Annotated in this window: 38 protein-coding genes; 8 read left to right on the top strand and 30 right to left on the bottom strand. The window is 38.2% G+C overall.

Going from position 1 to position 50,546, the window contains the following annotated elements; genetic code table 11:
• The 8 genes from ACSHXM_RS06680 to ACSHXM_RS06645 all read right to left on the bottom strand — a co-directional run.
• On the bottom strand, positions 1-599 hold a 599-nt coding region (locus ACSHXM_RS06680; protein WP_435687968.1), incomplete at its 3' end, for a retention module-containing protein.
• 274 nt (positions 600-873) lie between these two features.
• A complete protein-coding gene (locus ACSHXM_RS06675) occupies positions 874-1,437 on the bottom strand; it encodes a hypothetical protein (protein WP_435687967.1) in 564 nt (187 codons plus the stop codon).
• A 225-nt stretch (positions 1,438-1,662) separates the two neighbouring features.
• Positions 1,663-2,118 carry an NfeD family protein gene (locus ACSHXM_RS06670; protein WP_435687966.1) on the bottom strand — a complete coding sequence of 152 codons (456 nt, stop codon included), beginning with the start codon at positions 2,116-2,118 and terminating at the stop codon, positions 1,663-1,665.
• A 3-nt stretch (positions 2,119-2,121) separates the two neighbouring features.
• Positions 2,122-3,057 carry an SPFH domain-containing protein gene (locus tag ACSHXM_RS06665; RefSeq protein ID WP_435687965.1) on the bottom strand — a complete coding sequence of 312 codons (936 nt, stop codon included), beginning with the start codon at positions 3,055-3,057 and terminating at the stop codon, positions 2,122-2,124.
• A 119-nt stretch (positions 3,058-3,176) separates the two neighbouring features.
• Entirely contained in the window at positions 3,177-5,471 is a 2,295-nt protein-coding gene (locus tag ACSHXM_RS06660) for a DUF5916 domain-containing protein (RefSeq protein WP_435687964.1), read from the bottom strand.
• A gap of 133 nt (positions 5,472-5,604) precedes the next feature.
• Complete coding sequence (locus ACSHXM_RS06655) at positions 5,605-6,654, bottom strand: GGDEF domain-containing protein (protein WP_435687963.1); 1,050 nt, start codon at positions 6,652-6,654, stop codon at positions 5,605-5,607.
• Between the two features lies 1 nt (position 6,655).
• Positions 6,656-7,975, bottom strand: a complete 1,320-nt coding sequence (gene pepQ / locus ACSHXM_RS06650; RefSeq protein ID WP_435687962.1) for a Xaa-Pro dipeptidase — start codon at positions 7,973-7,975, stop codon at positions 6,656-6,658.
• A 76-nt stretch (positions 7,976-8,051) separates the two neighbouring features.
• On the bottom strand, positions 8,052-9,941 hold the full coding sequence (locus tag ACSHXM_RS06645; protein WP_435687961.1) for a transglycosylase SLT domain-containing protein: 1,890 nt from the start codon (positions 9,939-9,941) through the stop codon (positions 8,052-8,054).
• A gap of 304 nt (positions 9,942-10,245) precedes the next feature.
• Between ACSHXM_RS06645 and fadB the strand changes: the two genes are divergently transcribed.
• The 3 genes from fadB (at position 10,246) to ACSHXM_RS06630 (ending at position 15,607) form a co-directional block, all read left to right on the top strand.
• Complete coding sequence (gene fadB / locus ACSHXM_RS06640) at positions 10,246-12,399, top strand: fatty acid oxidation complex subunit alpha FadB (RefSeq protein ID WP_435687960.1); 2,154 nt, start codon at positions 10,246-10,248, stop codon at positions 12,397-12,399.
• A 15-nt stretch (positions 12,400-12,414) separates the two neighbouring features.
• Positions 12,415-13,578 (top strand): acetyl-CoA C-acyltransferase FadA, encoded by a 1,164-nt coding sequence (gene fadA, locus ACSHXM_RS06635; protein ID WP_435687959.1) that lies wholly within the window; start codon positions 12,415-12,417, stop codon positions 13,576-13,578.
• A 76-nt stretch (positions 13,579-13,654) separates the two neighbouring features.
• Positions 13,655-15,607: a putative bifunctional diguanylate cyclase/phosphodiesterase gene (locus ACSHXM_RS06630; RefSeq protein ID WP_435687958.1), complete on the top strand. Its 1,953-nt coding sequence runs from the start codon at positions 13,655-13,657 to the stop codon at positions 15,605-15,607.
• A gap of 50 nt (positions 15,608-15,657) precedes the next feature.
• On the opposite strand, the gene ACSHXM_RS06625 is transcribed toward ACSHXM_RS06630, so the two are convergent.
• From ACSHXM_RS06625 to ACSHXM_RS06595, 7 genes are all read right to left on the bottom strand, one after another.
• On the bottom strand, positions 15,658-15,867 hold the full coding sequence (locus ACSHXM_RS06625; protein WP_435687957.1) for a hypothetical protein: 210 nt from the start codon (positions 15,865-15,867) through the stop codon (positions 15,658-15,660).
• A gap of 23 nt (positions 15,868-15,890) precedes the next feature.
• The gene (locus tag ACSHXM_RS06620) at positions 15,891-18,764 is read right to left on the bottom strand and encodes a M16 family metallopeptidase (protein ID WP_435687956.1); all 2,874 of its coding nucleotides are present in this window, start codon (positions 18,762-18,764) and stop codon (positions 15,891-15,893) included.
• A 360-nt stretch (positions 18,765-19,124) separates the two neighbouring features.
• Positions 19,125-20,834, bottom strand: coding sequence for a LamG-like jellyroll fold domain-containing protein (locus tag ACSHXM_RS06615; protein ID WP_435687955.1), 1,710 nt, complete (start codon positions 20,832-20,834; stop codon positions 19,125-19,127).
• Positions 20,818-21,348: a sigma-70 family RNA polymerase sigma factor gene (locus ACSHXM_RS06610; RefSeq protein ID WP_435687954.1), complete on the bottom strand. Its 531-nt coding sequence runs from the start codon at positions 21,346-21,348 to the stop codon at positions 20,818-20,820. Before ACSHXM_RS06610 ends, ACSHXM_RS06615 begins: the two co-directional genes overlap by 17 nt.
• A 41-nt stretch (positions 21,349-21,389) precedes the next feature.
• Positions 21,390-22,706 (bottom strand): L-fucose:H+ symporter permease, encoded by a 1,317-nt coding sequence (gene fucP / locus ACSHXM_RS06605; RefSeq protein WP_435687953.1) that lies wholly within the window; start codon positions 22,704-22,706, stop codon positions 21,390-21,392.
• A 36-nt stretch (positions 22,707-22,742) separates the two neighbouring features.
• On the bottom strand, positions 22,743-24,110 hold the full coding sequence (locus ACSHXM_RS06600) for a DUF1552 domain-containing protein (RefSeq protein ID WP_435687952.1): 1,368 nt from the start codon (positions 24,108-24,110) through the stop codon (positions 22,743-22,745).
• Positions 24,111-24,121: 11 nt separating this feature from the next.
• Positions 24,122-27,793: a DUF1592 domain-containing protein gene (locus ACSHXM_RS06595; protein WP_435687951.1), complete on the bottom strand. Its 3,672-nt coding sequence runs from the start codon at positions 27,791-27,793 to the stop codon at positions 24,122-24,124.
• A 383-nt stretch (positions 27,794-28,176) separates the two neighbouring features.
• Here ACSHXM_RS06595 and ACSHXM_RS06590 point away from each other — a divergent pair, with 383 nt between their 5' ends.
• Positions 28,177-29,715: a methyl-accepting chemotaxis protein gene (locus ACSHXM_RS06590; RefSeq protein ID WP_435687950.1), complete on the top strand. Its 1,539-nt coding sequence runs from the start codon at positions 28,177-28,179 to the stop codon at positions 29,713-29,715.
• A gap of 58 nt (positions 29,716-29,773) precedes the next feature.
• On the opposite strand, the gene ACSHXM_RS06585 is transcribed toward ACSHXM_RS06590, so the two are convergent.
• From ACSHXM_RS06585 to dusA, 13 genes are all read right to left on the bottom strand, one after another.
• Positions 29,774-32,011 (bottom strand): bifunctional diguanylate cyclase/phosphodiesterase, encoded by a 2,238-nt coding sequence (locus ACSHXM_RS06585; protein ID WP_435687949.1) that lies wholly within the window; start codon positions 32,009-32,011, stop codon positions 29,774-29,776.
• 288 nt (positions 32,012-32,299) lie between these two features.
• On the bottom strand, positions 32,300-33,046 hold the full coding sequence (locus ACSHXM_RS06580; protein WP_435687969.1) for a phosphoadenylyl-sulfate reductase: 747 nt from the start codon (positions 33,044-33,046) through the stop codon (positions 32,300-32,302).
• Positions 33,024-34,751 (bottom strand): assimilatory sulfite reductase (NADPH) hemoprotein subunit, encoded by a 1,728-nt coding sequence (cysI, locus tag ACSHXM_RS06575; RefSeq protein ID WP_435687948.1) that lies wholly within the window; start codon positions 34,749-34,751, stop codon positions 33,024-33,026. The genes ACSHXM_RS06580 and cysI overlap by 23 nt, the downstream gene beginning before the upstream one ends.
• A complete protein-coding gene (locus ACSHXM_RS06570; RefSeq protein WP_435687947.1) occupies positions 34,751-36,559 on the bottom strand; it encodes an assimilatory sulfite reductase (NADPH) flavoprotein subunit in 1,809 nt (602 codons plus the stop codon). Before ACSHXM_RS06570 ends, cysI begins: the two co-directional genes overlap by 1 nt.
• 98 nt (positions 36,560-36,657) lie before the next feature.
• On the bottom strand, positions 36,658-37,416 hold the full coding sequence (locus tag ACSHXM_RS06565; RefSeq protein WP_435687946.1) for a TIGR04219 family outer membrane beta-barrel protein: 759 nt from the start codon (positions 37,414-37,416) through the stop codon (positions 36,658-36,660).
• 3 nt (positions 37,417-37,419) lie between these two features.
• Entirely contained in the window at positions 37,420-38,412 is a 993-nt protein-coding gene (locus ACSHXM_RS06560; RefSeq protein WP_435687945.1) for a DUF2333 family protein, read from the bottom strand.
• Positions 38,413-38,421: 9 nt separating this feature from the next.
• The gene (locus tag ACSHXM_RS06555) at positions 38,422-38,856 is read right to left on the bottom strand and encodes a copper chaperone PCu(A)C (RefSeq protein ID WP_435687944.1); all 435 of its coding nucleotides are present in this window, start codon (positions 38,854-38,856) and stop codon (positions 38,422-38,424) included.
• Positions 38,857-38,950: 94 nt separating this feature from the next.
• Positions 38,951-39,283 (bottom strand): hypothetical protein, encoded by a 333-nt coding sequence (locus ACSHXM_RS06550; RefSeq protein ID WP_435687943.1) that lies wholly within the window; start codon positions 39,281-39,283, stop codon positions 38,951-38,953.
• Between the two features lie 32 nt (positions 39,284-39,315).
• A complete protein-coding gene (locus ACSHXM_RS06545; RefSeq protein WP_435687942.1) occupies positions 39,316-39,516 on the bottom strand; it encodes a PspC domain-containing protein in 201 nt (66 codons plus the stop codon).
• A 90-nt stretch (positions 39,517-39,606) separates the two neighbouring features.
• A complete protein-coding gene (gene pspA, locus ACSHXM_RS06540) occupies positions 39,607-40,266 on the bottom strand; it encodes a phage shock protein PspA (protein ID WP_435687941.1) in 660 nt (219 codons plus the stop codon).
• Positions 40,267-40,735: 469 nt separating this feature from the next.
• Positions 40,736-40,888: a hypothetical protein gene (locus ACSHXM_RS06535; RefSeq protein WP_435687940.1), complete on the bottom strand. Its 153-nt coding sequence runs from the start codon at positions 40,886-40,888 to the stop codon at positions 40,736-40,738.
• A gap of 11 nt (positions 40,889-40,899) precedes the next feature.
• Complete coding sequence (locus ACSHXM_RS06530) at positions 40,900-41,181, bottom strand: hypothetical protein (RefSeq protein ID WP_435687939.1); 282 nt, start codon at positions 41,179-41,181, stop codon at positions 40,900-40,902.
• Positions 41,182-41,436: 255 nt separating this feature from the next.
• Positions 41,437-42,450 (bottom strand): tRNA dihydrouridine(20/20a) synthase DusA, encoded by a 1,014-nt coding sequence (gene dusA, locus ACSHXM_RS06525; protein ID WP_435687938.1) that lies wholly within the window; start codon positions 42,448-42,450, stop codon positions 41,437-41,439.
• Between the two features lie 155 nt (positions 42,451-42,605).
• Here dusA and ACSHXM_RS06520 point away from each other — a divergent pair, with 155 nt between their 5' ends.
• A complete protein-coding gene (locus tag ACSHXM_RS06520) occupies positions 42,606-43,784 on the top strand; it encodes an aldo/keto reductase (RefSeq protein WP_435687937.1) in 1,179 nt (392 codons plus the stop codon).
• A 97-nt stretch (positions 43,785-43,881) separates the two neighbouring features.
• Here the strand turns inward: ACSHXM_RS06520 and ACSHXM_RS06515 are convergent, their stop codons facing one another.
• Positions 43,882-46,776 carry an insulinase family protein gene (locus ACSHXM_RS06515; protein WP_435687936.1) on the bottom strand — a complete coding sequence of 965 codons (2,895 nt, stop codon included), beginning with the start codon at positions 46,774-46,776 and terminating at the stop codon, positions 43,882-43,884.
• Positions 46,777-46,970: 194 nt separating this feature from the next.
• Between ACSHXM_RS06515 and ACSHXM_RS06510 the strand changes: the two genes are divergently transcribed.
• The 3 genes from ACSHXM_RS06510 to ACSHXM_RS06500 are packed head-to-tail and all read left to right on the top strand — an operon-like array spanning position 46,971 to position 50,016.
• On the top strand, positions 46,971-47,885 hold the full coding sequence (locus ACSHXM_RS06510; protein WP_435687935.1) for an acyltransferase: 915 nt from the start codon (positions 46,971-46,973) through the stop codon (positions 47,883-47,885).
• Positions 47,878-48,774 (top strand): acyltransferase, encoded by an 897-nt coding sequence (locus ACSHXM_RS06505; protein WP_435687934.1) that lies wholly within the window; start codon positions 47,878-47,880, stop codon positions 48,772-48,774. Before ACSHXM_RS06510 ends, ACSHXM_RS06505 begins: the two co-directional genes overlap by 8 nt.
• Positions 48,775-50,016: a mechanosensitive ion channel family protein gene (locus ACSHXM_RS06500; protein WP_435687933.1), complete on the top strand. Its 1,242-nt coding sequence runs from the start codon at positions 48,775-48,777 to the stop codon at positions 50,014-50,016.
• A gap of 30 nt (positions 50,017-50,046) precedes the next feature.
• Here ACSHXM_RS06500 and ACSHXM_RS06495 read toward each other — a convergent pair whose 3' ends face one another.
• Positions 50,047-50,244, bottom strand: a complete 198-nt coding sequence (locus ACSHXM_RS06495; protein WP_435687932.1) for a hypothetical protein — start codon at positions 50,242-50,244, stop codon at positions 50,047-50,049.
• Positions 50,245-50,546: the final 302 nt, after the last annotated feature.

Below are 50,546 nucleotides of genomic sequence, written 5' to 3'. Positions count from 1 at the left end.
AAGTCATCATTACCAATAACATTGCCTGCAAGCGGGGTGTTTTCATTGATGTTAAACACGTCATCTACCGCATCAGGTAAATTATCTGGAATATTGACTGGATCTGGAACTATATTTTGTACACTTACAGCGTTATCTAACTCCCCGGTGTCATAACCGGCACTAGCTAATAATTCGTTGCCGTCTCTTTCTAAAGTAACAAAGTCAGTTCCTTCATTACCATTTAAACCACCCGCAGCCGTATCTGGTAACTCAATATCATTATTATCTGATGCAATTAATTCTTGAATAGCATTTATGTCATTTTGGACACTATTGGTTGCTAGGTTAGGCGTTTGATTTTCAGGACTTTGCAGAATAACTTCAGGCTCTGACAGTTGGATTTCAGTGGTCAACACGCCGTCGGTCGAACCTATTACCTTTAGACTTGAACCATCAGCAAAAACTAAAGCAAGTTCACTCCCTCTTGAAAAAACTAAAACTGTCTCAGAGGCAATAACGTCACCAGTTTGTAAACTTGTACCAAGCGCCGATTCATTTGTTACTAACCCAGTAACCTCAACTATTTTGGCTTCTTGTGGGGTGGTGAAATTTTGCATGGACAATATTCCTAAATAATTTTTGGTTTCGTCAAATAAAGACAAATCAACCAACATCATAAGTCACATTTAATTTTAAATACGGACATGGAGCTAAATGTGTAATGAAAAGTTTTATAACTAACTAGACAAGATTAGCAAACAATAGGATAGATACTTACTTCTATTTAAATATATGGGTACTTATTGAGTATTTAGTTTCATACAGAGGTATAGAAACGAAAAAAGGGGAATATTTGAGAGCGATTCCAGACAGAACTCGCTCTGTAAAAATTTAAGCTTTAATACGACGAACTGTCAGTCCACATATAGCCAACACAAAAATAGCTAAAGTTGAGGGAGACGGAACATCTACAACACGTTTAAACACATAATTTACTACGTCACTGGCTGCTCTATCTTTTATATATGCAGAACTATCACCATCGTTATCATATTTTCCATCACCATTCAAATCGGCAACAATTGATTCGCTTTTCTCTACTGCTACTTGTCCATTAAAACCAAATTCATCGTAAAATGCTAAATGGTTGACAGAGTTATTAACCGTTGAAGTTGCAAAAATTTCACCGTGTCCCGTTGAAAAAAGTAATTCGGCAGCTTGGATACCATTTAAAGGTTTTGCGTAATCCCCCCAACAGGTTTGTTGATTAGCTCCTGGTAGATCACAACTTCCATCGGCATCATCAAAACTTGGGCCATCAGCCAAGTTAAATGAGCCAACATAGTCCCATTCAACACCAGCCGAATCAGTATAAATTACTGTGGCATTTGACTGCCCGACGAAACACATTGATAAAACTGCGGCGAATAAGACTCTTAAAAATTTAGTATTCATAAAACTCTCCTTGATAGTTAATCTTAAACTATCAGACTACATTGAATAAATTATCTATTTGTACTCTAGTATAAAAATAAATAATTAACTACTTGGATTGAATAAAGCAATAAACGATCCAACTATTTTATTTATATAATATTCAACAAGTTAATAGATTTAGAAATATATCTATTAAGCGATTGTTAAAAAAGTGGACAGATTATCGACTATTAGTAATAGGTATTATTTTGCCGCTACCACAACAAATATTCCCACTTTTGCCTCTATAACTTGCACTTTAGTGCCAGCTTCTAAACTATCCGAGCTTTCAAGTTTCCAATCAATACCTGAATAGCGGTATATAGGAGACTGCTCGGCAGACACATTGTCAGTAAGTGTAAAGCTATGGCCAATTAGATCACCTTTAGCTTTGGTTGTGTCGACTTTGTTTTGTGAATTTTTTAAAGGCGTCCATAAGATACTAGCGCATAAGGCTGTAATGATGCCTGTACTCAAACAAGCACTTAACAGTGAATTGGGAATAATCTCCACAAATAATAAACCTGATGTTGCTATGGCTGCGACGCCAACAAAAAACAGTACAAAAGTAGAGAAACCCAGTACCAAAATTTCAATCACCAATAAGACGATACCTATTATAAGTAGGCTTTCTGCCAAATTATCCGTTACCCAGCTCATAAGTTACCCCTTATTTAGCTGATTAATAATAGTAGTTGCTTGAGCCACAATATTGGCTGCATCGGTTCCGCCATCAGGTAATAAAACAACCGAGGATTCTTTCGCAATGGCCTGTTTCGCTTCAATTGCTTTAGTAGCCAAATCCAACTGAATCGCTTTTTGTCCTTCATCTGTTGCTGCGGCTTCACCGACTTGCCTAAGAGCCTCAGCTTGTGCTGTGGCAACGGCAACAATCGCTTTTGCTTCACCTTCGGCTCTTAGTACTTGCTCCGATTTATCTGCTTCAGCAGCTAATACCACAGAAGCTTTTTCACCTTCTGCACGGTTTATTGCTGCTTGGCGATCACCTTCTGATTCAAGTATTTGAGCGCGTTTAACACGCTCTGCTTTCATTTGCGCTTCCATGGCTTCCATCACAGAATGAGGCGGCACGATATCTTTAATCTCATACCTCAATACTTGAATTCCCCATGGACTGGCAGCCTCGTTAATCGCAGCCACTATATTCGTATTTAATTGGTCACGCTCTTCAAAGGTTTTGTCTAACTCCATTTTACCTAACTCAGAACGCATTGTAGTTTGGGCTAACTGAGTAACAGCAAAAACGTAATCATCTACCCCATAAGTGGCCTTGACGGGATCTAGCACTCTGAAATATAAAACACCATCTACATGTAAAGAAATGTTGTCTTTGGTTATGGCGCTTTGCTCTGGCACATCTACCGCTTGTTCTTTTAACGAACGGTCTGCGGACACTCGGTCGATAATAGGCATGATAAAATTTAAACCCGCTTCTTTGGTAGATTGATACTTACCAAAACGCTCAATAACGTAGGCTCGATTTTGTGGCACAAACTTAATGGAGCCTTTCAGCAATACCACTACAAACACAAGAATAAATGTTTGTGCTGTTAAAATATAATCGAACAAAACTTCCATAACTGGCTTCCTTTTTAGGTGTAATTATTTATCCAACAATCTAGATATATGGTTGATTCTTATACTTTTCAAGTAACCTCTATGGATCCTAGGTTTAGACTCGTTTTTTGACTTGTAGCTTAATTCATCCATGCATAACTAAACTTCATAAATACAGACTGTTCGTTTTTTGTTAGACGTTGTATTAACTCATTTTGTTCCGCTGAATCGGAATATCCAACAAAAAACTTTGTGAGAGGATTGAGTTTGTATGAATACAACAACTGCGTACCTAAACTTTTGTATTCTTCATCTACTTCATCATGTAAGTATAGATCCTGATTTCTGGTGATGTCTGAACGCACAAAAATTAACCGTAAAAACTGCTTTTGATCAAACTGATAGGTAATACGCATATCCGTTAGATTAGCTTTAAATAAATTGTCTTGTTGGATATCTAATTTTTTATAAGTGTGTCGCACACTTAGCTGTAAGTGATCACCTACATCTAAAGAAATTCTAGGTCTAATTTGTAGTTGTTTACCCAACCTGTTGTTATCAAAATCAATTTGGTCGCCATAAGACAATGACATATTAAAATACAATGCCGAAACCGGTCGTGCTTCAAAAAACATGCTTGATTGATTTTCTGTAAATAATGTTGTGTTGTTTTGAATAGACAACAAACTAGGATCGTGGCGCAAGCCTACCCTTTCTCTTTGCACTTGACCTATCTCAAAGTAAGACTGAAATTTTCCATGAACACTTACATACACTTCAGCTTCTTTTTCCAACACTTCATTAGCATCGTTATGAGAAATATCCCAATCACCTGACAATCTAACCCTGTGCCACCAAGTATTTTCGCTATACCAATTATAACCAGCTCCAACCACCACTCGATTGCGATCAACACGTGAGCCAAATCCCAAATCCCTACGAAACCCTTCTCCTACCGATTCGTATCTTAGTTCAGTAAACCAATCCCGCTCCTCATGGTAATAAGCCAATCGATAAGCGTTATCACTAAAACTATCTTCTTTTTGTAAACGTAATGACGTTTCATTTGAGTCGCTGCTTTGTGAACAATCGTTGTCACAAAACTCTTTGTATAACTCTATTGGATACTGAGTATCAGATGACAAGAATTGAGCGACCAATATATCTTTAGACGTCACCTGATATTTAGCATCTAACCCATTAACATAATTGTGATAAAAATCTGCATCTCGCAAAGTGCTTGTCCAGCCAATAGACAACTGACTTGATAAGTCATGACGATAACGAGCAGCCACGTTAATCGATTCTCGGTCAAGTATTGCCACATTTGAGCCCAAGTTACCTGGCACGATAAAACTCGTGTTTTCATCATTAGCAACAAACAAACCAAATGTATGCTGGTCGACTCTGCCTGTTACTTTCACCCCATAATCTGGCGCATTCACATTTCGAGTATGAACAAGATTGAAGTTACTCGTAAAATAATCTGAGTTTTCCAAAAAGAACGGCCGTTTTTCATCGAAATATAGGGCGAAAGTATTGTTGATGCTAAGCTGAGCTACGTCAGATTCAACTTGAGAGAAATCGGGGTTGAGTGTGGCTTGCAAAGACACCTCAGGTGTAATTCCCCATTTTACGTCTAAGCCGACTTCTTGGTTATTACTATCGTCCCAAATATTACTGCCATAAATATCTCTTTCGCGACCTTTACCCACAACTAAAGTAGGTACAAAAGTTAAATTTTTGCCTTGCTTACTCTTTTTAAATCCGGATATTTCACCTAGTTGACACAAGGTGCAACTATTGTTTCTGTCTTTTGGCATGTTTGAAATTCTTAACTTGTCCTGCCTCGGATAAAAACGTACAAATTCAGCCCCCCAGGTTTTAATATTTTCACTTTCTTCAAAGTTCATAATTTGCAAAGGGATAGCTATTTCCACTTGATAGCCACCTTCTAAAATTTTCCCAGCTGAACGCCAAACAGCATCCCAATTATCGCTTTCGTTACCTGTCATTTCATTTTCAATGGCGTCTGCTTGAACACCAAACGGATTCACAAAAAATTCGTAGGCAATTCTACTGTCATTAAAAGGATCAAGTTTTACCCCAACTAAGTCATGACTCCATATTTTATCTCTATCTCTATACGAGGTACGTATTTGTGATACATCAGGGTCTAGTGCTTCAAAAGACACATACAGGGTTTGCCCATCTTCAAACATGCGCACAATTGTGGTGACGGGTGGTGCAGTATTTTCAAATGGGGAGGTAACATATTTGAGCTCAAACTGTTTTGCCGTTTGCCATTGAACTTCGTTCAGCTCACCATCAAGTACAACACCCATTTGTAAGTTAGGTACCGTCATTGAAGATTGACCCAAAGCTGTCGAACAAAGTAATACGGTAAGTAAGATAGATAGAGAAATTCGTAACACTGCTTAATATTCCAATAAAAATGTAAATGTTATGCTGAGGCTTTGACGGCACATAGCATAACCTATTATTCCGCTTAATATATTATCTTGCGTTGGATCAGCAAGTTAGTCAGACCAACAAAAAATCCTGACGCTATGCTGAAGAACTAACCACCTTATTGCGGCCTGTTTCTTTGGCTTGATAAAGCGCTTTGTCTGCTTCAGAAAAAGTTTGGCTGATAGGCATATTGAGTTTAAATTGGGCCACACCGATGCTAATGGTGATATGGCCGACTGTAAGAATATTTGTAGCTGCAACAGCTTTTCTGATGCGCTCAGCTAGCTGACTAGCCTGCTCTATTTTTGCGCCTTGAGCTATTAATAAAAACTCTTCGCCTCCCCATCGACCTATCGTATCTTGTGGCCGTAAGTTCTTTTCTAAACAACTAGTTACTGCTCTCAAAACGTCATCACCCACTAAGTGACCATAGGTATCGTTAATATGTTTAAAATTATCTAAATCTATAAGAAGTAATGAAAATGGCTCTGAATCAGACTCTAAATGCTCTAATTCACTTTGTAACATCCGCCTATTACCAATCCCTAGTAATCCATCGATGTTCGCTGCCTTTTCCATTTTTTTAGCATACTTGGCGGTTTCGTTTTTCGTTTGTTTAAGCCGAATGACACCAAATAAACATAATATACACACCCCCTGAGCAAATACAGCGTTGATAAACACAGCATGAATTTCATCACTAATACCAGGGAAAATATCTGTATAGGATATAATTAACAACAATATAATCAGCGCATAAAAACCCAACACTGTGAAAATTGCCTGCCTTTGAGGCAGAAATAAAAAAGCAATAATATAAACAATCGGCACCCACTGTAGAGAAGAGGCAGTTGAATACATCTCGCCTGTTTGAGCAGCCTGATAAAAAGCAGCTGTGGTAAGAAATATTAAGTACGTTGCTAGATAAAAATATACAAAAACTTTAATCAGCTTAATTTTATTTTTAATGAAACTAAAATAAAAACAAATTGGCAAAATGATTAAGCTTATAAAATTTCCAATTCGATCTTGTGTTGCTGCAATTCCAAGGTATTCTTCAAAAGCCCACAATCCAGAAATAGACATGATAACGACCAATAAAAAGCCGTTAAATATATTGTCATTCGAAAGTGTGAGCCTTTTCATTTTAATTTAAACCTAGTTCCCTAGTCATATTTTCATTTTTATCTCTATGCACAATGATGTTGTCTTCAATCCGGATACCACCAAAAGGTCGCATAACATCTACCTTATCCCAGTTGATATATTTAGAATGTTCACTGGCTTTTAAATCAGCTAACAAGCTATCAATAAAATACAATCCAGGTTCGATTGTGAATACTTGTTTAGCTTCAATCGTGCGCGTAGTGCGCAGAAACGGATGTTGACTGGGTGGCGCCAAAGGTGTGCCTCTATCATCAGAGACATGTCCTGCAACATCATGCACCTGTAAACCTAAAAAGTGCCCAATTCCGTGAGGAAAAAATGTACTGACAATACCTTTTTCTACTGCTCCATCAGCAGACAAGTTAACAAACCCAAAACTTTCTAATATTTGGGCTATTTGTTGATACGCCTGAACATGAATTTGGCCATATGCAACAGTAGGTTTAAGTTGCTCAACTAACCCCAAGGTGACGTTGTGCAACGCTTGAATTAATTCTGAAAACAAGCCTGACTGCTGGCAATAAGTTCGAGTAATATCAGCGGCGTAACCATGAAAACTAGCACCTGCATCAATTAAAAATGAGCGACTTTCAGCAGGAGCTTGGGTATCTAATTCAGTGTAATGTAATATTGAAGCATTTTGATTTAAGGCAATAATATTATTGTAGGGCACACTATTATCGCCCTGACGCACTGCACAAAGATAAGCCAGGTTTATATCAAACTCGCTCAGACCTTGCTCAAAGGCTATTTTTGCGGCTCTATGACCATCTACAGCTACGCGATTAGCCTCACGCAAACAACCCAATTCGTAATCCGTTTTGTAAGCCCGCTGATAATGCAAATAATGCATAACGCGGTCAGGGTTGACCAGTTCGAAACCGAGTGCTTTTGCCACTTCAATGTATTCACCAACATAGGCGTATTTACTTTTATCAAATGGTAGGTGTTTTTCTACAGCGTCAGCTTGTGTAAGTAACACAATGTCAAATTGCTCTGCCCAAAAGTCATTGGGTTCATCGGGCACTTTATGCCAAAAATCTTTTGGTCGGTAAAAGATCAATTTTGGTTTATCTACACCGTTTACGATTAACCAACAATTGGGATTATCGACAACAGGCAACCAAGCCTTGAATTGCGGGTTAACCGAAAATGGATAATTATTATCATCCAAAAACATACGTTTGCTTTGTCCAGAATGAATAATCAAACCATCGATAGATTCCCGCTGTAATGCCTCACGAGTACGGCTTTGTAACTCAATAATATGTTGTGGATAACTTGTTGATACTTTTGACATGTTTAACTCTAGAACAAATATTTAATCTCTAGAAGTTAGACTACCATAAGCTTTATGTCTGTATACAGATTTACATTTATAAGCTGAGTTGGCCTTTTGGGCTAATCTTCATTTTTGCAAGATCTTTAAAAGCGTTATCTTTTCCGCCTAAATGTTGACTATAAATTTGTTTATAGGCCAACACGGCTTTGACATAATTTCTGGTTTCTTTATAGGGGATCGTTTCTATCCACAAGTCTATAGGCATAGGACTAGATTCGGGTAACCACTTCTTCACTCTTCGCCAGCCAGCATTGTAAGATGCAGTGGCCAAAATGGGGTTGTTATACATTTTATCCATTAAGTAACGCATATATCGTGTGCCCAACGCGACATTCTCTTCTGGATTAAATAAAGTTGAACGAGACACCGTTTTTTTAACCAAGTATCTAGCAGTTCCTGGCATCACTTGCATCAGTCCTAATGCGCCAACGCCAGATGCAGCATCAGGCATAAAAGAGCTTTCTCTGCGCACAATCGCATATGCCCAAGCAAGATCAATATTATTTTTCTTTGCGTTAAATTCTAAATGTACGTCAAAAGGCATAGGAAAACGTCTGGCTAAATCGTCTAAATAACCTGATTTAGAAAATCCGAAGATAGCTTGATCATGCCAACCTTTTTCATTAGCCAGTACAGCAGCTGTTGCTTTGTCTTCTTGGGTTAACTGAGTCTGCAAAAAATTCCATTCTCTTCTAGCACTAACTTGTCTGCCTAACGCCCTAAATTCTAGCGCTCTTTGTGCAGCTGGATGTTCTGCTATCGCTTGTAGTTCAAGTTTAGAAGGCTGCAATGGTTTGTTATTTAAATTAGCCATTTGAGATAACTGCCCACTAGCTAAAAAACCGTAATAATGACGTTGCTGAGACAACTTTTTAAAAGATGCAGACGCCAACTCATTTGCATTAAGCTGTTCATATGACCGCGCTTTCCAATATTCAAATATGTTATCAGCGGCCACATCGGCAGGCACTGAGTTGATCATATTTAAAGCATTCTGCCAGCTTAACTCTCTTAATAAATGCGCTAAGTGCCAGCGAGCTAATTCATTATCAGGCGTATAATGACCGGCTTTTTCTAACCACATTCCCGCTTTATCGTGATCAATTAGCGTCAGAGACACGGCAAAACGATGTGAGATAGCTTTTAACTGTTCCTCAGTAAAGTCGTATCGCTTAGACAATTTTTCCCAACTTCTTAAAGCTAAATCTCTATCGCGCCACACCAAACGTTTTAGTCCGTATGTCAGTATTTCTTGTTCTAAATGTTTTAATTTCCGAGGAAAGTTAGACACTCTACTAACCTGACTTGGCGACCGACGTACTTTTAACCATAAATCAGCCAAATATTTTTGATTCTCAGGTAACAAGGTCTTCAAATAAGGAATGAGAGTATGGTTACCACCGTCTGCAGCCAAAGATAAGCGCTGCCAAACCATTTCAGGTGTGCGTTTTCCAGCTTGTTTCCATTTTTTAAATAAAGGGTCGCAAGCTTTAGGTTGTGATTTCCCCACCACCCAATATTGGCTAGCTAATTCAAGTCCCTCTTGTTCCGTTTTAGGATTGTTTAATAGGTTTTCAGCATGTATACAATTTAGTCCTGTATCACCAATATCACGATAAAAATGTTCGAACATCGCAGGTTGTTTCTGTTTAGCCAAATAAGCCAACCACTTTTTCCGTAATGGCCAATCTAAAGGTGAAAATTTATGCTTCTCTAGAAAATTTTCAATAAGCTCTCTATTTGCCATATAAGGATATTTCCTTAAAGTTTTTAACTCTATATATGGACGTAACGGATATCCTTCCAATTGAGTCATTAACCTTTTGTACGTTTTACTTTTTGGGTTGTGTGCAACACCTTCAGCATGGGCAAATATTTTACGTTGTTGCTCAACAGTCACGCTGGCACTGACATTAAAATTCATCAATGAGGTAAAAAAAGCAAAAAACAAAACACTAGATGACGAGAGAATAATAAAAAAGTCCTAAGAAAAAAGAGTGGTTAAAGATACCCCATATAACAAATATTATCGGTATCTATTTCAAAAATTCACCCACCAACTGGAATGACCAGTTGCAATAATTCAATTTATACACATAATAAGAGGTCTTGATATCAAATGTTAAATGTTTGGTTACAGTTATTAGTGTGTTTAACATTTTTTATATCAACCTTATTTGGAGATGAAAATTTCCTAAACATTTTAGCAACTGCCATAGGAGATAATCATGATTTACAAAGGCAACAACCTTAAGGTCCACCTGTTGCAAGACGGCATTGCAGAACTCGTTTTTGATGGGCAAGGTTCGGTAAATAAGTTTGATCAGCAAACTGTTGAGGAATTAGAAGCAGCTACCCAAGCCTTAGAAACAACTTCAAATATTAGCGGCTTAATTGTTCGTTCAGCTAAACCCGCGTTTATTGTTGGTGCGGATATTACTGAGTTTACTGCACTATTTGATATGCCAGAACAAGACATTATCTCTTGGGTTGCTAAAACTTCTCAAGTATTTAATCGTTTTGAAGATTTACCATTCCCCACCATCGCTGCTGTAAATGGTTTCGCTTTGGGTGGAGGCTGCGAGATGGCCTTGGCCTGTGATTTTCGAGTAGCGGATACAAGCACCAGGCTAGGTCTACCAGAAGTTAAATTAGGCATTATGCCTGGCTTTGGCGGGTCAGTACGTTTACCTCGACTAATTGGCGCAGATAACGCTCTTGAGTGGATGACTACCGGCAAAGATTGCAAACCAGAAAAAGCATTAGCAGTGGGTGCCGTGAATGCAGTGGTATCCCCTGAAAACCTTGAAAAAGCAGCGCTGAGCATGCTCCAAGATGCTATTGCCGGTGAGTTTGATTGGCAAGCAGCACGCTTGGAAAAAACTTCTCCTTTACAGCTCAATACAAACGAAGCCGTGATGAGCTTCTCTACAGCTAAAGCTATGGTAGCTGCTCAAGCGGGCAAACATTACCCAGCCCCTCATATGATAGTCAATACCGTTGCTAAAGCGGCGGGACTCGAAAGAGACGAGGCTTTGGCGTTAGAAAACCAAGGTTTTGCTACTTTGGCTAAAACCGATGAAGCGAAAGCCCAAGTGGGCATATTTTTAGCTGATCAATTGGTAAAGAGTAAAGGTAAAAAACAAGCTAAAGCCGCTACGCACTCAGTGAATCAAACTGCCGTATTAGGTGCTGGTATTATGGGTGGAGGTATTGCTTACCAGTCCGCAGTAAAGGGCACTCCAGTCATAATGAAAGACATTAACCAAGGGGCGCTAGACCTTGGGTTAAATGAAGCGGGCAAAATTCTAAGTAAAGGCATGCAAAAAGGCAGAGTAGATGCGAAAAAAATGGCTGCCACTTTAAATAAAATCACACCATCTTTAGAGTACAGCGCAATTAAAGATGTAGATCTAGTCATTGAAGCAGTTGTCGAAAACCCCAAAATAAAAGGTTTAGTATTGGCAGAAACAGAACAAAATGTGTCAGACGACACCATTATCTGCTCAAACACCTCCACTATTTCTATCAATCAATTAGCTCAAAGCTTAGAAAAACCAGAACGTTTCTGTGGCATGCACTTTTTTAACCCAGTACATCGCATGCCATTAGTAGAAATTATTCGAGGTGAAAAAACCTCAGAACAAACCATATCTGCGGTTGTTGCTGCCACGTTAAAAATGGGTAAAACACCTATTGTGGTAAATGACTGTCCAGGATTTTTAGTTAACCGTATCTTGTTCCCTTATTTTGCCGGATTTAGCCAGTTATTAATTGATGGGGCTGACTTTGTTGCAGTCGATAAAGTAATGGAAAAAGTATTCGGTTGGCCTATGGGCCCTGCATTTTTACTAGATGTAGTCGGTTTAGACACCGCTAATCATGCTTCTAGTGTCATGGCAGAAGGTATTCCTGAACGCATGCAAAAAATTAAAAATGACCCTGTCACACTTATGTACACTGCTCAACGATACGGTCAAAAAAATGCAAAAGGTTTTTACAACCACGGTGTAGACAAACGTGGCCGTCCAAACAAAGTAGCTGCAGATGAGGCTTACGCCTTGTTATCTGATCATTGTGCGGGTATTAAAGATTTTGATACAAACGACATCATTGCCCGAGTGATGGTTCCTATGGCTAATGAAGCTATTCGCTGCTTAGAGGAAGGCATTGTCGATAGCGCTGCTGAAGCAGATATGGCTTTGTTATATGGTCTTGGCTTCCCTCCATTTAAAGGCGGAATTTTCCGCTACATTGAAACCATGGGTTTAAGTAACTTTGTTGCATTGGCAGATAAGTATGCCGATTTAGGTCCCACTTATCAGATTAGTGATGGGGTACGCGAAATGGCTACATCCAATAAATCTTATTTTGCCCAATAAACACAGGAGATGATCATGAAAGAAGTGGTAGTAGTTGATTGTATACGCACACCTATGGGTCGCTCTAAAGCTGGCATTTTCAGAAATGTAAGAGCTGAGGATTTGTCAGCTCATTTAATGACAAAATTGCTAGAGCGCAATCCTAATTTAGATCCAAATGAAATTGAAGATATTATTTGGGGCTGCGTTCAGCAAACTAAAGAACAAGGGTTTAATGTCGCTCGAAACGCCCAATTATTAACAAAAATCCCTAGAACCACGAGTGCTGTTACGGTTAACCGTTTATGTGGTTCTTCCATGCAAGCTTTGCATGATGCTACCAGCGGAATTATGTCTGGTCGCGGTGATGTCTATATGATTGGTGGCGTTGAACATATGGGTCATGTACCTATGAACTTTAACGTAGATTTTCATCCGGGATTAGCCAAATATACTGCCAGAGCCTCGGGCATGATGGGCATGACAGCTGAGTTGTTAGGTCGTCAAAACGGTATAAGCCGTGAAATGCAAGACGAGTTTGGAGCACGGTCACATCAACGTGCCCACAAAGCCACACTGGAAGGCCGTTGGAATAATGAAATAGTTGCTACGCTTGGTCATGATGCTGATGGCATCTTAAAGCGAATTAACACAGATGAGGTGATACGTCCGGACTCTACGGTTGAAACTATGGCCGCCTTAAGGCCGGTTTTTGACCCAGTAAATGGTTCAGTGACGGCCGGTACTTCCTCTGCTTTATCAGACGGCGCTTCTGCTATGTTAATCATGTCCGTTGATAAAGCCAAAGTATTAGGTTTAACACCTAGAGCGAAAATTCGTGCCATGGCAGTAGCAGGTTGTGATGCAGCAATAATGGGATATGGCCCTGTGCCTGCAACCCAAAAGGCCCTTAAACGAGCTGGCTTAACTATGGCTGACATCGAACTTGCCGAGTTTAACGAGGCTTTCGCAGCACAAGCTTTATCCTGTATTAAACAGCTAGGTTGGTTAGACAACTACGATGAAAAAGTTAACCTAAATGGCGGCGCGATAGCATTAGGACATCCACTTGGATGTTCAGGTTCAAGAATATCTACTACACTGATTAATCTAATGGAAGAGAACGATAAGTCTGTAGGGTTAGCCACTATGTGCATTGGTTTAGGTCAAGGCATAGCCACTGTATTTGAGCGAGTATAATGCTCATTAATCTACCTTAAGGCTCCTAGTTGGAGCCTTTTTTATTATCGCCTCATAGGTAATTGTATTAACGATATTGAATAAAGGGGTCTTTATCAAAATTATAAAATGGATATATAAATTAGCGGATGGCGGAGAGAAAAGTTCTCAGGTTATCTTTGCTCAATTTAACGAGCTAATCAAAAAAGTTCCCTTGTTGTATTCTATTTTACTCGTAAATTCACTGTCATTAGCCTACACACACTATGGTGTGGCCCCGGATTACTTAACTATTTATGTGGCCGCTCTTTTATCAATTGGTTGCATCAGTAGAGCAATTCGCTGGTATGGGTTTAGGAACAGTGACTTTTCCCTTAAACAAGCTCGCCATCAAATTAGAATAACTGTTATCTTTGCAGCACTGATGGGAATCGTTTTTTCAATTTGGAGTTACTCGCTTTATAGCTATGGTGGCCTAGCTTTACAAACTCACGTTGTCTATTACATATCCATTACAGTTATTGGCATTATAATCTGCCTTATTCATTTACCTGCAGCTGCATGGTCTACTTCAATTACTGTAGGTTTGCCGTTCGTTATATTCGTGATTTATTCTGGTCACCCTGTATTTGTGGCCATTGCCAGTAACTTTACATTAGTCGTTTTAGTCTTATTGAAGATTACACAAAGTTACTACCGCTCGTTTTCTTCAGCCATCGATGCCAAGCAACAAATTGAAAGACAGCATCGACATACAAAGAAATTAAATATTCAAAATGAATTATTGGCTAACCAAGATGGCTTAACAAAACTCGCAAATAGAAGAAGTTTTGCTAATTATTTAAATGCAAAACTTAGTGACACCACAAAAAATAAAAACTTCATTGTCGGCCTAATTGACCTAGATGGCTTTAAACCGGTTAATGATATCCATGGGCATGCTGCTGGCGACCGAGTGTTGACAGAGGTCAGTAATAGATTAAAAAAACTGTTAAACACAGATGCGATGTTAGCTCGAATTGGTGGAGATGAATTTGCCGTTGTTTTAGATTTTGATAATGATAACGAACAAATCCAAAATCTTGGCAAGAAGATCACTGCATCATTGCAAACACCATTCAAAATGCGTACTGGTTTAGTCCAAATCTCTGGTTCCTGTGGATTTGCAGTTTATCCTAACGCAGGCCAAACAGCTGAAAAACTAATGGATCGAGCCGATTTTGCACTCTACGAAGCTAAAAATCATGCTAGAGGCAGCTCTGTTATATTTTCAGAGAAACATGAGCAGTTAATTCGTAAAAAATCTTTAATAGAACTCGCACTTGGACAAAGTGTAAAAAAAGAACAGATTAAAATATTCTATCAACCTATCGTAAATGGTAAAACAGGCGAAATCGTTGGTTTTGAATCTTTAGCTAGATGGTTTCATCCTGAGCTAGGACAAACTCCACCTGAACAATTTATTGTAACAGCTGAAAAAATGGGTATGGTGACTGAAATAACACTCTATTTATTTGAGCTAGCTATTCAAGATTTAAGATCTTGGCCTTCCCATATTTATCTGTCATTTAACTTATCTGTTCATGATGTGATCAACCGCGAAACGTTAAAACAATTAAGCACCATTTTAAAGAAATACCAGTTACCCACCAACCGGGTGCAATTTGAAATAACAGAAACAACCATAATGAGCGACTTAGAACATTGTTCAAACATAACCCGAGAATTACAACAAGAAGGTTATGCTGTGGCCCTTGATGACTTTGGTTCTGGGTATTCCAGCCTAAGCTATATTCATAAATTAGCGTTTGACACTTTGAAAATAGACAGAAGTTTTGTACACAATCTGCAGCATAATGCTCGCAGTCGAGGTGTTGTTAAAACAATATTAGAGTTAGGTTCTAGTTTTGAAGTTCGCTGCATAGTTGAAGGAGTTGAAACAGAAGAACAAAAAAACCTATTATTAGAGTTAGGTTGTCAAAACATGCAAGGTTACTACTTTTATAAACCTGCTCCCATTAAAGAGTTCACCTTTGAAAAATTAAAGTAAAACTGAAATTGTTGGCAAATTTCAGTTTTACTAATACCGTCTTTAATATCTTAAAAACTGTTTTTTACTAACTGAATAATTCTGTGTTTTACTTGGGTAGTTAACCCTAAGCTAACTAAAAACGATGAAAATGTAGTAATTAATACGATTGACTTAAATATTTTTACACCAGTAAACAACATTATCGAACATAACAATGCTGCATACCCTAAACCAATCATGCCTAAAAATAAGCACATACCTTTAATTTCTTTGTTCATAAATTTCTCGTCTTTAATCAATTTTAATCCGCTGCTTTTTCTTCAGGTAACAAAGTAGCCACTAAGGTGTCTTGTTCATCTAAAAATTCTTTGGCCGCGGTCTGTAACTTTTCCTCTGTCATAGCGTCAACTAACACCAAACCTTGTTGATAAGTTTGAAACTCTTGAGTTTCAGACAAACTTGCCAACAAATAACCACGCCAAAAACCATTTTGTTTGATTTTAGTTTCGTTACTTTTAACACGCTGCTTTTTATAATTTTCTAAATACTTGGTATCTTGTGCGTGAGTTTTAAACTCTTTAACAACCAATTGGGTTTCTGTAATAAGTTCATCTATTCTGTCTGGATCACAGGTAAAGGAAATACTCATACTATGGGAGTTATCGTAACGAGAAAAACCTCCTCCAACCCTTACACCATAAACCCCTGATTTTTCTTCACGAATACGCTCTCGTAAAACGGTACTGAGCACAGACTTTAAGCTACTAAATGCCGCACTTTGCTCAAAACTCCATTGTTTGTCGCCGTAATAATTAAGCACAACCGTAGCTTTGGGTTCCATGCCCTTTTTCACACCAACTTTTAGTTGCCCCTTAGTGCGCAATCTAGGCAGTTTTTCCCACGTTTCAGCAGACGAGCTATTCGCCAAACTTGCTACGTACGTACTTAAGAGTTCTTCCATTTTAGCTAAGTCAATATTGCCTACAAAAGCAAAGTTAAAACTACCTGGGTTGGCAAAACGCTCCTGATAAAAATCAAGGGATTGCTCAAAACTTTGACTTTGAATAATCTTATCATCCATTTTTACTGAACGAGGATTCTGACTATATTGTGCCACTCTTATTGCTTCAGAGAATACTCCATTTGGCGTATCTAGACGGTTTTTATAGTAGGGGGTCGCTCTCGATATTAAGGTATCAAAAGCAGGCTTGTCGACTCGTGGTTTTTGAAATTTCAGATGTAACATTTGCATAAACTTAGGTAAGTCTTCCACAGAACTAGTGCCGGATAAAGACTGATTATATTGACCAATCTGTGCAGATAAACCAAACCGTTTACCTTTCATAAATTTACCTAACTGAATAGTATCTAACTCACCGATTCCCATTGCACTGGCAATATGTGTCGTAATTAAAGTGGTGAGATATTTGTCAGTTTCTAACAATGAGTTTCCACCCTCACTACTAGCAGAAAAAAGGATTTCATCTTCTTTAAAGGCAGTGGGTTTTAAAATCACTTTAGCGCCGTTACTTAAGATCCAAATATGAGCCTGTAAATCTTCATCAAACTTTTTATCAACAATTGCTCCCGCTTTAGGCGTAACTGCCATAAGTGAATCCGCAACCTTTTCATCTTGATAAGCTTGCAGCTTTTGCTCGCTACTTTTTTCCCACAAGGCTAGTATTTGTTGGTCATTAGGCAAACTGTCTCGCGTTTTTTGTGGCGCAGAAATAGAAACTAAACGATTATGCTCATGCCACCATTTTCCTGATAGTTGATTAATATCATCAATGGTAATTTGAGGTAAAAAATATTGGTACGCCGCAAAATATTGTTCACTATCCATAATAGGAGTTTGTCTTAAGAAATGTCCTATATATTTAGAAATCAATCTGTTGGATTGGGTTTTTTCTATCTCTTTAGCCCCTTTTTCAGCCGAACGTAACATACTCGATTTTTGGCGCGCCAACTCAGTAGTGGTAAAGCCATTTTGGCGGACCCTGTTATATTCACCCAACAAAAACGAGATTGCTTTATTTGATTGATTTGGCTTAACTAATGCCCCCATATTGAAAGTAGAATTACTGCTAAATAAACGAGAAAAACTGCTGCCACCAGCAATCAAAGAGGAATCTGGTTTTAGCACGGCTTCTCTTATCCGGTTATTCAACATACCCGTGAATAAAGAATGGGAAATTTGCTGTTTTAAATCTTGGTAATTCTGCACATCGAATAAAGGCTGTTTAAAGGTCAAGTTGACAGTACTACGGGTAAGTTCTGGATCAGTTTCAACACTAATAAGGGGGGCTGTATTGTCTGGCAATGGATAATCTTGCTTGGCTTTACCATTCCCTGCTGATTTTATTTTGCTGAAATACTTTTCAATTAACGCTATTGCATGGGGTGTTTCAATATCCCCAACGACTACAACAGACATTAAATCGGGGCGATACCAATCCTTATAAAAACGTACTAAATCTGCATGTTTACCATTTTCAAGTATTTCTTGCTTGCCAATTGGTAAACGAATCGCATGTCTTGAACCTTTATATAACACGGGTAATTGTTTATCAAAAATTCGCTGGCCAGCGCCTTTTCGCGCCCGTAACTCCTCAACGACTACGCCACGCTCTTTATCAATTTCTTCAGGTTCAAAACTAATCTTATGTGCCCAGTTTTCGAGAATATGAAAACCTTTTTCAATGATTTCCTGATCATCCGTTGGGATCTGTAATTTATAAACGGTTTCATCAAAACTGGTGTGGGCATTTAAGTGAGCACCAAATTTCATGCCTATAGATTCAACATACTCTACAATTTCTTGCTTTTTAAAATCCTGCGTGCCGTTAAAAGCCATATGTTCAGCAAAATGAGCGAAGCCTAATTGACTTTCATCTTCAGCAAGAGAGCCAATATTTACCACCAATCGAATTTCAGCACGTTTCGCAGGTTTTACATTTTTTTGCACTATGTATTTAATGCCATTATCAAGCTTGCCCTTAATCAACCTTGGTGAGGCTGGCAATAAACCTGTAAAGGGTTTATTCGACTGTGTTTCTTGAACAGCTGTATTTTCATTGCTTGTTTGATTAGATTGGCAAGCAGTAAAGCACAGTGAAAAAAGTGAGAGTGATATAGCTACAGATACACTTTGCTTTATTGATTTGATATTCATACTAGAGATCCATTTCTTGTTAAGCATTAAACCCAAGGTAGGGTAAAGACTAATTATTAACTGCCACTAGTTTATACTAACTTCGATAAAAATAAGCTAAAACAAATAGTTAACCTGATTACTGGATAAGAAGTATCGACCAAGTTCAATTTAACACTATAATTCAATAACTTAGTGACACCCGGCTAAATTACCTCAGCTGAATTCTTACTCGGTGACGAAATTTTTCGTGTATAGCAAGGTGGATTGTCGTACGTAATAACGTGTTATTGCTAGACAATCCAACGCCGATAGGCACAAAAAGAGCGTTATCGAGAGGTTCGGCTTATCCAATATTTTGGTTAGTCAATATTTGTAACTTTAATAAATTGAGCTTGATAGAGAGGGAGAAGTTTCATTCAAGGCCAGGTCATTAATTTCATTATCATTTAGCGCTCGTGATAAAACGATTAGCTCAGCCATGCTGCCATTAAGATTTCTGAGAGGGCTTTTCAGCTCCTTACTATCCCAGTTAGCTATTGACGCTTGACCAATTTTCCAATATTCAGACTTTTTAGTTAACAAATTGGATTGAAATAATCTTCCGTTTACGTAGGTTTTAACCTGCTCTTTCTGTTGATCTACAGTGACTGCTAGGTGATACCAAGTACCTGATTCTGCGGGACTAAAAAAAGGAAATGCATTGTAGTTTCTTGCACCTTGGTGTGTAGTAGATAAACCCAAAACAAGAGTGCCAAACTTTTTGTGGCGATTAAAATTAGCAATTTGCCAATGCATATCACCAGGCTCGTAGCCATCGGTTAATAGTAGCGAGTTAAATATTCTGTCAAGACTATCAATTTTTACCCAAGCCGCTAAGGTGAAGTTTTTGAATTTTCCATCAATATTAATTCGCACTCTATCGGCTGGACGTTTAAAAACTAAGGCACTTTTACCTGGCCAAGGTCCTTTTCCCCACTTAGCGCCGACTATCGCGCCATTAGCCTCGCTGTCTTGCGCACCTACATTTTTAAGTTCACGAGGTTTACCAGATGATGGTTCAAAATCATAATAAGCAACTAAACTACCGTCTGCTAATATGTTTTGTTTAATATCTAACCACCGTTGCTGTTTTTTATTGGTAGCTTGGTTAGTAAGCAGGCCAATTTCAGTGAATTCATTAAATCGATTGTCGATAACATGTTCAGTTTGCCATTGGTCTGTTTTAGTAGCGTAAAAATTGACGGCATCACCTTTAGTGAAACGCTTTTTGTCACCATTTTTGTTAAATACATCTAATTGACCTGCAAACACATGTAGTTGAGAGTTTCCTTTATTATCAACCTGTACGCCCATAGAAGTACCCAAGTCAATAATTTGATAGTTAGGGATGTCTACTGTGAACCCTAAAGCCACAGGAGGCACTTCCGACATCAATTTGCCTTCAAGCAATTTCACTTCTGTTGCACTGATTAAGTCTAATGTAGAAGGACCGGCGATTTTTATTTGTGCACCTTGATAGAATTCTAATTCTAGGAAACCTTTCTTTATAATAACTCGGCCCGGCGCAATAGATTTTCCAACCACAAACTGATCAGGATTATCTAACCCAACAGCATTCACCACAATGGCCACACCTTGATCTTGAATTTCTTTGTTTGTGGTCAAATCGACATCTGATTGAGAACCAAAGAATAACACTTGATTAAAGGAAATAATCGAGATGACAAGGCAAGCCACAAGGCTTAAACCAGAAATAACCCAAGCAAACTTATCATTGTTTTTTGTTGTATCAATTGACGTGGCTTGAGGTAATGCACCCATTACCTGCTTTTCAAATTCATTGTGAGCTTGAATACTGTCAGACTGCTCTACAATCTGCTCTATAAACTTGTCTGCATTCTCTTTAGGAGACAAAGCCTGCAACAACAAGTTATCCATTTCTAGCTGAGAGCGCAGTATATACTTTAACTCTCTGTCTTGTTTAGCGAGCTCAATAAGTTCAGCAATGTGTTGGCTACTTGCATTGCCTTCAATCAGCAGCTCCAGTAGTGAAGAAAACCTTTTATGTTTTTCAACACTGCTGGTCATATTGCAACCTATAATCCATACATGTTTTAAGTTTTCTTCTAATCCTCATTAGAGCGAGGCGAATGGCTGTATCAGACATACTAAAGTGATCGGTTAATAATTGTGTTTTCCACTCTTGTGTATACTTTTTGTCAATCAGGGTTTTACTTTTATCTGGGAGAGTTTTTATACATTCCTGCAAAGCCAGAATTTCATCACCTTTTTGATCTGAAGGTTCATAGTCTAACTCAAATTCATCTAACAAATAATGGCTAAGCTTTTCATCCATTATACGACTTTGGCGCGCGTCTTTACGTAACTCATTGCGCAATATATTCCGGGCAATTCCATATAACCAATTACCAAAATCTTTCTCTTGATCAAATTCATCCAATTTTTTATATGCAGTCAAAAATGTTTCTTGAGCTATATCATCGACCGCATGATTCGCCACGCCCATGCCACGTATAAATGAACGCAGACGGGCTTGGTATTGGCGAATAAATGATGCAAATAACGCATTTTGTTTACTCATCAAGTGGTAACCACCTAATCAATGAACGACTAAACATATGCTTATGCTGCCTCGTCCTGTTTACGCGCAAACACACTAAAAATTAACACTATGCTAAAACATACTAGTGGCAATAAATAACTAGTATTAACACTATTTGTCACATCAATAATCCAAGCTTGAAGAGGCACTAATATAGCTCCACCGAGTATTGCCATTATGATGAAAGAGCCACCTAGTTTTCGATCTTCCCCTACACCTGTTAAACCTAAACCATAAATGGTAGGAAACATTAAGGACATACAAGAAAAGCAGGCTAATAACGCATAAGTACCCGTTTCACCACCTACAAATATCGCCACACTGATCAAAACAATAGCCAAACTCGCCATAATAGAAAGAAGCTTAGCTGGGCAAATCAAACTCATAAGTGCAGTACATATAAAACGAAAAGCGGTATAAACACATAAACCATAAAAGACATATTCACCGGCTTGAGCTTCAGTAGTTACACCAGCGTGATTATCCATAATATATTTAATCGCGTAAGTCCAAACGCCAATCTGACAGCCTACATAGAAAAACTGAGCAACTATGGCAAATTTCCATTTGCGGTTTTGCTTTAATCGATTGAAAGATTGTTTTAATTCACTAAATTTATCACTCGATTTTCCAGCTGGAAATTTAGCAATAAAGATAAATGCCGCCAATACAAATGCAACAACGGCGACAATTAAATAAGCGGTGACTACATTAGATAACTCTTGTGATTGAATGAGCAATAGTTGATCTGTTGTCATCGCTGCCCTTTCATCTTCGCTGGCAGAATTTAGGCCTTTTAAAATCACTTCTTTACCTAAAAACACTCCCATTAAGACGCCAATTGGGTTGAATGCTTGGGCAAGGTTAATACGTTGCGTGCCTGTTTCTTCTGGTCCCATAGACATTATGTAGGGGGCAGCAACCGTTTCTAAAATAGCGCAACCTGATGCAAATACATAAAAGGCCAATAAGAAGAATTCAAAACTCATAGCTTGGCTTGCAGGGTAACAAAGTATGGCCCCTGCTGCGTATACGGTTAACCCTATTAACACCCCATTCTTATAGCTGTATTTTTGAATTAAAAATGCAGCAGGTAGTGCCATGACAAAATAAGCACCATAAAATGCAGATTGTATAAAAGAAGACTGTAACTGACTCATGCTCAAGACTTTTTGGAAAGCCGGCACCAATAAGTCAGTCATATTATTAGCAGCACCCCATAAGGCGAAACAAGCCGTAATGAGAATAAAAGGTAACAATAAACCTTTTTGGATTATAGGCGTTTTAGTAGTTCCACTTTGTATATCTTCTGATACTGCAGATGATTCTGTAGACATTGAATTTCCTTAGTTTTTATAATTATTAATTGGTAATTAAGCTTTAATGCCGTTAAATAAATTTTCCATGCCCGCCATATTCTCAGTACTGTCTGAAAATTTGTCGGTCAAAACACCTGCTGCTCGTAACTGATTAACAAACAGGTTACTCAAAGGAGTGTCATTAGTAAACTTAGTGTAACTACCATGGCGTAATCCCATGTTTTTACCACCCGCTAATATCAACGGATAATTTCTAGCGTTATGGGTAGTACTACAGGCACTACCATACAATATTTGAGTATTGTCCAAAAGAGAACCAAATTCGTCATGAGTGTTTTTCATTTTATCAATAAAGTAAGCGACATGGCTTACCATCCATTGATCATATTGTCCCCACTCTTTCCAATGCCCTTCACTTTTATCGTGACTAATGGCGTGATGACCTTTTTTCAAACCAAGACCTAAAATAGGATAAGCATCTCCAAGCCCCATGCCATCCTCGCGAGAAACCATATACGACACAACTTCAGTTAAATCTAGTTGAAAGGCCAAAACTATAAGGTCATACATAGACCGTATATAAGCCTGTGGATCCACTTTCGCGTCAACCAACAGATCTAAGTGGTCAGTACTGACATTTTTTAGTGGAATATCCAACCAAGCTTCGTTGCGCTGAATTTGTTCTTCTAAATTACTAAGTGAAGATAAGTGTTCTTCCAATTTATGCCTGTCATTAACGCCTAATTTTTGTTGAAGGCGTTTAGAATCTTCTAAGATAAGGTCGACCATTTTTTTCTGTCGCGCTAAACTTTTACGACGCTCTACACTGGCATTTTTGCCATTCAACGAAAAATAACGCTCAAAAATATTCCTATGATTATGCTCTGAAGGAATAGCGGTTCCACCTTGATCAAAAGATAGAGTTGAAACTCGGGACTTAAAACCTATACCTCCATCAGCAGACAAAACTAAAGATGGGTAACGGTTTGATTGCTTTTTAATCTGTGCAGCGAACTGATCAACAGAAATACTATTGTTATAATCTGTACGAACATCTCCACCAGTTAAAAAGGTGTCGCCTGCAATATGACCTAATAAACTACGCGATTTTGGGTGGCTCAAGCCACCAATAATAGATACATCATCTTTAAGGTTAGACAAAGACTTTAACACTTGGGTCGATTGATAGTTTTTACCTTCGCCAGAAGGAAACCAGTTCCATTCTTTATGCTCTGATTCTAACCCAGGAACGGCCACTCCATTTGGTGTGTATACATAAGCCAAACGTTTAGCTGGGGCTGAGCGTTGTCCAACGTTAACCTTATTATCGGCCATACACTCCATATAAGGTAAACAAGCTGCCACACCTAAACCTTTTAAAAAACTGCGGCGTTGCAATCGAAATGGGCGAATAGTATTCATCCTTTGCTTCCTTATATTTGGTTAAATGAAGGGCTATTAATAATAGCTAACAAAACACTTTGCATACGGTAATCATCAGCTTTTACTTGTTGCAATATTTGGTTCAGCTCTTCGTCATCACTAAAACCAACCTCTCTACCAAGGGCATAACCATATAAGTGTTTAATGACTGATAAAACTACCTTATCTGATTCTTGTTTCATTAAGTATTGTTTTAACTCTGCCATACCATTAATGGACGTACCGTTGGGTAAAATAGAATTTGCATCAATCGGCAAACCTTTATACTCACTACGCTGTTTTCCAACTGCATCAAATCCTTCAAATACCACTCCGTATGGATCAATTTTAGCATGGCAATCACGGCATGATTCTTTATCTCTATGCAACTCTAATTGTTGCTTAAGTGTCAGCTTTTCAAAACCAGGCGTGTCTGGGTCTAGCTCAGGTACGTTTGGAGGCGGCGGTGGAGGCTCATCTCCTAATATTTTGGATTTAACCCATATAGCTCGCTTAACCGGATGACTATGTGTTCCATCTGCATGGCCGGTTAAAAATGCACCTTGGGACAATAACCCTCCACGGGCTTTGTTGGCATTACGACTGACCGGACGAAACTCCGGCCCTACAACATCATCAATTCCATAAAACTCTGCCAAGTTCTGATTTAACATGACAAATTCAGAATCAATCACATTCAATACACTTTCATCTTGTTGAATTAGATACTGAAAGAACTGTTCAGTTTCTAATTTCATATCTTGTTTTACAAAACGCGTGTAATCAGGAAACTCTTTTACATTAACCGTTTGCCCTTGTTGCCTGTCTAACCTCAACCACTGGCTAGTAAATATACTGGTAAAGCGGGCTAACTTTTTATCATCTTGTAACATCCGCTGCACTTGTTCAGTTATATTTTCAGAAAGTTGGCCCCTGTGTGCTAAATCTAATAACACGTCATCTGGCGAACTATTCCATAAAAAATAAGACAATCTATTGGCTAGTGAAAATTGGTCAATAGTACTAACAGTATTTGAACTAGCGTGAACATCACCAATTGAAAACACCTTTGCAATATTTGAATACCAAGCATTGTTATCTGTCTTAGCAACTTGTGCTGCCTGAGGCTCCACTAAATATAAAAACCTTGGCGAACATAAGATGGCAACAAGTGTTTCTTTTATACCGTCTTCGAATCTAGGAAACTCTGTTTTTAACGCACGCCATAAATCATAGTATGGTTCGATATCTTCGTTTGATATATTTCTTCTAAAGGCTTTGGTGGCAAACTGCTTAATGACAGATTTTGCGTATTCTTCATCTTGTATCTCCGTGGAGGGGAAAATCCTTTGATGCTCAGCAGTTGGCCACTGTTCAAAATAGGGTGCCTCAAATTCAATATATTCTACATTTATATTTGAACCTTTCTGCTCACCTTGTTTAATTTTGTCGTCGTTCCAAACACCAACTTTTAAACTACTGCTGGTTATGTGATCGCCTTGGGTACCATGATTAGGAATAGGTAGGTTTTCCAACCGGCCTTTAAAAGTATAAAGCTTATTTTGACCGCTTACTTTTTGACCTTCTGCAAAGTCCTTATAATCCATACCATCATCAGTTCTTGTGCCTAAATAAGGTAATAAAACCGCTTGTGTATTTTGACCAATTTGATTGCTAAAGCTATTTTCAGGATGATTTTTGGCAATTAAACTATCTTTTTCTAATTGCGTCACAACAATGTCGCTGTAACCAGGAAAGTCATCGTCGGCTTTAATCACAATATTGTGCCATACCTTAGCCAAATGGGCGGAAGCAATACTCGACACAACAGGCTCACCTTCTTTAGCTTGGCCAGTATGTTTCAAATTAACTTTAAAAGCTGGCGACTTATCAATTTTCACTTCTAACTCGACTTGTTTACCCACTGCAATTTCAGGGTGCACTAAGTCTATTTGATAATAGTGCTGAGACTCATCTTTAGTTAACAATGTGGATTGCAAATGTATCTTCTCAGCCCCTTTTTTAAGCACTAAAAACCTTATGTTGTCCTCGCTTAGTTGCAAACCGGTTTTTTTAGTCGCTTTAGATATATCTAGCTGAACTTGAGTATCTTTATTTAATTTAGGCGTGCCGTCTGCGTCTAATGTAAAAAGCGCTTTGGCGTTATTCAAAGGTGATACGGTATCAATTGATTTGATAAATCCTTGGGTTTCCGACGCTTTTACTCGTACAACAAAATCACCAGTATTAGGAAACTGATCTTTAATTTGCATCGCAAGGTTAGGTGAAGGGCCATTCCAAGTGCCATATTTTCCAGCCTCCGTGATTTCTTGATGAGGTCTGGCAGAATACAAATCAATTCCCTTTGCCTGAACTTTGAATCTTTTTAACTCTGAGCCCCGTAAACTAGCGCTAAAGTATTTTTTAATTCCTTGGTTATCGTCTACTGATTGACCTTCTGAATCTAATAACTCCACATGAAAATCATTTTTTTCCAATGCAACATCCATATAACCCGCTGACTTAGAGTGGGTATCATTGGAACTAACGTTTTTACCAAAATGCATCCGATAATGGTGTATTTTCGGTTTCTCAGCTCCAACAATCACTTTATCTAACGCACTACGAGCAATTTTTTCGAAAGTCTCAAGATGCAAAGTTGAGCTTTGCAATAACTCACCATTATTACTAAAACCTAGCTCAGACAGTGGGTCGTCTGGTAAATCCCGCCCAAAATTAACATCTATACCCAGCAAATCCTGTAAGGTATTGGTATATTGTTCTTTGGTTAAACGACGTAACACCTGTTTACTTTCATTTCTCTTTGCCGCTTTAGCTAATTGTATGCCTTGGGTCATCCAATCGACTAAAATGCGTCTTTCGTCGTCACTGGGCTGTTTTTTCTTTTTTGGCGGCATTTCAGCTGTGTTGATCATATCTAACGCTGCATGCCAATGCTCTGCATCAACACCGTTAACATAATCAGGGTTAAGAATATCTAAGCGCACATTGGCTTTTTGAGTATCTGCTCCATGACAACCAAAACAATAGGTTTCTAATAGTGGACGAACTGTTTCGATATAGTGAGTATCGTCTACTTGTGCCATATCGAGTTTTTCTTCTTCAGGGCTTAACCAAGTACGAAAAGGCTCTGGAGAATATCGAGTAAGATAGGTATCACCATGTACTAAATTACCGCCTTCATGTGCAGCAATGAATAAAGTTACAATTAATAAACTACTAGCAGAAGCATAATGAACTTTACTTAAAAATGTTGTGGATCCAAAAGTCACTAAACCAGTGCAATATAGAGCAAGTATCGCCACACTCACTCCAGCCAGCATGTGTGGCTGCACCTCCGTGAAAGCGAATCCTTCATTTGATGCTAACAATAACCCCATAGTGACTGTAGCCACGGCACTCAGCGCTCCCAACCACCAAATCAGCTCCACCGCTGACTTTAACTGTTTAAATCTAGATAATTTGCTAACTAAAGATAAAACCGGTGCAAGTAATAGTAAGGTCACAGGGAAATGTAAAACCAATACGTGAAAACGTCCAAAAAAGCGTAAAATACCATCGCCAGCAACGTCATTAATAGGGGCTAAATATGCACCAACCAGTATACACAGCCCTAAAGCTGATAATAAAATGAGAGGTTTAATGAAATTATTTTTCAACACACTCGCTCCACACATAAAAATAAATCTAATTCACACACTGTTTTTTTAAGAAACAGCTGCACCTACCTAATATATTGTCTTATGTTAATAATTTGTTTCATAAAGTGAGGAATAATTCTATAAATTGTAAACGTACTTTTATTTGGCTGCATAAATCTACAACCGACTGTAATAACTAAAAATATACAAACTTCTTCTGGAATTCGTCATCTTTCTGTAACAAAAATGTCATCTACTGTTAGAAAATTTCCATTCTTAACTTAAATAATTAATCGAGACGCAATATGCAGGCAATTCGAGCGCACATTAGAAATAAACTATTATTACTTCTAGTATCAGCCCTTTCTATTATTTTAATAACTGTATTTACAGGGTTTTCGTCAATGAATTCTGTAATGCATGAATATGCAGAAACAGTAAACAAAGAAGCGATTACTATGTCAGAGGTATCTGACTTAAATGTGACTTTTAAGACTCAAGTACAAGAATGGAAAAACACCTTGATCCGTGGGCACGACCCCAAGCAACTTGAAAAATATTGGGGACGATTCAATAAAACCGCCGATTTACTCCCCAAGAAATATACCCATACCTTGCAAACTATCAATCAACAACATCCAGCGAGACGTCATTTAGAGTCTTTTGCAAAAGAATACCTACCAATGATCAAAGCTTATCGTGCAGGATATGAAGCATTTATTGTGGCTGGCAAAGATATAAAAGTAGCAGATAAAAGCGTTAAAGGGATAGATAGAGCGCCTACAGAAAGCTTAACCTTGGCAGTCGAAGCAGTAAATACACATATATTAAGTCTAAAAACCGAAATTGAAAAACAAGCTAATTCCACCTTTGTATTAACACAAGCCATTACTTTATTCATCATCATAATGATACTCATAGGTATTAGCTGGTTTATAAATAAAAAAATTATTTCTCCATTAAAAAGAATTACCAAAGCGTCTCATCAAATCGCCGCTGGTGATTTAACAGGTCACATAGCGAGCCGTAGCCATGATGAAATTGGCCAGGTCACGAAAAACTTTTTGAGTATTCAAATTGGCCTCAGTAAAGTATTAAGAGAAATAATTAACGACGTAAAACGGCTTGGTAACATAATTGAAAGTTTGTTTCGTGCATTTGAAAAAGTAAAAAGTGGCTTAATTAATCAGGTCAATGAAACCAGTAAACTTGCAGTTAATATGCAGCAACTATCAGTCTCAAATGATTCGGTTAACCAAGCAATTTCAGAAGCAAACATTCTCGCAGACGAATGTGTGTCTCTTGCAGATGAAGGTCAAACCATGTTTAAAAACAATTTGGCGACCAGTCATAATATGTTAAACGCAACAAATCATGCCTCGGACATTATCAGCACTTTAAAAGCAGATACTGATAATATTGGTAACGTAGTCAATGTGATCAACGGTATTGCAGAACAAACAAACCTGTTAGCACTAAATGCAGCCATTGAAGCAGCAAGGGCGGGAGAATCGGGCCGAGGTTTTGCAGTTGTTGCAGATGAAGTGCGCAGCTTAGCAACCAAAACTCAACAATCTACCCAACAAATTTCTGAAAACATTGCTAAGTTACAAAAAGAAGCTGACACCGCTGTATTAGCTATGACGGATGGTAAAGACCATGCTGAAATATCCTTATCGGAAACTCAAAAATCCCAAGAGTTTGTGAATTCGTTATATCAGGCAATTAGCCAAATTAGTGATTTACACAATGTCATTGAAAAAGAAATGAGTCAGCAGCTTGCACAAACCGATGCGATAGATCGGTCATTAATGAACATTAATAAACAAAGTGAACAATCACAACAAGAAGCGAAAATAATGGATCAGGCTTCAAAAGAACTAGCCGACATCTATAGCCATGTTGATTCTTCAACCAGAGAAATAAAAATTAGAGAAATATAACAAGTGGGCGGTGCCATTTTAAATGGTCTTTAAAATGGCATAAACTACGATAGTAAAATTATCTATCTTGAACGGTTAAAAACTCTAGCAGCTGATCAAAAGGCATAGGTTTAGCAAATAAATATCCCTGTGCTTCATCACACCCTAATTTCAACATGTAACTAGCTTGTTCTCTTTTTTCAACACCTTCAGCGATAGTAGACAAGCCTAACTTATTACCTAGCGTAACAATTGTTTCTACAATAAATGCCGATTTTCCAGGGGTTATTTCGTTTACGAAACTCCGATCAACTTTCAATCTGTCTAAAGGCAGTTTTTGTAGATAACTCATAGACGAAAATCCCGTACCAAAATCATCTATTGCTACCTTCACTCCAAAAGACTTTAACTCTTGTAGCGCATCGACCACTATTTGTGGCTCGTCCATGACTACACTTTCGGTAATTTCTAATTCAATTCGATCGGGTTCAATTTCAAATTCAGTGATAATATTTTTCACTGAGCCAATAAAGTTGGGATCTCTGAATTGAGGCATAGAAATGTTAACAGCCATTCTTAAGCCTTTAAATCCTTGCTGATTTAACTCCGCAAGCTTTTTACAAGACTCTTCTAATACCCATGCTCCGATATCTATGATCAAGCCCGAGTATTCAGCTAAAGGAACAAACACAGCAGGCGAAACAAAACCACCGTCACTGCTTGGCCAACGTAATAAAGCCTCCATACCAACAATTTGTTCAGTAACTAAATCGACTTGTGGTTGATACCACAATTCTAATTTTCTGTTCTCAAAATCAATCGCCAGTTTTCTGATCATTTCTAAGCGCCAAGTGGTTTCTTGCTCCATCTCAGGCTCATAATATTCGAAGTTTGTTTTGAGATTCTTTTTGGCACGATTCAAAGCGATGTTACTTTGCTTTAAAATTTCTAATCCAGACTGATTTTTGCTATTTAAGCGCGAAAACCCAAAGGATGCTGCAAGGGGGAGAGTATGCTCACCAGCCTTAAACGGCATGACAAATAACTCATTAATCGTGTCTTGATTAATATAAGTTTCGGAACCGATTAAACCAAATATATCGGCTCCAATTCTTGCCATACTGACCTTGTCAGAAAAAGTTTCTTCAAGACGTTTTGTCACTGCTAACAGAGTGCTATTACCGGCATCCTGACCTAAACCATCATTAATATCAGCAAAGTGATTAATATCAACTAAAGCCACAACAAGATCTTTATTTTGTAGTTGAGCCTTACTGGTATCATCCAGCATATTAATAAATTCGCTGCGATTAGGCAGTTTTGTTAACCAATCTCTAAATGCTGCAGTACGTAGTTGATGAAATAAATTAACGTTTTCATAGCCTACAGACACACTAGATAAAAATACTTCTAGTAGCTGTCTGTTTACATCACTAATTTTATCGCCTATTTGTAGATATACAGCCGCTTCATAATCAGAGCTTTTTAGATACAGAACGGTAAATTCCGATTCAAAAATATGCTGTTTCAGCTGTAAACAACTATTCACAAATTTAACTATTTTTCCATTATGTAAGTTTTCGAGCTTCTTATTGATATAAACAGCAAACTCACCAGCCGCTCCCAAAATATAGACATCATCATCTTCAATATCTAAAACAGAGCCCGCTTTGGCACATACAACTCCACCAGCCTCTATTCCAATTAATGAGCTTATCTGGGTTACTACTCCCTCACAAAAGTTTTTAACCGAGTGTTCTTCCAAAAGATTGGCAGCAGAAGCGATAATTTTTTCTAAACCAAGTCGGCTTTGGTTGATAGATAGTATTTGTTGATAGGAGCGAATTGACGCAATGATTGTAGTAACCAGCTTTCCTCTGGTTAACTCAGTTTTCGTTTTATAGTCATTAATATCATAATCTTTAATGACTTGTTCTTCTGGTGCATAGCCTGGTTGGCCAGTACGCAAAATAATGCGAGGTTCAAGAATTTTTAATTCTTCGCGCATAGTGCGCGCAACCATAAGGCCTGCATCATCCGTTTCCATCACCACATCAAGTAAAATAATGGCAATAGTTGAATTCATTTCAGCGATGACTTTTAGGGCTTCAGCACCTGAATGTACATGAATAAAGTTTAATCCCTTATCAGCAACAACTAAGTCAGAAAGAGCCAAACGCGTAACAGAATGGATCTCTTCATCATCATCAACAACCAACACATTCCAAGTACCTTGCGGATTAGAAGGGTCTGATTCAGAGCTATTTTCTTCAGGTAAGAAAATTAGCTCGTCGTTATCGTAATTATCTGAATTCATCAAACTTCCATGCACATCAATATCAAGTTAACTTTAACCTAATAATCTTAATTTAAAAAGGTGACTTTAACTATAATAAAGCTAATTTAAGTTACCATGTTTCGATAACGTATGTCACATCAAAAATAAAGAACTGCAGGGCTTTGCTCTTCAATAACAAGATGTAAGCGGGAACTTAATAAATAATAGATTGGATATACTTCAATAAATTCAGAATATAGACAGAGAGTAGAACGTTAAAAAGTATGGATATACTGGGTATAGACCAGAGCTACACCCAGATTAAATTTAGATACCGTCTCCAAATTCATGAAGACCACATTCCCTTTTTAGGCCGAAGAATCGAGTATCTTGCTCATTCATCCCTTCTTCTAAAGAACGAGTACTGTGCCAATCACCAATAGACACATAACCTTTTTCCCATAATGGGTGATACGGTAAATTGTGTTTTTTAAGATACATGTGCACATCACGATTCGACCAATTAATAATTGGGTACACTTTAATTTGGTTTTTTAGTTGTTGAACGACTGGTAGCTTCCCACGCATATCGGATTGACTGCGGCGTAAACCAGCAAACCAAGTTTTCACCTCTAAATCTTTCAATGCCGCTTGCATTGGCTCTACTTTATTCAAAGTGTTGTATTTTTCTATACCTTCAACACCTTGTTCCCACATTTTGCCCATTTTGGCTTCTTGCCAAGCTGGAGAAATGGATGAACGATAAACTTGTAAATTAAGCTTTAAGCGATCAGTCAATTCATCAATAAATTGGTAAGTCTCATCAAACAGATAGCCAGTATCGGTTAATACCACAGGAATATCAGGGTATTGCTGAGTAACCAAATGCAGCATTACTGCAGCTTGAGCACCAAAACTTGACGACAACATGAAGTTAGCCGGTAAGTTTTGTAAGGCCCAATCAACTCTTTGCTCAGGAGTCTGCGACTCCAAGCTTTCATTGAGTTCAGTTAGCGCTTCGGTCGAGGGAAAATCTCGACCTTGAGCGTCGTTAAGCTGGAACTTGTGAGGCATCATGGAAGTCCTTGGCTGAGTTAACAACCGGCTTAACTACTTCAGCTCTGATAAGAAAATCACCAAAAGCTTCGTTGCTATTACGCTCTGTAGACCAACGTCCAATTAACACATCTAGCTCTTGCATTATCTGCTCTTCGCTAATGTTTTCTTTGTACATACGTGGAATACGTAAGCCTTGACGATCGCCCCCTAAATGGAAGTTATATTTGCCTGGGCCTTTACCGACTAAACCGACTTCGGCCAACATAGCTCTACCACAACCGTTAGGGCAACCCGTAACACGATAGATGATACTTTCATTAGCTAAATTATGTTTAGCTAATAAACCTTCTATCTCTGTCACTGCATTAGGTAAATAACGCTCAGCTTCAGCCATCGCTAATGGACAAGTTGGCAATGCAACACATGCCATTGAATCCATACGCTGCGGACTAACATCATCAGCAATTAAGCCATGCTCACGTGCAATAGATTCGATTTTATCTTTTAGATCTGCAGGTACACCGGCAATAATCAAATTTTGATTAGCCGTCATACGCATATCGCCAGGGTGGATTTTGGCAATTTCTGCACAACCTGTTTTCAGTGTTTTACCTGGAAAATCTAAAATTCGACCATTTTCAATGAACAAGGTTAGGTGATGTTTACCATCGATACCTTCAACCCATCCAATACGGTCACCACGACTGGTAAACTCATAGGGCTTACTGTCAGCAAACACAGTACCTGAACGCTTTTCTACTTCAGCTTTGAAGTTTTCAACACCCACTCTTTCAAGGGTATATTTAGTTTTGGCATTCTTACGGTTAACTCGGTTACCCCAGTCTCGTTGAGTGCTCACTACAGCAGCCGCAACGGCTAAAGTATGCTCTAGACTGATAAAACCAAAGTCGTCAGCTTTACGTGGGAAAGTAGCAGTATCACCGTGAGTCATGGCTAATCCGCCACCCACTAATACGTTAAAGCCAATTAACTTGCCTTCTTTAGCAATTGCCACAAAGTTTAAGTCATTAGCATGCACGTCAATGTCGTTGTGCGGAGGAATTACCACAGTGGTTTTAAACTTACGCGGTAAGTAAGTACTGCCTAATATTGGCTCTTCTGTACTTTCTGCTTTTTTCTCATCTAACCAAATTTCTGCATAGGCACGAGTTTTAGGCAATAAATGTTCACTAATTTTTTTAGCCCATTCGTAAGCTTCTTGATGTACTTCAGACTCGACTGGATTAGAAGTACATAATACGTTCCTATTTACGTCACCAGCTGTAGCAATAGAGTCCATGCCAACTGAATTTAGCATTTGATGCATAGGTTTAACGTTAGGCTTTAATACGCCATGAAACTGGAAAGTTTGACGAGTAGTTAAACGAATACTGCCATATATAGACTTTTCTTCTGCAAATTTATCAATCGCCAACCATTGGTCAGTGGTGATAATACCGCCAGGTAAACGGGCGCGTAACATTACGTTTTGTAGCGGTTCAAGCTTTTGTTTAGCACGTTCTGCACGAATATCACGGTCATCTTGTTGATACATACCGTGAAAACGGATCAGTTGGAAATTATCTCCAACAAAAGCGCCGGTTAAATCGTCTTCTAAATCTTCTGCTATGGTTCCACGCAAAAAATTACTTTGGGTTTTTAAACGTTCGTTATCGGCCAGCTTGCCTTCTACGATAAAATTTTTGTTGTCAGTGCTCATTAGTACACATCCTTCTGATAACGTTTTGCGCGACGCAAGTCATTGATATATTGCTCGGCTTGTTCTTCAGTTTTTCCACCGTGTTCAACGGCAATTTTGACTAAGGCATCTTGTACATCTTTTGCCATATGGTTTGCGTCACCACATACATATAGATGAGCACCGTCTTCTAACCATTTGTATAATTCAGCACCTTTCTCAAGCATACGGTTTTGCACGTATATTTTTTGTTCTTGGTCACGAGAAAATGCCAAGGTAACTTTGTCGACTACACCTTCTTTAACAAAGCGTTGCCATTCTGTTTGATATAAGAAGTCTTGGGTGTAATGTGGGTTGCCGAAAAACAACCAGTTTTTACCTTCAGCTTCATCTGCTTCACGTTGTTGCATAAAGGCGCGGAAAGGCGCAATACCTGTTCCAGGACCAATCATGATAACAGGAGTATTGCCGTCTTCTGGAAGACGGAAATTATCGTTATGTTCAACAAACACTTTCACTTCTCCGCCTTCGTTTAAGCGGGTCGATAAGAAGCTAGATGCACCACCTTGATGAGATTCTCCATGCGCATCAAATTCAACTAAAGCAACTGTAAGATGAACTTCATCTTCGACTTCATCTTGGCTTGAAGCAATTGAATACAACCTAGGTGTTAATCCTCTAAGTGTACTAACAAATTCTTGAGCAGAAACTTTAACTGGGTATTGGCGCACAATATCTATGATTTGGCGAACCGCTAAAAATTCTCTCAAAGCGGCTTTATCTTCCAATAAGGCAGTCAATTCTTTGCTATTTGCATATTCTGCATAGGCTTTAACAAAAGTAGGGTAACTCTGGGTTAACTCTAATTTTTCAACCAAGGCTTCTTTAACGCTTAATTTTTCAGAAGATAATTCAACCTGAGCATCGGCGGTAATGTCTAAAGCAGTTAGCAATTCACTCACTAATTGCTCATCATTTTTGAACCATACGCCAAGTGCATCACCAGGACGATACTGAATACCAGAGTCTTCTAAAGAAATTTCGATATGACGAATATCTTTAACAGAATCTCGACCTGTAATTTTTTGGCTTTCAATTAACGATGCAGTAAAAGGTGCCTTTTTGGTATACTGAGTTCCAGCTGACGTGGCGCCTGAAGTTACCATTGGTGCTGCCGGAGCTGCTTTTGCAATAAGCGTATCTTTTACTTTAGCTGTTACTTCATCAGCCCAAGCGGTAGCTGCAGAATCATAATCCACGTCGCAATCCACTCGGTCCAAAATACGCGTTGCGCCTAGTTTTTCCAAACGCTCATCGAAATCTTTAGCCGTTTGGCAGAAAAATTCGTAACTACTATCGCCCAAACCTAATACCGAAAATTTCAAATCAGCTAATTTAGGGGCTTTTTTGCCACCTAAGAAACCGTGAAACTCAGCAGCATCGTCCGGCGCTTCGCCTTCACCATGAGTACTGACTACTATCACTACATGGCTTTCTGATTTAATCTGCTTAGATTTATAATCAGCCATATTGACTAATTTAGCTGGAATATTTAAACCATCTAACTTGGCTTTATATTCTTCAGCAACAGATTTAGCATTACCCGTTTGAGAGCCATACAAAATTGTTAAAGACTGACTTGCAGTAGCTGGTTGAGGCGCAGTAGCAATCTGTCCAGCTTGCCCTGACTGAGCCAGTCCAGCTAAATAACCACTTAACCAAGTAAGTTGTTGAGAATTTAAGGCACTAGTAGCCTGATTTATTTGAGCCCACTGAGATTCATTTAATCCAGCGGTAAGACCCATATTTTGGTTTATAGATGAAGACATAGAATCGCTAACCGTTATTAATACCACTATAGATTAACGTTCTATGTCCATAACCGGAAAGAATAAAAGATACTTTTTTATAACCAAATTAGATGAAATTAAAAGTGTACTTCGATTCCCGCAAACGCACCTTTAAATTCAAGGTCAGAATAGATGTCATCTAAGTCTTCAAGTTCTAGGCTCACTGCTCTATAACCGACTTGAAACGTCACATCTAAAGCTAGGTTTTCCATCAAGCTATAGGTGATGGCCGCCTGAAAATCAGATAATGAATGATCATCAACATTTAAATAACTACCTTCAGCAAAGGCGCCGAAACCAGTAAAAGGCACGCCAATCTCTAGTCTTGAGTATAACATTGGCACAGGACCCGAGAACGTTTCAAAACCTGACAATGTTGGATCATCTTTATCTGTTACCAACAGTTCCCCATCAATTTGTTTAGCATTAATACCAAAATCAAAACTGATTAAGTCATTGTCAAAAAATTCATAATACAAAATGATGTCAGTACTACTTAATTGCACATCAGTTATAGCATCAGAATTAGCCGTAAATAATTTCCCACCAAAGGTGTAATTGCTCGTTAAGGAAGCACTACCTTGAGTGTCCATGTCGGTCTTTTGTATTTTAATATTGGGTATAAGTGGAATAGGGTGCTCAAAAGCAGCGTAGATATTTGACTTTGCTTTTTGGTCAAAATCGAACGCGAGATTATTACCATCTTGAGAAAACCCACCATCAACTTCCATATTCCAGCCCTGGGCGCCTGCGTACAACCCTAAAAGTGTATCTGCTTGGCTGGTAAAGCTAGCGCATAAGGTCATTAGCCCTAAAGTAACCGCTGTTTTTTTCATTATTTATCCTTGATTTAACAATTCGCTTAATTCGATTAAAGCAGCATTTGCCCGTGAAATATAGTTCGCCATTACTAACGAGTGATTAGCTAACATACCAAAACCACTGCCGTTTAATACCATAGGACTCCATAACGATTCTTGTGTGGCTTCAAGTTCACGAATAATTTGTCGCAAGCTTACTTGTGCATTTTTCTTTTCAAGCACATCAGCAAAATCTACTTCAACCCCTTTTAAGAAATGTAACAACGCCCAACTTGCACCTCTTGCTTCGTAAAAGTTGTCATCTAATTGCCACCAGCTTGTTTTGTCACTGAGTACCGTTGCGCTAGGTGTCGATTGGTGTGCCTGCGCATCACCCGCCAAATTGGTATCTAAGCGTTCTTGTCCAACGCTGGCACTTAAACGTTGCGACAAACTCCCCATACGCTTTTCAACTTGCTTCAACCAATCTCGCAAATTATCTGCACGAGCATAAAATTGCGCTTGTTGTTGATTGGGATCAGATAAGCTACTTCGGTAAGCAATCAAGTTGTCGATGCCTTCTTGGTATTTTGATTCAGCTGACGGCAACAACCAACTTAAGCTGTCTATATTAAATTGAGGTTGAGCTTTAGTTAAAAAGGGATTTTCAAGTGATTGGCTTTGCGAACGGCTAAAATCTTTACGCATGGCTAAGGCTAAATCACGGGTCATTTCTAGAGCGCCAAACTCCCAGCTTGGCATGTTATCCATCATAACACTTGGTGGTAACACGTCATTTGATAGATACCCACCTGACTTATTCAACAAGGTTTCGGCAACAGTGATTAAGCTAGTTGTAATAGTGTATCCAGCTACAATTTGCTCTTGATTTTGTGTGGCTTGTTGATTGGCTAATGCAAAAGGTTCAAATGTGTCTGGTTCAAAACTCCAAATGAATGACAACAACCACAAAAATACAATAAATATACTGGTGTATCCAATCAGCCATTTAGGCGTAATATACTGTTTCATTTTGTTCCCTTAATGATGATGTTTGTGGATCGAAGGTGATTTAACATCGGCCTTAAAACGAATATTTTTTCCGCTTTTAGTTTGTACACTTAAGTCTAGCACCTGATTTTCACTCAACGGTTGTTTCAAACCAAATAACATAATATGTAAGCCACCAGGTGCAAAATGAAGAGTTTGACCCGCTTCGATTTTCACTTCAGATTGCTGTTGCATTTTCATCATTCCGTTATGATGAATGTGATTGTGAATCTCAGCTTTGGCAACAAAATTAGCTTTAGCGCCCACTAAAAACTCAGCATGTTGTGAATTATTTTCAATTGTAAAGTAGGCAGCGGTGTTAGGCACGCCAGGAGGTAATAGTCTTACAGTCGCTTGGGTCACTAACAGCTCAGCATGAGATAAAGTACAACATAAACTCAATATTAAAAGGGCTACCCGAATCATAATCACTTAATCTTTTTTAGTCTGTATAAGCGATTATTCAGTAAATTCTTAAAACTTACTACTAGATCTCAAAACATATAGCCTAGTCGCTCAATTAATAAGCAGGTTGATGGCGATCTTTCACTAACAAATATACAACCAATGCAAACAAAATTGCTGGCCAAAACACGCTTATTCCTGCAATGAATAAACCAACAGCTGCAGCGAATAGGCCTAAAACGACAGCGCCAACTAAACTAATAGCAACAATAAAACCAATGATAACTAACAAAACAACCACTCCTGTGACGGCTAAAATTGCAATTAAAGGTTCAATGTCTTCATTAGCAAATGACATACTCCAATCAAACCATTGTGTAGCAATGTGACCAAAACATGATGTCAATACAATTGCTATCAGAATGGCCAATACTAAATTCTTAAACATAAGTTTTTCCTCTTAATTGAGAAACAAGTCATCTATCTGTTTGGTAACAGAACAGTTGCAGCAATATAAGCAATCACAGTGACCATCGGCAACGCTATTAGGCATACAATGGCAGCAACTCGAATTAACGACCTTGGCACATTCCAATGCCTGGCCAATCCACTACACACGCCTGAAATTTTGCGGTGTGCTGAATCTTTATATAATCGATTTACTTCATAAATATTTCTCATCGATTTCTCCTTAATATTTGAATTAACAATGAAAGTCAGTTAGCGGTTAGTAACGTTTAATCTCAGTTACTAACCTAACTAGACATAAAATTAAGCAACTTTTTTACGTAAGGCCTCTAACTCTTTTTCAATCGCACTTTCATTTTCAAGTTCTTGAAATTGCGCATCTAAGCCTTGAGATTCATTGACTAAATCGTATGCATCCACCTGCGCTTCTAAGTCATCAATACGGCGCTCGTATTGCTCGAACCTAACAATGGCATCATCAATCTTTATTGAGTGCGTTTTGTTTTTAGCTGTCATACGTACTGAAGCAGAACGCTCTCTGATAACTAAAGACTTTTGTTTTGCTCTGGCTTCTACCAATTTATCCTGTAGCTTGCCTGTATCAGCCTGTAACTTGGACAAAGACTCTTCTACCACATCCATTTCTTGAGTTAGAGCAGTTACCTTTTGTTGACCCGCATGTTTTTCAACAAGCGCTGCCTTCGCTAGGTCTTCTCTACCTTTTTCCATAGCTAATGTAGCTTTTGACTGCCAATCTTTAGTTTGTTGCTTTAACTTATCCAATTGACGCTGAAGATGTCTTTTTTCAGCTAAGTTAGATGCAGCAACTGAACGTAATTCAACTAAAGTCTCTTCCATTTCTTGAATAAGCAACTTGACCACTTTTACCGGATCTTCGGCCTTGTCTAAAATTGCGTTAATGTTCGCTTGTACAATATCTGACATTCTTGAAAACATACCCATTTTGATTCCTCCAAAAGATTAATGAGATTTACTACTGGGCTATTCCAGCACTAGTAAACCTATTACAAGTCGTGTGCCAACTTCACAAAACGACATAAACACTTGTTTTTAAAGGATTTAAATAAAACTTCAAACTTAACTAACCAAAACAGAATTGGTTAAATTAACCAACGAAATGGCGAAATTAGCCTAAATATATACATTTACTAAAGCGAGGGGTGAATAGGAGATTTTTGGTTTAATACGAGCCAAAACACACTGAATTGGATAACTTAAAAAAGTGGAACATTAGAAAATAATGAAATTTAAAATCAAGAACTGAACATGAATAAATAAAACGTATTGCTACTGAAATAACGGGAAAGGAATAGGTATAGGTAAAAGTAAGAATAAACTTAGAAGATTTACGTTTAAAAGATTATGAACAAGTGGGGCGGTAAAATAACAGAAGAAACAGTCAATACAACAATTAGAGACTGTTTCGAAAAATGATAGATTTGTGGTAACGCACCAATGATGGTTTATTCCGTACCGACAGGTAAGCACTATAGGCTACAGCACCTGCCAAATACGTAATCACTGGCATAAGCAACAATACTAACAAAGATGATTGAAAAAACATGGTCAACCTCCTTACTGAGCGATAGCTTTAGACACCTCAGTTTTTTTAGCTTTTATATCAGTAATAGTCACTCTAGTCTTAAGTGCTTTACCTTCTGTAAAACCTACTTTTTGAGCAGTATTTACAACTGATTCTGTTAAGCTATTTTGTAATTCTTGTTGAGCAACTGTCATAGCTTGATTCACAATTTTGGTTACATAACCTTCTAGTGAAACTTCTGCAGCTTGTACACTTGTACCAGCAACTAGACTAAGAGTTAAAGCAACAGCGGCGATTTTAGATTTAGCAAACATAATATATTCCTTGTGTAATAGTGACTACCAAACCATTTTGGCAGTTAATTAATAAGTCGAAGTATGTATTGCTATAGTTGTGCCAGTTTTAAATAAATAGTTATCTAATTGATATTATTGAAGTTTTTTATTTCAGTAAAAAAGGCATGTCGATTACATTTGTAGAAGAAACTACGAAGTGGTTTTTTTAACCAACTTAATTGGTCAAAAATACCACTCCATGTCAAAAGGAGATAATATGCAGGTGGAAAGGTGTTAAGGCAGCATTTCTGATTGGAATTTTGTAGCTTTTGCTTGCGCTTCTAATAAGGTATCCAGAGCGTCGGTTAATAACTCGATGCCGACTTCTCGCTTAGTCCCATTTTGGCTTAAGTAACGTCGCCATATACGTCCACCAGCTTGGCCTTGAAATAAGCCCAACATATGCCGAGCGATATGCCATGGCCTAGCACCTTCACTAATTTGCTGTTCTACGTAAGGCAACATAGCTTGAACTATTTCAACTCTCGTTTTAATAGGTGCTGGATCCTGATAAAAACGTTGATCAACTTCCGCTAACAAATAGGGATTACTGTAAACTTCTCGACCTATCATCACCCCATCTACGTGTTGTAAATGTTGCTGTGTTTGTTCTAATGTTTTTATTCCGCCATTGATACTGATGTTCAATTCAGGAAATTCTTGTTTTAACTGATATACCCTATCGTACATCAAAGGAGGGACGTCACGATTTTGTTTAGGGCTTAACCCTTTTAACCAAGCTTTACGAGCATGTACCGTAAAAATGTCACAACCAGCCTGAGACACAATATCAATAAAGTGAGTCAAATCTTGGTATTCATCCATATCGTCGATACCAATTCTGGATTTGACCGTAACCGGTATATCTACTTCGGCTTGCATAGATTTGATACACTCGGCAACAGTCGCTGGCTCAGCCATTAGACAAGCACCAAAGCGCCCATTCTGCACGCGATCAGAAGGACAACCTACGTTGATATTGACTTCGTCATAACCATATTTTTGTGCTTCGGCTGCACATCTAGCCATATCACCAGGATCAGAGCCCCCCAACTGCAAAGCCACAGGATGTTCAGCTTGGTTATAGGCCAGATAATCTCCCTTACCAAATATTATTGCACCCGTGGTCACCATTTCGGTATACAGCAAAGTATGTTTAGAGATTTGCCTTAGAAAATAACGACAGTGTTTATCTGTCCAATCGAGCATAGGCGCGACAGAAATGGTGCGATTTAGTGGTTGTTTCATCTGTACTAATGCTCGAATAAAAAAAGGGCGCGCATTTTAGCCGATTTTATACGTCAGGGCTAGAGTGTGGAATGTAGCAAGTGCATTGTTAAGTGTTTTAAAAGTGCAATGCATGTCGTATTATACATAATAATGAAGTTAATGAGATTCACGAAATGACTAAACCAACAAATTCTCGCAGAGACTTTTTCAAAAAAACAGCCGCAGCTTCTATGGGGCTTGCGCTAACACCCAGTTTGTTGGCAGAAACAAATACCTCAAAAACGGCGACACCTTTAGACCAAGTAAAACCTATTTGGCGAAACAAACAAGAGGGTGTGACTTATCGAATGATGGGCAGAACTGGGATGATGGCTTCTGAGTTGGTTCTAGGCACTTTCCCTTTTAACAATGACTCTTATGACCCTGTAATGGACTACGGAATTGAAAAAGGTATTAATTACATAGATACAGCAGCGGCATATAACAATGGGCTGGTTGAGACCACCATAGGCAACTATTTCAAAAAATCAGGTAATCGCGATAAGGTCTTTTTGTCTACTAAGTTAAGTTATTACTATGGATATATCGACAAAGTAATTCGAGAAATCGAAAAAGGCTTACCTCAAGGTAAAAAAGACGCATTGCTTAAAAAAGCTAATGAAATGATTGAGCAGCGTTCGGTTATGAAACCGGGCTACCATATGAATTATTTTACTGGTCAGGAAGCCCAATTTCCGAAAACCTATTATCGACATTTAATGCTTCAAGAATATGGCTTTAAGTCTGAGTGGCGGGGAAAAATTAAGCAACACGCCTATAAGTTACTTGAAGGCGCACTTAAACGTTTACAAACAGATCATCTAGATGTTCTACATTGCCCACATGGTATTGCCATGCCTGAAATGATGGACGATGAGGTGCTGCAGGAATTATTCGTTGAATTTAAACAAAAAGGGTTAATCCGTGCATCTGCGGTTTCATTTCATAATGATGTGGCAGGACATTTGGCTAAAGCCATTGAAGTGGATTATTACGACGTCACTATGTTTGCTTACAATATTGCTAATCATGCTGCGCTAGAAAACCTAATGTTTAAGGCTAAAGAAGCGGGCATAGGCATGGTAGCCATGAAAGTGGCTAAATTGTTATGGTTAAAAGATCAACCGCAGTGGCGCCTCGATAAATTAAACACCACGATCCCAGATAAAGACATGTCTAAATTTTCCAAAGCTTATTTATGGGCTTTACAAAACCCCAACTTGTCATGTTGTGTTTCTGAAATGCATACAATAGATATTATGGTCGACAATTTAAAAGTAATGGGCAGAAAAGTAGACATAGCGTCAGTTTAATCATAGAAATTTGAACAATAAAAAAGCCAGTGACAAAATCACTGGCTTTTCAATCCGTCTGGGAATTTAAGGACGGGATGTACTTCTCGAATCAAGTTTACAACGGATTACCTTCAGGGCTTAGTTCCACCACGTTTGTAAACATGGGCTTTAAGCTTTCAAATACTTTTGCTTTATCACCCACCACCACAGTTATCATCTCATCGAGTTTAAGGTGTTTAGCCGCTAATGCATTAAGTTCTTGTTGTGAGATATTTGCAAGAATACTATTTTGCTGCTCCTTAAAACTTTTATCTAAGTTATAAGTCATGATCTCCGCTAAAAAACCAAGCTTTTGTCGTGGTGTTTCAAAACTACGTGCATCTCTTTGACCAATCGCACTTTTTACAAATTGTAATTCTTTAGTGGTCATGCCTTTATCTGCGAAGAGTTGAATTTCTTTTCTAAATTGAACTATTGAATCGGCAGTGGTATCGGCTCTTACACCAGCTTGCGCCCTATAAACGCCCTGAAATTCGTTGCCTCTAAATAACGACCAAGCACCATAGGAATACCCTTTATCTTCTCGTAAATTTAAGTTAATTCGACTATTAAAGGCACCACCTAAATTATAATTCATTAAATCTGCACGATAATATTCGCCCGTCGCATCGTATTTTAAAGCTCGCTTACCAATACGAATTTCTGACTGGGCTGCATCGGGTTTATCAATAAAATACAAGGTACCAGCTGCTAGCTCTGGAAATGTTTGGATACTTGGCATTTCGCTGGTTTGACCTTGCCAAGCTTCTAGTCCTGAAATCGCTTGTTTTACTTGATTATTGTTTAAGTTACTCACCACAATAAGCTCAGATTTTTGCGGACCATACTGCTGTTTATAAAAAGCTTTCACATCATCTAATGTGAGCTTTTCAACGGTTGAAACAAGCCCTCCGTTTGCATAAGCAAAACTATTATCATTGCCGAATAACAATTTATTAAATGTATTAGTTGCCGTTACACTCGCATTCTTTTTGGCGGTTTTTAACCCTTCAATTTGTTGTTTTTGTAAGCGACTAAAGTCTGCAGCATCAAACTTAGGCTGCGTTAATTTTTCAACCGCTATGGCTAAAGTCTGATCTAAATTTTTTGTCAAACTTCTGATATTTAAGGTAGTGAATTTATCTCCGGCTCCAAAACTTACCTGTGAGCCTAACTTTTGCAGCTTGTTAGATAACTCTTCGGCGCTAGATTGTAGGGTTTGCTCACTCATCATTGCCGCTGTCAAAGAGGCAAGGCCTAATTTGTCTACACCTTCTCGTGTTTGACCGGCAGGGATACGTAAACGAATGGTGGTGGTTGGCACTTCATCATTTACAGAGCCTAAAATCTTGATGCCATTTTTAGTTTGGCTTCGATAAATTTCCGGAACGCTAATACTAGGGTTTTTACCCGATGCAGGAATAACAGAACGATCAAAGTTAGATGTGCCAGGGCGAAGTGCCAACTCTGTTACATCAGTATCTTCTGGAATATGACGTTGGTATCGGTTCCAAGTATCAGGTTTGATGATTTTATCGCCTTGGCCTTTAGGCACTATGCTCATCACTACTGTATGCTTGTTTTTAATATATTTTTTATAAACACGCATCACATCTTCTTTAGTGACATTTTCATATCGTGCTACATCATCACCGATGCCGTTAGGGTTATTTCTGAAGGTTTGGTAAGCCGCTAATTGACTTACTTTGCCACTCACACTTTCTAATCCGTAGATCATGCCAGATACAATGCCCGCTTTTACACGTTCAATGTCGTCACTTTCTGCACCACCTCTGTTTTCAAACTCAAGCAGAGAATCACGAGCAATTTTTTCTAGTTCGGCTAACGAAGTACCCGGTGTTGGAAGGCCTAACAAGGTAAACTGACAGCTCAACTCTCCACAAGCGTGACCGGCCTGGGCTTGAACTGCTTTGCCATTTTTCACCATGTTTTTATATAGCAATGAGGTTTTGCCAGAACCCAAGATAGACATCAACACGTCTAATGGCGCTTCATCTGGGTGATTCACGTGCACGGTAGGGAAAGACATATACATTAAAGACAAAGACACATTGTCTTCCATAGAAATATAGCGATCTTCAGGTAAAGTCACTTTGGTATAAATTGGATCTTCTACAGCAGGGCCTTTAGGTATACCGCCAAAGTATTTTTTAACCCAAGCTAAGGTTTGCGCCTCATCTAAATCTCCACCAATGGTAAGAGTGGCATTATTAGGCCCATACCAACGTAAGAAAAATTTCTTTAGGTCGGTTAAATTTGCTCGATTTAAGTCTTCAATATATCCAATGGTTAACCAAGAGTACGGATGCCCTTCGGGAAACATTGCTTCGTTTACTCTTTCACGTAATAAACCATAAGGTCGATTATCGTAGTTTTGGCCCCGTTCATTTTTAACGGTTTCTCTTTGATTTTCGAACTTTTCAGGCGTCACAGCATCTAAGAAAAAGCCCATTCGGTCTGCTTCTAACCACAACATACGTTCAAGTTGATTAGCAGGAACAGTTTCATAATAATTGGTTCGATCTGTATTAGTTGTGCCATTTAGCGTACCGCCAGATTCAGTTATCAAACCAAAATGCTGTTCATCTGCCACATTTTCTGAACCTTGAAACATCATGTGTTCAAAAAAGTGTGCAAAGCCGGATTTGCCTATATCTTCACGTGCAGACCCAACGTGATAGGTAATATCAACATGTACCAAAGGATCTGAGTTATCTGGATGCAACACGATAGTTAAACCATTGTCTAATTCGTATTTGTTAAATGGGATGATTAATTCATCACCTTTTTTAGTCACAGAAGTGATTTTAGAAATACCAGCCGGCAAATCTACTGATGGAGACACTTGTTCGGCCGAAGCCTGCGAAGAAGTATTAGACTCGTTAACGCTGCATGCACTCAAACTTAATAATGAAGCCATGCCGACAAACAATATAGCTGGTTTTTTCATATTGAAAATTACTCTTACAATCTAAAAACAAAGACAAATAATGATACACAAGTTGATACAGTTAAAGCCCTAATAACTATTTTTTACAGCTTAAATGTAAATATTTGCGACATTTCTATGATTGTTGGACTTCATCACTTTGCACTAGTTTACCGATAGTTTAGAATCGCAGCAGCCTTGGAGTAGTTGTTATTATGTTTGCAGTTTTTTCATTAATTTTTGGTGCCATATCGTCAATTTTTTATTTTTTGAATACGATATTTTGGCTTATCCCAATACTGATTTTTTCATTTTTAAAGTTAATACCCATTCAAATTTGGCAAACCTTTATGTCTTATTTGTTAGACGGCTGCGCCACTATGTGGATCAGTGTAAATACACTTAATCAAAATTTGTTTAGCCGCACTAAATTTGAAGTCACAGGTTTAGAAGGAGTGAGCACCAAAGATTGGTATCTAGTGATTTCTAACCACAGATCTTGGGTAGATATTTTGGTGTTGCAAAGAGTATTCAATCGCAAAATTCCTTTCTTAAAATTCTTCTTAAAAAAAGAACTGATTTGGGTTCCCTTTTTAGGCTTAGCCTGGTGGGCGTTAGATTTTCCTTTTATGCATAGATATAGCAAAGCCTTAATTGCCAAACGCCCAGATTTAAAAGGTAAAGATTTAGAGAACACACGCAAAGCCTGTGAAAAATTTAAGCACAAACCCGTCAGCATCATGAATTTTGTTGAGGGCACTCGACTTACCCCAGAAAAACACAAAAGACAGTCTGGACAATTTCAACATTTGCTTAAACCTAAGGCGGGTGGCATTGCATTTGTATTAGGCGCAATGGGCGAGCAATTACATAAACTATTAGATGTCACCATACATTATCCAGACGGAACACCTTCTTATTGGGATTTTGTTAGCGGTAAAGTACGCAGGATTCAGGTACAAGTAAAAATCCAATCAGTTGCAGACATCATAAATAGTGACGTTTATAGTTCTGAATATTTTGATGATCCCAGACAAAGAGTGAAATTTCAGCGCTGGTTAACTGATTTATGGCTAGAAAAAGATAAAGACTTACAAACACTAAGTTCAAACAAGGCACCTGATGCTTAGTTTTTTGCCTTGGATTGTGATTTTCCCAATCCATTCTTTATTGCAAATTGTGAGTTTAATTTTTTGGTCAAGCCTGATTATTATTTTAGGTTTAGTTAAATTATTAATACCCGTTAGTTCTATTAATGCCCCTATAAATAAACTGCTAAGTTTTCTAACCTTTGGATGTGGAGTCAGCAGTGTTGCCTTGGTCAAGGTTTTTAATGCCGTAAAATTTGATTACCAGATCGACGGCGAACTTAAACAAGAAGATTGGTATTTACTCATTTCTAATCATTTAAGTTGGTTAGATATCATTTTACTCATTGACTTTGCCTCATCAAAAATTCCAGCGCCTAAGTTTTTTCTCAAAAAAGAATTAATATGGGTACCTTTTGTAGGCCTTGGAGCATGGGCATTAGACATGCCATTTATGCAAAGATATAGCCGCCAATTTATTGAAAAAAACCCTCAATTAAAAGGCAAGGATATAGAAACCACTAAAAAGTCTTGTGAAAAATTTCGGCAAACCCCTACTACTGTCATTAATTTTGTAGAAGGTAATAGGTTCACTCACGAAAGACATAAACAAAAAGCCAGTGTTTATAAGAATTTATTACCACCTAGAGCAGGGGGCATTGCCTTCACTTTGGCGGCTATGGGTGAGTTGTTTACAAGCATTTTGGATATTTCTATTGTGTATCCCAATACCCAAGATAGCCCAATGATGGCTATGCTAGGTGGAAACCTTAAAAATGTAGCGTTACACGTTAAAGTGAAACCTATCACACAAGAAATCACCGGTGATTATTTTAATGACCCTGAATTTAAACAAAAATTTCAACTTTGGTTAAACGACACTTGGTCAGAAAAAGATCAAGTAATCGAAGACATAGTAGGGAAAAATTAAGTGCAAGAATCAAATTTTATTCATCAACAATTAGTCACAGGTTTAAGTTACTTAGGTTTAGAAGTACCTACAGAAAGTTTGACCTTTCAGGCCATATCCTTAGGTGTTATTTTGGTTTTAGCTTGGATAAGCCTAAAACTATCAGGATTAATCTTTAATGGCCGAATGGCAGCATTAATCACTAAAAGTAAAAATCAGTTCGATGACGAATTACACAAACACGGTTTTTTTAAGCGCAGTGGACACCTCTTCCCTGCTTTAGCTATTTATTTACTCAGCCCCTTACTCATTGAAAACCCTTCGTTACTGGCATTCTTACAAAAGTCCGCTGTGGTATATGTCATTTTCGTCACGGTAATGGCTTGTAGCGCTTTATTAAACACCATAGAAGACACTTACAATGCGTCTAATTTAGCCAAAAAAGCCCCCATCACTGGCTTTATTCAAGTGGGTAAATTATTCATAGTCATTATTGCCGGCTTGTTGATGATTTCTAATTTATTAGATAAATCTCCATTATTGTTATTGTCTGGCTTAGGCGCTGTAACCGCCATTTTGTTATTGTTGTTTAGGGATACCATTTTAGGTTTTGTCGCAGGTATTCAGATTGCCGCGAACCGCATGGTGAACACAGGTGACTGGATTGAAATGCCAAAGTATGGCGCCGATGGAGATGTATTACAGGTTGGTTTAACCACAGTCAAAGTACAAAACTGGGATAAAACCATTTCTACCATTCCCACCTATGCATTAATAACAGAGTCAGTTAAAAATTGGCGCGGTATGTCTGAATCGGGTGGCCGTAGAATTAAACGTTCAATTAATATTGATGTACAAAGCATTCAATTTTGTGACCAAGAAATGCTTAAAGAATTATCTTCTATTCGGTATATCAAAGCTTACGTAGAGTCTAAGTTACAAGAATTACAATCGTTTAATCAAGAACAAAAAATTGAGACTCAAGACCTAGTAAACAGTCGCAGATTAACCAATATTGGGACGTTAAGAGCTTATATGCAGGCTTACATTCAAGCCCATCCTAAAATTAACAAAGATATGACCTTAATGGTACGTCAACTACCCGCTACCGAATTAGGTGTGCCTCTAGAGGTTTATTGTTTTAGTGCAGATAAAGTTTGGACAAACTTTGAAGCAATACAAGGGGACATATTTGATCACTTCTTGGCAATGTTGCCAGTGTTTAAATTAAGAGCCTATCAAAGAGTGAGTGATAGGCCTTAAGGAAAAGTACTTAACTCAAAATCTGTTAAATTATGCAGTACACAGAGCGTACACAAAAACGATAAATAACACTAAACCTGATGCACCGAAAAATCCGTATTCAATTTTAGTTTGTAACGGGTTGGTGCCAGCAGGTTGTGGGAACAAACTCATAATAATACTGCTAAGTCCCATAACAAATGTGATCAATGCGAAAGTGAATAAAATAGGTTCGTGCCAATTACTCATAAATAATTCCCTAAAAAAATATTAACTCCCTCTATTATGCACCAAATTTTGAAAAAGCGGCATAACACATTAGTTTTTTATTACTTAAAATCAGTAATTTGAATTAGATAATTGTGTCGTGATTTTTGGTGTAATACTTAAAAATCTGGTCAATTTCACTAAAATCACGAATTAACACTGCTCTACAAATCACTCCCAAACTCCATAACCACATGTTTTTATTATACTTTTTAAAATTGGCCTAAGCATTGCTCTAATCACAAGAAGAAACATTGGTATCAGATAATTTATAAAGCCTGATC

This window comes from Paraglaciecola sp. (assembly GCF_051252315.1).
GTDB lineage: Bacteria > Pseudomonadota > Gammaproteobacteria > Enterobacterales > Alteromonadaceae > Paraglaciecola.
This window is presented reverse-complemented; position numbering and strand designations above follow the sequence as displayed.

Coding starts and splice junctions, on each gene's coding strand:
- ACSHXM_RS06565 (WP_435687946.1), bottom strand. CDS start 37,416: ATGAAAAAAACAGCGGTTACTTTAGGGCTAATGACCTTATGCGCTAGC.
- ACSHXM_RS06645 (WP_435687961.1), bottom strand. CDS start 9,941: ATGAATTTTAATGTCAGTGCCAGCGTGACTGTTGAGCAACAACGTAAA.
- ACSHXM_RS06535 (WP_435687940.1), bottom strand. CDS start 40,888: ATGTTTTTTCAATCATCTTTGTTAGTATTGTTGCTTATGCCAGTGATT.
- fadB (WP_435687960.1), top strand. CDS start 10,246: ATGATTTACAAAGGCAACAACCTTAAGGTCCACCTGTTGCAAGACGGC.
- ACSHXM_RS06520 (WP_435687937.1), top strand. CDS start 42,606: ATGACTAAACCAACAAATTCTCGCAGAGACTTTTTCAAAAAAACAGCC.
- ACSHXM_RS06515 (WP_435687936.1), bottom strand. CDS start 46,776: ATGAAAAAACCAGCTATATTGTTTGTCGGCATGGCTTCATTATTAAGT.
- ACSHXM_RS06570 (WP_435687947.1), bottom strand. CDS start 36,559: ATGTCTTCATCTATAAACCAAAATATGGGTCTTACCGCTGGATTAAAT.
- ACSHXM_RS06505 (WP_435687934.1), top strand. CDS start 47,878: ATGCTTAGTTTTTTGCCTTGGATTGTGATTTTCCCAATCCATTCTTTA.
- ACSHXM_RS06590 (WP_435687950.1), top strand. CDS start 28,177: ATGAATTCTGTAATGCATGAATATGCAGAAACAGTAAACAAAGAAGCG.
- fucP (WP_435687953.1), bottom strand. CDS start 22,706: ATGTCTACAGAATCATCTGCAGTATCAGAAGATATACAAAGTGGAACT.
- dusA (WP_435687938.1), bottom strand. CDS start 42,450: ATGAAACAACCACTAAATCGCACCATTTCTGTCGCGCCTATGCTCGAT.
- ACSHXM_RS06550 (WP_435687943.1), bottom strand. CDS start 39,283: ATGTTTAAGAATTTAGTATTGGCCATTCTGATAGCAATTGTATTGACA.
- ACSHXM_RS06555 (WP_435687944.1), bottom strand. CDS start 38,856: ATGATTCGGGTAGCCCTTTTAATATTGAGTTTATGTTGTACTTTATCT.
- fadA (WP_435687959.1), top strand. CDS start 12,415: ATGAAAGAAGTGGTAGTAGTTGATTGTATACGCACACCTATGGGTCGC.
- ACSHXM_RS06615 (WP_435687955.1), bottom strand. CDS start 20,834: ATGACCAGCAGTGTTGAAAAACATAAAAGGTTTTCTTCACTACTGGAG.
- pepQ (WP_435687962.1), bottom strand. CDS start 7,975: ATGTCAAAAGTATCAACAAGTTATCCACAACATATTATTGAGTTACAA.
- pspA (WP_435687941.1), bottom strand. CDS start 40,266: ATGGGTATGTTTTCAAGAATGTCAGATATTGTACAAGCGAACATTAAC.
- ACSHXM_RS06625 (WP_435687957.1), bottom strand. CDS start 15,867: ATGAACAAAGAAATTAAAGGTATGTGCTTATTTTTAGGCATGATTGGT.
- ACSHXM_RS06665 (WP_435687965.1), bottom strand. CDS start 3,057: ATGGAAGTTTTGTTCGATTATATTTTAACAGCACAAACATTTATTCTT.
- cysI (WP_435687948.1), bottom strand. CDS start 34,751: ATGAGCACTGACAACAAAAATTTTATCGTAGAAGGCAAGCTGGCCGAT.
- ACSHXM_RS06560 (WP_435687945.1), bottom strand. CDS start 38,412: ATGAAACAGTATATTACGCCTAAATGGCTGATTGGATACACCAGTATA.
- ACSHXM_RS06600 (WP_435687952.1), bottom strand. CDS start 24,110: ATGAATACTATTCGCCCATTTCGATTGCAACGCCGCAGTTTTTTAAAA.
- ACSHXM_RS06585 (WP_435687949.1), bottom strand. CDS start 32,011: ATGAATTCAGATAATTACGATAACGACGAGCTAATTTTCTTACCTGAA.
- ACSHXM_RS06580 (WP_435687969.1), bottom strand. CDS start 33,046: ATGCCTCACAAGTTCCAGCTTAACGACGCTCAAGGTCGAGATTTTCCC.
- ACSHXM_RS06495 (WP_435687932.1), bottom strand. CDS start 50,244: ATGAGTAATTGGCACGAACCTATTTTATTCACTTTCGCATTGATCACA.
- ACSHXM_RS06675 (WP_435687967.1), bottom strand. CDS start 1,437: ATGAATACTAAATTTTTAAGAGTCTTATTCGCCGCAGTTTTATCAATG.
- ACSHXM_RS06670 (WP_435687966.1), bottom strand. CDS start 2,118: ATGAGCTGGGTAACGGATAATTTGGCAGAAAGCCTACTTATAATAGGT.
- ACSHXM_RS06620 (WP_435687956.1), bottom strand. CDS start 18,764: ATGAATATCAAATCAATAAAGCAAAGTGTATCTGTAGCTATATCACTC.
- ACSHXM_RS06655 (WP_435687963.1), bottom strand. CDS start 6,654: ATGAAAAGGCTCACACTTTCGAATGACAATATATTTAACGGCTTTTTA.
- ACSHXM_RS06530 (WP_435687939.1), bottom strand. CDS start 41,181: ATGTTTGCTAAATCTAAAATCGCCGCTGTTGCTTTAACTCTTAGTCTA.
- ACSHXM_RS06610 (WP_435687954.1), bottom strand. CDS start 21,348: ATGAGTAAACAAAATGCGTTATTTGCATCATTTATTCGCCAATACCAA.
- ACSHXM_RS06545 (WP_435687942.1), bottom strand. CDS start 39,516: ATGAGAAATATTTATGAAGTAAATCGATTATATAAAGATTCAGCACAC.
- ACSHXM_RS06510 (WP_435687935.1), top strand. CDS start 46,971: ATGTTTGCAGTTTTTTCATTAATTTTTGGTGCCATATCGTCAATTTTT.